Below are 55367 nucleotides of genomic sequence, written 5' to 3'. Positions count from 1 at the left end.
GCGGATTGCTTGGACGATTTCTTTTCACCAGGGGATTTCTTAGCCACGATTTACTCCTTGAAAGAAAGAGGATGGCCTGTTGTATGAGGCAATAATTATTGGAAGAGGCGATTGGCTGAACCAAAGGGCATCGTCAACAAAGCTCTGGAGATAAAAAAAGGGCCCAGGGGGCCCTTTGCCAGTTCACGCTATCGGCAGCTTAACGCTGCTGATGGCTGCCCTGCTTTTGCTGTTCCCCTGGTTGGTTGCGCTGGGGATTGCTCTGTTGCTGCTGTTGGTTGGGATTGTTCGGGTTGTTGGGATTGCTTTGCTGCTGCTGCCCCGGATTGTTCTGTTGCTGCTGCTGCTTGTTCTTGTCGTTTTGCTGGTTGCTGGCCGTGTTGCCTTGAGGGTTGTTGGTCTGTTGCGTCATTTCCGTACTCCTTAAGTAAACAGCGATGCCGTCATCACTGCAATTTCATTGTGCGACCGTGAAAATGGCCGGCTTGTAGGATATTTGGAAGATTACTTTTGGTAAAGCATTGGAATTTGCTATGGAGTGGTCTTGTTCCATTTTTTCGGTGCAGATGGATGTATTTCTTATAATGAAATTGCTTTTGTAAAAAATGCAGCCAGGCCAAATATGGGGTTATTTGGCGGCGGGGCGTTTTGCAGGGGCCCTGGCCGGGGTTTTTGTGGATTTTGTCGATTTTCTGGGCGCCGGGGCCTTTGCATTTTTTACCGTTGACGCGGTATTTTTTTCCTTGGCTGCGGTGGCGGACGGCCCGCCTGCGCCCTTGCCCAGGCTGTTCTTGAGCAGGGCCGTCAGGTCCAGCACGGCCGCGTTGGCCGGCGTGGCGGGTGTGGTCTCCTGTTTTTCCACGTTTTGGACATCGCCCGCATGCGCCTTGGCCTGCACCAACTGGTGGATTTCCTCGCTGAAGGAGTTGCGGAACTGGTCGGCGTCCCAGGCCTGGCTCATGTCCTTGATGAGGGCCATGGCCATGGTCATCTCGGCGCTCTTGATGCCGGCGGCCTTGGCGTCCAGCGGCGGCAGGTCCAACTGCTCGAAGGAGCGGATCTCGCCGCCCCAGCGCAGCAGGTTGAGCACCAGCGCCCGGCCGCAGGGGATCAGGATGGCCAGGTGCTGCTTGGTCTGGATGACCACCTTGGCCACACCCACCTTGTTGCTCTTGCGCAGGGCCTCGCGCAGCAGGGCGTAGACCTTCTCGCCACGGTGCAGGGGGGCGGTGTAGTAGGGGCGTTCCAGGTAGATGAAGGGGATGTCCTGGGCATCGACAAAGGCCTCGATCTCGATGGTCTGCGTGGTCTTGGGAAAGGCGGCGGCAATCTCTTCAGCGCTCAGCACCACGTAGCGGCCTTCCTCGAATTCCACGCCCTTGACGATGTCGGCCGTGGCCACCTCCTTGCCCGTGACCTTGTTGATGCGCTTGTAGCCCACGGGCTGCATGTTGCGCTTGTCCAGCCAGTCGAAGTCGATGTCCGAGCTGGCCGTGGCCGCGTACAGGCCGATGGGAATGTGCACCAGGCCAAAGCTGATGGCGCCCTTCCACATGCTGCGCGCGGAGGTGGAGGGGCTGGATTTGGGGGAGGCGGCTTTCTTCATGGCGGTGCTTTCTTCGATTCCTGGGGGACGGCGCTCAGCGCTGCGCCTCGAAGCCCAGCGCCTTCATGGCGCGGCCCAGGCCCACGGCGGCCGTGCCGTAGTGCTCCCAGGGGGAGTTGCCCAGGCGCAGGCGCTGGTCTACCGAGCGAATGGTCCAGTGCGCGCCGCCCGTGAGCCTGTCCAGCTCGTTCCAGGCCACGGGCACGGAGATGCCCATGCCCGGCCGCGCCCGGGCCGTCCACGCGCAGGCCGTGGTGGCGCCGAAGCCGTTGCGCAGGTAGTCCACAAAAATCTTTCCCACGCGGTTGCGCGGCCCGCTTTTGGCCACGAAGCGCTGGGGCACGGCATGGGCCAGGTGCTGGACCACGGCCTGCGAGAAGGCCTTGACGGTGTCCCAGTCCAGCAGCCGCTTGATGGGCACGACCACGTGCAGGCCCTTGCCGCCGCTGGTCTTGAGGAAGGCCGGCAGCTCCAGTTCCTGCAGCAGCACATGCAGCAGGCTGGCGGCCTCCTGCACCTGCTGCCAGGGCACGCCTTCGCCGGGGTCCAGGTCGAAGGTCATGCGGTCGGGCCGGTCGATGCGGTCCTTGCGCGCGTTCCAGGTGTGCCATTCGATGGTGTTCATCTGCGCCGCCGCCACCAGGCCTTCGCGCCGGGACACCTCCATCAGCGGGGCATGGCCGGGGTCCAGTTCCGGCGACAGGGCGGCGATGCCCTGCAGCGGCGCCTGGTCGAGGTGCTTCTGGAAGAACAGCTCGCCCTCGATGCCGTCCGGCGCCCGCATCATGGCCACGGGCCGGGACTTGAGGTGGGTGATCATGAAGGGCGCCACCGTGGCGTAGTAGCGCGCCAGATCCATCTTGGTGATGCCGGTGGAGGGATCGATGACCCGCCCGGGATGGGTGATGGTCATCGAGGCGGGCAGTCGCGCCGCCCTGGCATTGCGGGTTTGCGTTCGTGCAGCGCCAGGCGTGGCTGCAGCGCTGGCGGAAGATGCGGTCGATGGCACGTGCTGTGGCTCCTCTTTGACAATGCTGCGTGCAGGCTTGTCCGCACGCAGGCCCTGGAATACGGCATGGCGGACCTGGCCGTCCTCGGTCCACTGCGCGAACGAGACCTCGGCCAGCAGCGTGGGGCGCACCCAGTGCACCCCACTGCCAAGGCCCCGGCTGTCCGCCAGCGGCGAGGTGCCGGTGGCAAGGCGCTCCAGGCGCTGGCGCAGGTCGGCCAGGGTGCGCCTGTTGAATCCCGTGCCCACCTTGCCTGCCGCGCGCAGCTGGCCATCCTCGCCATGCACGGCCAGGACCAGGGCGCCCAGGCCCGTGCGCGTGCCCTGGGGATCGGTGTAGCCCGCGATCACGAATTCCTGGCGCAGGCCGCACTTGAGCTTGATCCAGTCCGCGCTGCGCCGCGAGGCATAGGCGCTGCCGCGCCGCTTGCCGATCACGCCCTCCAGGCCCAGCTGGCAGGCGGCGGCCACCAGGTCGGCTGGCGGGGCGTCAAAGGCCTCGCTGAAGCGAAGGCGGTCCGAAGGCGCCTTGTGCAGCAGGGCCTGCAACTGCTGGCGGCGCTGCTCCACGGGCTGGGGCCGCAGGTCCTGGCCGTCCTGCCACAGCAGGTCAAACGCGAAGAACACCAGGTGGTCGGTGCGCTCGCCGTCAAAGGCGTTTTGCAGGGCCTGGAAGTCAGGGCGGCTGTCGCTGTCCAGCACCAGCACCTCGCCATCCATCCAGCCCGATTGCAGGGGCAGTGCTGCAAAGGCGCGGGCCAGGGCGGGCATTTTGGTGGTCCAGTCCTTGCCGTTGCGTGTGAAAAGGCGAACGGCGCCGCCCTCGATGCGCGCCAGCAGCCGGTAGCCGTCGAACTTGCTCTCGAAGATCCATTGCCCGGCATCTGCAGGTGCATGGTCCACCAAGGTTGCCAATTGCGGGGCGATGCTCTGCGGCATGGGCGCGGCGACGTGCGTAGCGACGGGCGTGGTGACGGGCGCGGTGACGGGCGCGGTGGCGGTGGGCAGGGGAAGGCCGGCCACGCTGTCGGGCAGGTCCTCGACCACGTTGAATTCGCTGGCAGCACGTTCCAGGCCGTCGTGCTCCTTGATCAGCAGCCAGGCGGGCTTTTTGGCGTCGTCCTTGCCGCGCATGCGCACCAGGGTCCAGCGGCCCTGCAGCTTGTGGCCGCGCAGCGTGAACTTGAGCTTGCCCTTGCGATAGCCTTCGGCCGCATCGCCCTCGGGCAGCCAGGTGCCACGGTCCCAGATGATGACCTTGCCCGCGCCGTACTGTCCCGGTGGAATCTGGCCCTCGAAGCGGTTGTAGGCCATGGGGTGGTCTTCCACCTGGACGGCCATGCGCTTTTCGGCCGGGTCGTAGCTGGGGCCCTTGGGCACGGCCCAGCTCTTCATGCTGCCGTCCAGCTCCAGGCGGAAGTCGTAGTGCAGGTGGCTGGCCCAGTGCTTTTGAATGACGAATTGCAAGGCGCCCGCGCCGGGCTGCCCTGCAATCGCCTCACTGGAAGGTTCTGCCGAAGGTTCCGGCGTGCGCGTGAAGTCGCGCTTTTGCCGGTACAGCGCGAGCGAGGCCTGGGGTGTCGCCGCCTTGGCCGCCCCTTTGGTGGGGCGGGCCTGGCGGGATGCCTGGGACTTGCTGCGCGTGGCCGGCATGGCGGTATCCGTCAGTGGATGAGCGCAATCAGGATGATGATGGGAATGGGAACGCCCAGCAGAAAAAGCAGTATGGATCGCATGGCAAGCCTCCGTTGAATGGATTGAATTGGATGGATTGGGTTTCAGTGCCGGGGATTATCAAAAGGCATCGCGTTGACGACCACCCCAGGTGGCGCACAGGCTGCCCACAAAAGCGCCCAGCATCAGGGAAACAAACAGCCAGAGCATGGAATGGGCCGTGGCCTTGCGTGCCTCTTCGGCTGCCTGCTTGGCCTTTTGCTTGGCTTCTTCAGCCTTTTGCTCGGCCTGCTTTATCTGCATTTGCACGGAATCAAAGGTGCTACGCACTTTCTTTTGCGCATCTTCCACGGACATATCGGAATTGCGCGCAATCAGCTGGGCCAGGTATTGCTCGTCGGCGGGAGACAGCTGGCCGGTGCGCAGCGACTGGGCAAAGATCACGCCGGCCTCGCGGGTGGCGCTGGCCAGGTCGGCGGGCGTGGCATTGCTGGTGGAGGTAGCGGCGCCGGAATTGCGGAACAGGCTGCCGGTCCAGTAGGCCAGGCCTTGGGGCGAGGCATCGGCGCCCGAGGCACCGGCCATGGCTGCGGCACCGCCAGCAGCCGCACCGCCGGCGGCGCCGATCGCGCCGCCCACCACGTTGGAGGCGCTGGTGGCCACGGTCTGCGCGGCCTTGAAGGCGCCGGAGACGGCACCGCCTGCAGCGGCGCCCATCAGGGCCACCATGGCCAGCGTGGCCAGTGCCCAGGACAGAAAGCCATGGGCCGTGTCGCGGAAGTAGACCTCGTCCGTGTGCACGCCTTGCCAGCGTGTGCGCAGCCGCCCGGCCAGATAGCCGCCCACGCCGGCCGAGGCCAGCTGGGTGAAGGCGATCCAGGCCACGGCCGTCAGGCCCAGGGCGCCGGCATCCAGGCCTTCACCGGACCATACCGACACCGACGACAGGCCCAGGCCCGTGCCCAGAATGAACAGCAGCAGCGACAGCGATGCCGCCGCCATGGCGCCGGCAAATATCGCGGCCCATGAAACGCCGCTGCGTGAGGTATCTACGGTGGCGACCGTGTTGACCACTGGCGCTTCAGCCAGGGGCGCGGATTCGGAATAGGCAATGGACATGGCCGACTTTCTTGGAGTTGAGTGCCCCATTCTTGCCAGTCGCAATAGACGCCGCTGTAGGAGGATTGGAAATGCAGGACTGGCAAACGCAGATGAAAAACGTCATCCTTTGCCAGATGACGATTTTCAAGCGAATGCGCAGGCTGGATATGGAAAATGCTGCCTGCAATCGGTAATTCTTGCAGAACATTTTCCAGGGCGGTATTTGGATTATTCAGGTCAGTGCGGCGATGCCTTTTTCCATTGCCGGATATTCATCGCCGCATTGAAGCTGTCATCCGGAAAATGCTCAGGGCTGGCGCACGTCGGCCACGACCTGCTCGCCAAAATCGGCACGCTGCAGCCAGCCCAGCACCAGGGCTGCCGCCTGCTCGGGCGTGGACAGCTTGCCGCCTTGCTTGAGCTGGGCAAAGTTGCCTGCGTCGGGGAAGGCGGCGGCATCGGCGCTGCGCAGCTGCACCTGCATGTCGGTGTCGATGACGCCGGGCGCCAGCGAGCAGATGCGCGCGCCGTGGGGCTTGAGGGCCTCGTCCAGCGCCACGCTGCGGCTGAAATGGTCCATGCCGGCCTTGGCCGCGCAGTAGGAGGCCTGCGAGGCGATGGCGCGCCGGCCCAGGCCCGAAGAAATGTTGAGCACCTTGCGCGGCACGGCCGTCCAGCCCTCGGTGGCGGCCAGGAAGGCGGCCGTCAGCAGCATGGGCGCCTCCAGCCCCACGCGCATGGCCTGGGCAATGTCGGCGGGCTGCAGCTGCGACAGCGGCGCAATCTGCGGAATCACGCCCGCGTTGTTGATCAGGGTGACGCTGGCGTAGCGCGCGGTGTCCAGGCCGGCCAGCCAGTCGCCCAGCCTGCGGGCCGCGGCCTCGGGCTCGCCCAGGTCCACGCTCCACTGCTGCAGCGGCGCGCGCGCCGTGGCGGCCGCCTGGGCCAGGTCTTCGCTGGTGGAGCGCGACAGCGTGACCAGTTCATGGCCTGCATCCAGCAGTTGCCGGGCCATGGCCAGGCCCATGCCGCGCGAGGCGCCGGTAAGAATCGTCAGGGAAAGAAGAGGCGATGCATTGTTCATGCGGGCGATGGTATCGCTTGTGCCCGTGCTGCCGGCCCGGCCGCTGCCTGGGCGGCGACGGGGTCCGATGGCAGCAGCAGCTCGGCGCTGTGCGCCTGCCGGGTGCGCTCCAGCGCCTGCACGATGCGTTCGCAGGCACGCTCGGCCGCCTCGTGCAGGCTGGCGCCCTGCAGCCAGTGGCCGGTGAGCGCGGCACTGAACAGATCGCCCGTTCCCTTGGGCACCGCATCCACCCGCGCGTGGGTGATCACATGCACGTCATCGCGCGTGACCAGGGCCACGCGCATGCGCTGGGCAGGCTCGCCGTCCAGCTCGGGCGATGCGCTGGTCACGGCCACCCACTGCGTGCGTCCCTTGAGCAGGCTGCGCGCGGCCTGGACCACATCGTCCATGCCGCGCACAGGGCGCGCGGTCAGCCGTTCCAGCTCGAAATGGTTGGGCGTCAGCCCGTCGGCCAGCGGCAGCAGGTGGCGCTGGTAGGCCTCGACCATGGCGGGGTCCACGTAGATGCCGCTGTCGTGGTCGCCGATCACCGGGTCCACCACCACGCGCAGGCCGGGCCGCTGCGCCAGCAGGCCGGCAACCCAGTCCGCCAGCAGCGTGGCCTGGGCCGGCCCGCCCAGGTAGCCGGCCAGCACGGCCTGCAACTGCCGCAGCCCGCCGCGCGCGCCCAGGTCCTGCAGATAGCCCGCAAACCACTCGGCGGCAATCGCTCCGCCGTGGATGCTGGGATAGTGCGGCGTGTTGCTGAACACCACCGTGGGCACGGCCGCCGCCGCCAGCCCCAGCGCCTGCAGCGTGGGCATGGCCACGTTGTTGCCAACGCGGCCGTAGACGACCTGGGACTGCACCGACACCACGTCGATGGCCAGGGGGTGCAGCATGTCTTGGGGAGCGGGGGCGTTCATGGGCGGCCTTGCGGGTGGCAATTCTTGGACGAAGCTGCATTTATAGCGCTGCCATGCGGGACCCGGCAGCACATTCCAGGGCGCACGGCCAGACCACTTCCAGAATCGCGGCAGCGGGATTGGAGCGCCATGCAAGAATGGTTTTTTCCGCACGCATGCATCTCGCTTGAACATGAATTCCCCTCCAGAAATCCAGGCCCTGTATTCGAAATTCAGCGGTGCCGAGGCCTCGGCGCGTTTGAGGGCAGAGATCCGCAGCCAGGTCGCGAGCTGGCGTTGGGCGTCCGACTCCATGGGCTTTGACGAACCCTATGCCCGTGAGCTGTTCGGCGGCCCTGCCGCACGCTGGCTCAGCGATGGGCGGGCAGACCCGCAAAAGCATGTGCACCACGGCCTTGATGCCCAGGGCCGCATCGTTATCGAATGCCGTTCCAGCGCGCGCGAGCAGGTGTGCCTGCACACGCCCGGACAGCGCACAACCGTGTCGTGGCATGGTGGCGGCGGCATCGATTCCGTCAGCCAAAGCCGCTACGAAGAGGGGCGGCTAGTCGCCCATCACATGCACCTTGGCTACCGTGGCATGGACAGCCGCTATGAGTACGACGGCGAACAACTGCAGTGCAGCGTGACCCGGAACTGGGAAACCCGTGAGAGGCCCTGGCTCACGCGGCATGTGTTCGTGCATGGCGCGGACGGCGTTCTGGATCGCATCCACCTTCAATACCTGGACACGCAGGGCCAGCCCGAGCCGGGTGCCGACAGGCTGCTCTACCTGCGCCTGCCCAAGGGCGAGACGCTGAAGACCGTCGAGGCGCGTGTGCAGCTGCTGCTGGAGCAGTCACTGGCCACGGCCTTGCAGCAGATCCCACGCGATGAACCACTCTACGGTCTTCTGCTTTGCTACACGCATGAGGACCTGGCCGCAGCCTGGCCGCCCTTTCTGGTCTGGGGGCGCGAATCCTATCGGCGCGCGGTGCTGGAGCGTGGCGAAGAGGTTCCGTATTACCTTTGGGCGCCGGACGAGATACGCGGCATGGGCGATGCCGACGAGCACTGGTTCTCCGATGAGGCGCTTGGCGAAGCCTGCCTGCTGCATGGCCAGTTGATGGAGATGAAGCAGAGCAATGCCTCGGCCATGCGGGTGCTCAGGCACATGCTGCCCTTGCTGGAGAGCATGGTCAGGCAGGCGGGTCTGCCTGTGACCGATGATTTCGTGGTGGCCTTTGCCGACAACACGGGCGAGATCGATCCCTTGAAGGCCATGAAGGCCCGTCTGCCGGATGCGCATTGGGCGTTGCTCAAGCAGCGCGGCCTGGTGTGAGGTCTTTCGGGTTCTGAAATGAAAAGGCCCGCCGGATGGCGGGCCTCCGTGCAGTGCCGGCTTGCAGTATTGCCGGCGCCTTGCAGGGCGCTCAGGCGCTCAGGCGCTCAGGCGCCCAGGTAGGCGCGGCGCACGGCGTCGTTGGTCAGCAGGTTGGCGCCGGTGTCTTCCAGCACCACCTTGCCGGTCTCCAGCACATAGCCGCGGTCGGCGATCTGCAGGGCGCGGTTGGCGTTCTGCTCGACCAGGAAGACCGTGACGCCGGCCGTGCGGATGGTCTGGATGATCTCGAAGATCTGCGCAATGATCAGCGGCGCCAGGCCCAGTGTGGGCTCGTCCAGCAGCAGCAGGCGGGGCTTGCTCATCAGCGCGCGGCCGATGGCCAGCATCTGCTGCTCGCCGCCCGACATGGTGCCGGCGCGCTGGTGGGCGCGCTCACGCAGGCGCGGGAAGAGGCCGAACACATGTTCGATGCCGGCCTCGATCTGCGGCTTGTCCAGGAAGAATCCGCCCATCTTCAGGTTGTCCGTGACCGTGAGGTCCGAGAAGATGCGCCGTCCCTCGGGCGAGACCGCGATGCCCTTGCGCATGATGTGGTGCGAGGGCAGCTGGGTGATGTCCTCGCCCTCGAACGAGATGCGGCCCGAGCTGGCGCGCGGGTTGCCGCACACCGTCATCAGCAGCGAGGTCTTGCCGGCGCCGTTGGAGCCGATCAGCGAGACGATTTCGCCCTGGTTGACGTGCAGGCTCACGCTGTCGACCGCGCAGATGGCGCCGTAGTGGGTGGAGATGTTCTCCAGTTGCAGCATGGCAGGCATCAGGCTTCTCCCAGGTAGGCCTTGATGACCCGTTCATCGTTGCGGATGGCGTCCGGCAGGCCCATGGCGATGGGCTTGCCGTACTCCATGACGAGGATGCGCTCGGACACGCCCATGACCAGGCCCATGTCGTGCTCGATCAGCAGCACGGCAATGCCGTACTGGCGGCGCAGCTGGTCGATCAGGCCCTGCAGGTCCTTCTTCTCCTGCGGGTTCAGGCCGGCGGCGGGTTCGTCGAGCATGAGCACGCGCGGCTTGGTGATCATGCAGCGCGCGATCTCCAGGCGGCGCTGGTGGCCGTAGGCCAGGTTGCCGGCCTCGCGGTTGACGAACTCGCGCAAGCCCATGACGTCCAGCCAGTGCAGGGCGCTCTCGATCTTTTCCTCTTCGCTGCGGCGGTAGCTTGCCGTGTTGAACAGGCCCGACAGCAGGTTGACGCCCGAGCGGCGGTGCTGTGCCACCAGCAGGTTTTCCAGCACGGTCATGGACTTGAACAGCCGCACGTTCTGGAAGGTGCGCACCACGCCGTGGTTGGCCACGTGGTGGCTGCTGCGGCCCTCGATGGCGCTGCCGTCCAGCGTGACGGAGCCGCTGCTGGGCTGGTAGAAACCGCTGATGCAGTTGAACACCGTGGTCTTGCCGGCGCCGTTGGGGCCGATGATGGCAAACACTTCCTGCGGGCGCACGTTGAAGCCCACATGGTCCACGGCCAGCAGGCCGCCGAAGCGCATGCACAGGTCTTTGACTTCTAGCAAATACTCGCTCATTGCCGGCCCTTGCTGCTTTCTGTTGTCCCAAAAATCATGGTGTCGGCATGCCTCATGAGCGCACCTCCACATGGTGGCGGCGCATGGGCAGCAGGCCCTGCGGGCGCCAGATCATCATCAGCACCATCACCAGGCCGAAGATCAGCATGCGGTACTCGGAGAACTCGCGCGCCAGCTCGGGCAGCACCGTCAGCAAGATGGCCGCGATGATCACGCCCAGCTGCGAGCCCATGCCGCCCAGCACCACGATGGACAGGATCAGCGCCGATTCGATGAAGGTGAACGATTCGGGGTTGACGATGCCCTGGCGCGCCGCGAAGAAGGCGCCGCCCAGGCCGGCGAACATGGCGCCCAGCGTGAAGGCGGACAGCTTGATCTTCATGGGGTTCAGGCCCAGGGAGCGGCAGGCGATCTCGTCCTCGCGCAGCGCCTCCCAGGCACGGCCAATGGGCATGCGCACCAGGCGGTTGGAGATGCACAGCGTGACCACGGCCAGCAGCAGCGCCATCAGGTACAGGAAGATCACCATGTGCAGCGAGCTGAACTCCAGCCCCAGGAACTGGTGGAAGGTCGTGCCGCCCTCGGTGGAGGCATTGCGCGTCATCTCCAGGCCCAGCACCGTGGGCTTGGGGATGCTGGAGATGCCGTCCGGCCCGCCCGTGATGCTGGTCAGGTTGACCAGCATCAGGCGGATGATTTCGCCGAAGCCCAGCGTCACGATGGCCAGGTAGTCACCGCGCAGCCGCAGCACCGGAAAGCCCAGCACGAAGCCGAACATCGCGGCAGCGGCGCCGGCCAGCGGCAGCGCTTCCCAGAAGGACCAGCCGGCCCAGTGGAACAGCAGCGCATAGGTGTAGGCGCCCACGGCGTAGAAGCCCACGAAGCCCAGGTCCAGCAGGCCGGCAAAGCCCACGACGATGTTCAGGCCCAGGCCCAGCATCACGTAGATCATGGCCAGCGTGGCGATGTCCACCGCGTTGCGGCCCGCGAAGAAGGGCCAGGACACGGCGATCAGCAGGGCGGCCAGGATCAGGCCGTTGCGGTGGCTGGGGCGTGCGTGCGGCAGCGAGGGCAGCGAGACCTTGGGCATCTTCGCCGCGATCAGCGGGCGCAGCAGCTGCACCAGGAAGACCAGGGCGCAGGCCCAGGCCACCACCGTCCAGTCGGGATTGATGATGGTGCGGGTGCCGGCGCGCTCCAGGTGCAGGCCGAAGATGGGCGTGACGACCACGGCGGTCATCACCGTGGCGATCAGGGCGTCGCGCAGGTTCAAGGTGGGTTTGGCTTTCATCAGACCTTCTCCACTTCAGGCTTGCCCAGCAGGCCCGTGGGGCGGAACAGCAGGATCAGCACCAGCAGGCCGAAGGCCACGATGTCCTTGTACTCGGACGAGATGTAGGCTGCCGCAAAGGTCTCGGCCACGCCCAGCAGCACGCCGCCCAGCATGGCGCCGGGGATGGAGCCGATGCCGCCCAGCACCGCCGCCGTGAAGGCCTTGATGCCGGCCAGAAAGCCGATGAACGGGTTGAGCTTGCCCACGGCCAGCGCGATCAGCACGCCACCCACGGCCGCCAGCATGGCGCCCAGCACGAAGGTGAACGAGATCACGCGGTTGGTGTCGATGCCCAGCAGGCTGGCCATGTGCATGTCCTGGGCGCAGGCGCGCGAGGCGCGGCCCATGCGGGAATGGCGGATGTACAGCGTCAGCAGCACCATGAGCACGATGGCCACCACGATGATCAGGATGCGCGAGTAGGGCACATAGATCTCGAAGCCACCTTCGGCGCCGAAACGCAGTGCGCCCGGCAGCAGCGAGGGCACGGCCATGTCGCGCGCGCCCTGGCCCAGGGCCACCCAGTTCTGCAGGAAGATGGACATGCCGATGGCCGAGATCAGGGCCACCAGGCGCGGGCTGCGGCGCAACGGCTTGTAGGCCACCTGCTCCACCACCAGGCCGTAGACGCCGGTGACGAAGACCGACACCACCAGCATCAGGCCGATGATGGCCCACACGGGCAGGCCGCTTGTCGTGCCGATGGCCGACAGCGTGACCAGGCCGATGTAGGCGCCGATCATGTAGATGTCGCCGTGGGCGAAGTTGATCATCCCGATGATGCCGTAGACCATTGTGTAGCCGATGGCGATCAGGGCATAGATGGCGCCCAGGGACAGTCCGTTGAACAGCTGCTGTATCAGCTGAGGTAAGAGTTCTGACATGGTGTAATGCCGCCCCAAAACAGGAAAAGGCCTAAAAGGCCAGGATGCAGACAACCGGGACACGCGTAAGCGTGCCCCGGCCAGTCAACGAGGGGGATTACTTGGCAGCGACCGACTTGCTGCCGTCCTTGTGCCATTCGAACACCTGGAAGTCGAAGGACTTCAGGTCGCCCTGCTTGTTCCAGCCCACCGAGCCCAGAACGGTCTCGAAGTTGGACTTGTGCAGGTGGTCAGCCACCTTGGCGGGGCTGTCGCCCACGGCCTTGATGCTGTCCAGCAGCACTTGCGTGGCGGCAAAGGCGGTCAGCTGGAAGGCGCCCGAGGGATTGCGCTTCTTGTCCTTGAAGGCCTTGACCACGGCGGCGTTCTTGGGGTTGGCCGAGAAGTCTGCGGGCAGGGTCACCAGCATGCCTTCGACGGCGTTGCCGGCGATGGCATTGACTTCGGGGTTGCCCACGCCTTCGGGGCCCATCATGCGGACCTTCAGGCCCTGCTCGGAAGCCTGGCGCAGCAGCAGGCCCATTTCAGGGTGGTAGCCGCCGTAGTAGATGAAGTCCACGCCGGCGCTCTTGAGCTTGGTGATGACGGCGGAGTAGTCGCTGTCGCCGGCGTTGATGCCTTCGAACAGGGCCACTTCCACGCCGGCCTTCTTCAGGTCGTCGCGCACGGAGGAGGCAATGCCCTGGCCATACGACTGCTTGTCGTGCAGCACGGCAACCTTCTTGGGCTTGGCCTTGTCCAGGATGAACTTGGCGGCGGCCGGGCCCTGCTGGTCATCGCGGCCGATGGTGCGGAAGATGAAGTGGTAGTTCTTGCCGTCGGTCAGGGCCGGGGAGGTGGCCGAGGGGGTCACGACGACCACGCCTTCGTTGTTGTAGATCGGGGCGGCGGCAATCGATGCGCCCGAGCAGACGGGGCCGATCACGTAGCCGATCTTGGCGTTGACCACGCGGTTGGCGGCCACGGGGCCTTGCTTGGGTTCGCAGGCGTCATCGACGGACACCAGCTCGATCTTCTTGCCATTGACGCCGCCAGCCGCATTGGCCATTTCCACGGCGGTGTTCACGCCTTCCTTGACCATGTCGCCGTACTGCGTCAGCGGGCCGGTGGTGGGAACCACCATGGCGATCTTGATTTGCGCATGCGCTGTGGAGAACAAGGCGGCACCAGCCAAACCCAGGGCGGCGACGACGGTGTGCATGCGGAACGGAATGCTCATGGGTACTTCCTTCAACTTTGGGTAAAGCGTTCTGAAAAGCGCGGTGGCTCCTGTAGGGGCGATCCGCGCAAAGAAGCACAGGTTAATCTCCTGGTTACCAATGGCAACAGGGTATCCCGGGGCTGGCGCGGCTGCAGGCTTTTCGCTAAGGGCTGGATGCCATCGCAGGCTGCTTGTCAGCGCCGGTTTTGGGCGACGAAAACGCCTGATGCCGACGGTGCACCCGGACGGTGCTTCATGAAACCAATATGACCGACTGCAAGAAGGGGAAACACGTACACGGAATGTTGCATCGCAGCAACGCGCCAGCGGGCGCCGGTCTCCGTGTTTCTGCGGTGGATCAAAACGGCACGGCGGATTCGAAACGCAGCGTTTGGCCCGACAGGGGATGCGCCAGCTCCAGCTGGTGCGCATGCAGCAGCAGGCGCGGCGACAGGGCGTGCACGGCGGCATCGGCATAGAGCGCATCGCCCAGGATGGGATGGCCCAGCGCCGCCATGTGCACGCGCAACTGGTGGGTGCGACCCGTCACGGGCTGCAGCTGCATGCGCGTGATGGGAGCGTCCCTGCCTTCGGTGGCTGCTGGCATGGCGCGCCACAGGGTCTGGCTGGGCTTGCCTTGCACGGCGTCGATGATGCGCAAGGGGCGTCGCTCCCAGTCGGCGGCTATCGGCAGATCGATGCTTTGCCAGTCGTCGGCCTGCTGCTCGGCAGGGCGGCCGGCGACCACGGCCACGTAGCGCTTGTGCACGCGGCGCTGCGCAAAGGCTTCGCTCAGGAGGCGCTGGCCGGCCAGGCTGCGCGCCATGACCACCAGGCCCGAGGTGGCCTGGTCCAGCCGGTGCACGACCAGCGCATCGGGCCAGCGCTGCAAGGCGCGGCCGCTCAGGCAGTCCTGCTTGTCGGGGCCGCGCCCGGGCACGCACAGCAGGCCGGAGGGCTTGTCCAGCACCAGCAGCTCGGCGTCCTCGTACAGGCAGGAGACACCTGCATCGGTATCTGCATCGGCAGCAGTACCAGCACCGAGGCACTCCTGCCGCCATTCAGCGCTCAAGCCGCTCACCGTTCATTCAGGAGCCTGTGCACGGTGGCGCACAGCTCCTCCACGTCATTGGGCTTGTGCACCAGGGCCCGGGCGCCTGCGGCCATGGCGGCCTGCTCGATCTCGGCGGTGATGTAGCCCGAGGCCAGGGCGATGGGCAGCAGGGGCTGGATGGACAGCGCCTCATACACCAGGTCGATGCCGCTGTAGCCGGGCATGTTGTAGTCGGTGACCAGCAGGTCGTAGTCCTGGGGGGCGGCGCGCAGCGCCTCGGTGGCCTCGTGCGGATCGGTGAAGCCGCTGACCTGGTAGCCGCGACGGCGCAGCAGGCGCTGCACCAGGAAGACCAGGGCCTGGTCGTCGTCCACGTACATCACATGCTGCTGCGCGGCCTGGGGGTCGGGCAGCAGGGCGAACTGCGGGCCGGTCGGGGTTTCCGCGGCTGCCAGCGGCTCCGGCAGGCTGGGCGGCGTTTCGGCCGCGGGCGCCTGGGCTGGTGCGTGCTCGGCGGGCGCCAGGGCGTCGGCCGGGGGAAAGTACAGCGTGAAGCGGCTGCCTTGCCCTGGAATGCTGTACACGTCCACGGCGCCGCCGTGGTTGCGCATGACGCCGTGCACCACGGGCAGGCCCAGGCCCGTTCCCTGGCCCACGGGCTTGGTGGTGAAGAAGGGCTCGAAGATGCGCTGCAGCGTGCGCGCATCCATGCCGGGGCCGTTGTCCTGCACCGACAGCGCCACGTAGCTGACGGGCGGCAGGCCCAGGCGCTCGCACAGGCGCTGGTCGGGGCGCACCAGGTCGGCGTCCATCTGGATCAGGCCGCGCCGCTCACCCAGGGCGTGCATGGCGTTGGTGCACAGGTTGAACAGGGCCTGCTCCACCTGCATGGCGTCGGCCAGCATGGGGGGCAACTGCGGCGGCACATGCACCTGCAGCTCCACGGCGGGCGGCAGGGTCACGCGCAGCAGCCGCGCCGTGTCGCCCATGACTTCGCGCGCCTGCACGGGCTTGCGCTGGGGCGGCTCGTTGCGGCTGAAGGTCAGGATCTGGCGCACCAGGTCGCGTGCGCGCCGGCCGGCCTTCTCGATCTCCTGCAGGCTTTCGATGGCTGCGGCATTGCCGCCGCAGTCGGCCTTGGCCAGTTCCACGTTGCCCAGGATGGCGCCCACGATGTTGTTGAAGTCGTGCGCAATGCCGCCGGCCATGGTGCCCAGGGCCTGCATCTTGTGCGATTCGCGCAGCTGGTCTTCCAGCTCGTTGCGCTGGGCCTCGGCCTTCTTGCGGCTGGTGAGGTCGCGCGCGAACACGGTGGTGGTCTCGCCGCCGCTGTGGTGCTCGAAGGAGACACTGACCTCGACCGGAATCTCGCGGCCGCTGGCCGTGCGCGCCGTCATCTCGCCCAGCACGGCCTGCGTGGTCAGCGGTGCAAAGGACAGGGCCTGTGCCGCATCGGGCAGGAAACGCTCCAGCGGACTGCCCAGCGCGTCGTGCGGCGGGCACAGGAACAGGGCGGCGGCCGTGGGATTGAAGACGGTGATGCGCTGGTCCGAGTCCAGGCAGATGATGGCGTCCAGCGCCGAGTTGATGACCGATTCCAGCCGCCGCTCGCTCAGGAACAGCTGGTGGTTGCGCTGCTGAAGCGCCAGGCGCTCGGCCAGCAGCGGGCCCTGGTCCACCACGGCGCAAAGGTACTGGGCAATGGGCGGGCCGCTTTGCTGGGGGATGGCGATGCAGGCCACGTGCAGGTCGGCGCGCAGCTGGTGCTGCTCGGTGATCTCGAAGCAGACCTCGTGGGCCTCGGTGCGGCCCAGCTCGCGCGCGGCGGAGAAAGTCCTGCGCACGCGCTCGGCATCGTCGGGGTGCACGAAGGGCGCGAAGTTCACCAGCAGCCGGTCATGCTCGGAGGGCTGGAAGGCGCTGTGCGCCATGGCGTTGGCCTGCACCACCATGTCGTGCTCGTCCACCACCAGCAGGGGCAGGGGAATGCTGGCGAACAGGGCCTCGAAGCGCTCGGAGGCGCTTTCGGCCACGGCCTGGCTGTAGTCCAGCACGCGGTTCTGGATTTCCAGTTCGCGCTGGTAGTTGCGCAGCTCGGCCACCAGGGCCTGCAGCGGGTCGTCTACGGGCTGGAAGAGGGGGAAGCGTTCGACGGGGGGCAGGTCGGCGCCGGGCGCCAGCAGCGCATGCAGGGGCAGGTGCTCGTCGTCGCGAGGCGGATCGGAATGGTCTGGGCTGCTCATCGCGTGCTGGCGCTGGGGAAAGCGGCATATGCCGCACAAATCCTGGTGGCCCGCGCACGGCGCCCGGCAGGTTGACCGGGGCCCGGCGCGGGCAGGGCCGCAGTGTACGCGCGCCGGGCGGGGCGCCACAAGCGCCCCTTGGGGTGACAGGTGCTTCAGCTCAGGTAAGCGTCCACGGGGATGCAGCTGCAGTACAGGTTGCGGTCGCCGTAGACGTTGTCCACCCGGCCCACCGGGCACCAGTACTTGGACTGGCGCAGGGCAGCCACCGGGTAGGCGGCTGCCTCGCGGCTGTAGGGGCGGGCCCATTCCGAGGCCAGCAGGGTCTCGGCCGTGTGCGGCGCGTTCTTGAGCGGGTTGTCGTCCTGGGGCAGGCGGCCCTGCTCGATGGCGCGGATTTCCTCGCGGATGGCGATCATGGCGTCCACGAAGCGGTCCAGCTCGTACAGGCTTTCGCTTTCGGTGGGCTCCACCATCAGCGTGTTGGGCACGGGGAAGGACAGCGTGGGCGCATGGAAGCCGTAGTCGATCAGGCGCTTGGCCACGTCCTCGGCCATGACGCCCGTGCTTTCCTTGAACTGGCGCAGGTCCAGGATGCACTCGTGCGCCACATGGCCGTGCTCGCCTGCGTACAGCGTGGGGTAGTGGTCGCGCAGCCGGGCGCTGATGTAGTTGGCGCTGAGGATGGCGGTCTCGGTGGCCAGGGTCAGGCCCTGGGCGCCCATCATGCGGATGTACATCCAGCTGATGGGCAGCACGGCCGCATTGCCCAGCGGTGCGGCACTGATGGCACCCGTGCCGCCCGCAAGGCCCGCCGTGGCATGGCCGGGCAGGAAGGGCACGAGATCCTCGACCACGCAGACGGGGCCCACGCCCGGGCCGCCGCCGCCGTGCGGGATGCAGAAGGTCTTGTGCAGGTTCAGGTGGCTGACATCGCCGCCGAAGCTGCCCGGCGCGGCCAGGCCCACCAGGGCGTTCATGTTGGCGCCGTCCACGTAGACGCGGCCGCCATGGTCATGCACCAGCTTGCACAGCTCCTTGACCTGGGTCTCGAACACGCCGTGCGTGCTGGGGTAGGTGATCATGATGCAGGCCAGGTTGGCACTGTGCTGCTCGCACTTGGCCGCCAGGTCCGCCATGTCGACGTTGCCGTTGGCGTCGCAGGCGGTGACCACCACCTGCATGCCCACCATCTGCGCGCTGGCGGGGTTGGTGCCGTGGGCGCTGCTGGGAATCAGGCAGACGTTGCGGTGCGACTGGCCCCGGCTCGCGTGCCAGCCCTTGATGGCCAGCAGGCCCGCGTACTCGCCCTGGCTGCCGGCATTGGGCTGCAGGCTGATGCCGGCGTAGCCCGTGGCCTGGCACAGCCAGTCGCGCAGCTGCCTGTCCAGTTCCGCATAGCCCTGCTGCTGGTCGGCCGGGGCAAAGGGGTGCACCTGGGCGAACTCGGGCCAAGTGATGGGAATCATCTCGCTGGTGGCGTTGAGCTTCATGGTGCAGGAGCCCAGCGGGATCATGCTGCGGTCCAGCGCCAGGTCCTTGTCCGACAGCTGGCGGATGTAGCGCAGCATGGCGGTCTCGGAGCGGTGGGTGTTGAACACCGGGTGCGTGAGGAAGTCGCTGCTGCGGCGCAGGCCGTCAGGGATCAGCGGCTCCACGCCCTTCTCGAAGGCGGCGAAGCCGGGCAGCGGCTGGCCGTCCTTGGCAAACACCTTCCACAGCAGTTCGACATCGGCGCGCGTAGTGGTCTCGTCCAGCGAGATGCACAGGTATTCCTTGAAATACACGCGCAGGTTGGCGCCCAGCGAGCGCGCGCGGGCGGCGATGGCCTGGGTGGCCGCACCCGTGTGCAGGCTCAGCGTGTCGAAGCTGGGCACCTCGCGCAGCGGCGCGCCCAGCTCGGCCAGGCCACGCGCCAGGATGGCCGTGTACGAGGCCACGCGGCGGGCGATGCGCTCCAGGCCCTCGGGGCCGTGGTAGACGGCGTACATGCTGGCCACGACGGCGGGCAGCACCTGGGCCGTGCAGATGTTGGAGGTGGCCTTTTCGCGGCGGATGTGCTGCTCGCGCGTCTGCAGGGCCAGGCGGTAGGCGGGCTTGCCGTGCACGTCCACGCTCACGCCGACCAGGCGGCCGGGCAGGGAGCGCTTGAACTCGTCGCGGCAGGCCATGAAGGCGGCGTGCGGGCCGCCGGCGCCCATGGGCATGCCAAAGCGCTGGGTGGTGCCCACCACGATGTCGGCACCCCATTCGCCGGGCGGCGTGATCAGGGTCAGCGCCAGCAGGTCGGTGGCCACGATGAAGGCGGCCTGCCTTGCATGGGCCTTGTCCACGTCGGCGCGCAGATCGTCGATGCGGCCGCTGGTGGCGGGGTACTGGGCCAGCACCGCGAAGTAGTCGCCCTCCATCAGCTGGTTCCATTCCTCCAGCGAATTGGCCAGCAGCACCTCGATGCCCAGCGGCGCGGCGCGCGTCTGTATCACCTCGATGGTCTGGGGGTGGGCATCGCCGGCCACCACGAAACGGTTGCTCTTGCTTTTGACGGAGCGCTTGGCCAGCGTCATGGCCTCGGCGGCGGCCGTGGCCTCGTCCAGCATGGAGGCGTTGGCAATCGGCATGGCCGTCAGGTCGCAGACCATGGTCTGGAAGTTGACCAGGGCCTCCATGCGGCCTTGCGAGATCTCGGCCTGGTAGGGCGTGTAGGCCGTGTACCAGGCGGGGTTCTCCAGAATGTTGCGCAGGATGACGCCGGGCGTGTGCGTGCCGTAGTAGCCCTGGCCGATGAAACTCTTGAGCAGCTGGTTGCGGCCTGCCAGCGCCTTGAGCTCGGCCAGCGCCTGGGCCTCGGTGGCCGCTGGCGGCAGCGCCATGGGCTGGTGGCGCCGGATGGAGGGCGGGACGATGGCGTCGATCAGCGCATCGCGCGATGCCGCGCCAATGGCGCCGAGCATGCGGGCCTCGTCTTCGGGCGCTATGCCGATATGGCGAGCCACGAATTCGGTGGCGTTCTCGAGGGCGGCAAGGGGCTGGGTGGAGGACATCAGCATGGAGGGACCTGTCTCAAAAGCTGAAAAGCGCCAGGGCGGGCCCTGGCGCCCGTCCTGGCCGGAAAGAGGCGTCAGTTGCTCTGTGCGAAGGCCGTGTAGGCGGCTTCGTCGAGCAGCGCGGCCAGCTGGCCTGCGTCGCTGAGCTTGACCTTGAAGAACCAGCCTTCGCCCAGCGGGTCGCTGTTGGCCAGGGAGGGGTCGTCGCGCAGGGCTTCGTTGACTTCGACGATCTCGCCGCTGACGGGCATGTAGACATCGGCGGCGGCCTTGACGGACTCGACCACGCCGGCCACATCGCCCTGGTTGAAGCTGGTGCCCACGGCGGGCAGATCGACGAACACCACGTCGCCCAGCGCATCCTGCGCGTGGAGGGTGATGCCGACGATGGCCGCGTCAGGGTTGGCGGCGTTGATCCATTCGTGGTCCTTGGAATACTGGATGCTCATGGCTTGCTCCGATAGAAACTGAAAAAAACCTGTGAAAGGCGGTTTGAGAAAGGTCAGTGCGCACTGTAGCGGCATGCGATGGCAGGAAAAACGAATCCGCCGAACTCGATCCACGCCAAGCGCGCAGGCTGTCCTCAACCGCGGTGATAGCGGGGCGCCACGAAGGGCGTGGCCTGCACCTGCATGGGCACGGCCTTGCCGCGCACCATGGCCTGCAGCGTGGTGCCGATGGCGGCGCTGCCCGGCTCCACATAGGCCAGTGCCACGGGCTGGTTCAGCGTGGGCGACAGCAGGCCGCTGGTGACCTGGCCGACCTTGCGGCCGCTGGCGTCCAGCAGCTCCGTGCCTTCGCGCACGGGCACGCGCTCCAGGGCCACCAGGCCCACGCGCTTGCGCGTGAGCAGCTCGGGCGACTGCAGCTGGGCCAGCACGGCGGCCGCGCCGGGAAAGCCGCCTTCGCGCTCGCCCCCGATGCGGCGGACCTTCTGCACGGCCCAGTTCAGGGCGGCCTCGGCCGGGGTGGTGGTCGTGTCCAGATCGTTGCCGTACAGGCACAGGCCGGCTTCCAGGCGCAGCGAATTGCGCGCGCCCAGGCCCACGGGCCTGACTTCGGGCTGGGCCAGCAGGGCACGGGCAAAGGCCTCGGCGTGGCCGGCGGGCAAGGAGATCTCGAAGCCGTCCTCGCCGGTATAGCCGCTGCGCGTGATGTACAGCTCGGCGCCTTCCCAGTCGAAGTAGCCGCCCGTCATGAACACCAGCCCGGCCGTGTCGGGCAGTAGGCGCTCCATGGCGACTGCTGCCTGCGGGCCCTGCAGCGCCAGCAGGCCCCGGTCGAACTGGGGCTCGATTTCGCAGCGCTGGCCGATGCGGGCCTCTATGTGCGCCAGGTCTTCGTGCTTGCAGGCGCCGTTGACGATCAGGAACAGGTCGTCCTCGCGGCGCACGAACATCAGGTCGTCCAGAATGCCGCCCGCATCATTGAGCAGCAGGCCGTAGCGCTGGCGGTGTTCGCCCAGGCCCAGCACGTCCATGGGCAGCAGCGATTCCAGCGCGGCGCCGGCATCCGGGCCGCGCAGGCTGATCTGGCCCATGTGCGAGACATCGAACAGGCCTGCCGCCTCGCGCGTGTGCAGATGCTCGGCTATCAGCCCCTGCGGGTATTGCACGGGCATGGAGTAGCCGGCAAACGGCACCATGCGAGCGCCCAGTTCCTGGTGCAGGTCGAACAGCGGGGTCTTGAGCAGATCGGTGGTGGAGGCAGCGGTCAAGGAGGGACTCTCTTTTCGGCAAGGGGCAAGGCACAACGCCATCCCGGAATCCCGGGATGTCCTGCCCTGCTGTCCGCTTTACCTGAGAGATTCACCCGCACCTTCCATGCGTGGGGCTTGCTCCTTCGGTGGATGGGGCACACCGCCGTGCCCTGCATCTCTCTCCAGCTAGGAACGCCTGCGGCCGTGGCGGCAGGCGGTGCCAGTCCTTTTGCCTGAGCGTTCGGGACGAACCCTGCGCCTTCGGCGGTGCCGCTGCCTGTGACCATTGCGGCCGGGCGGGCACTCTCTCCTGACCGGCGCATTCTAGCTGCGGCCGGCCCCTGCGCGGCTGCGGGATTTCCGCGGGCCGACTGCAGCTCCATGCGCTTGCCTGCATGGATGCATTTGCAAATTGCATAACTGTCTAAAAAATCTCCTACATTGAGATGCATCGATATATGAAATCTCGTGAGCGAGAAGGAAGAAGCGCACATGCAGCAGACGCTGGGAGACACATTGGCCTGGCCGGCACGTTACCTGCCGAACAAGGAAGCCCTGGTCGCGTGGGAGGGCGGCGAGCGCCGCGCCTGGACCTATGCACAGCTCGATGCCGAGGTCAACCGCCACGCCCACGGCCTGGCCGAGCTGGGCATAGGCCATGGCGACGTGGTGGCGGCCTTTCTCTACAACACGCCGGCCTTTGTCTTCACCATGCTGGCGGCCGCGCGCCTGGGCGCCATCTTCAACCCCATCAACTACCGGCTGGCGGCGCAGGAGCTGGCCTTCATCCTCAAGGACGGCGCCGCGCGCGCCCTGGTCTTCGAGCAAGAGGGCGGCGAGGTGGCCGCACGCGCCCAGGCCCTGCTCAAGGCCGAAGGCGGGGGTGGCCCTGGCACGGGCGTCGAGCACTGGATCTTTGCCGACGATACCCAGGCCGACGCGCTGCCGATCTGGGCCACGCAGCGCCTGTCCGCCCTGGCCAGCGGCCGCAGCAGCGCGCCGCCACAGGCCCATGTGCGCGAAAGCGATCCTTGCATCCTCATGTACACCAGCGGCACCACGGGCCGGCCCAAGGGCGTGCTGCACACGCACCGCAGCAAGCTGGCGCACAACGCCCTCATGCACCAGACCATGCAGTTCACGCGCGACGACGTGGGCCTGGCCATGGCGCCGCTCAACCACACGGCCGAGCTGCACACCAGCTTTTTGCCGCGCCTGCAGGCCGGGGCCACCCAGGTGCTGCTGCGCCGCTTCGACGTGACCGAGGCCTGGCGCCTGATCCGCGAAGAGCGCGTGAGCTTCTTCTTTGCCGCGCCCACCATGGTCACCATGCTGCTGGCCGACCCCATTGCCTCGCCTGAGCAGGCGCCCGCGCTGCGGCTGGTGGAGTACGGCGGCGCCTCCATGGCGCCGCACCTGATCCGCGAATGGACGCGCAAGGTCGGCAGCGACCTGGTCCAGGTCTACGGCACCACGGAAATGGGCCCCTGCATGTCCGTCCTGCTGCCGCGCGAGCAACTCTCGCACGCGGGCTCGGCAGGGCTGCCCTCCATGGGCCATGACCTCATCGTGGCGCGCCTGCGCGAGGACAACGCCCCCACCGATCCGGCCGAGGCCTGCCTGCCCGGCGAGGTGGGCGAAATCCTGGTGCGCGGCCCCTGCATGATGGCCGGCTACCTCAACCGCCCCGACGCCAATGCCCGCGCCCTGGCGCACGGCTGGTACCACACGGGCGACCTGGGCCACATCGACGACGACGGCTACCTCTGGATCCGCGACCGCATCGACTACATGATCAATTCGGGCGCCGAGAACGTCTATCCGCGTGAGGTGGAAGACGCGCTGGTCGAACACGCCGATGTGCTCGAGGTCGCCGTCATCGGCGAAGCCGACGAGCGCTGGGGCCAGATCGTCGCCGCCCATGTGGTCGCCAGGCCCGGCGCCACGCCCACGGCCGAGGCGCTGGACGCCTTCCTGGTCCACGGCGACCGCCTGGCCGCCTACAAGCGCCCGCGCCGCTACCACTTCCGCCAGGCCCTGCCCAAGACGGCCAGCGGGAAGATACAGAAGCAGTTGCTGAGGGTGGTGGTGACGGCGTGAGTGCCTGACAAAGCTGGCGCATCCCGTCGGGGCAATGCTTGAACGTGGGCCCTCGCACTCGCACAATGGGTGGGCAACATTGCGAGGTACAAGATGCGCACCATGACGGCAAACCAGGCAGGAAAGGGATTCGCGGAGGTCATAGAGGCCGTCCGCGAGGGTCCTGTACTGATCCAGCAGCAAGCCGCAAATGTGGCTGTGGTCATGTCGGTGCAGGAGTACGAGCGGCTCATTCACACCAACCTTTCGGAGTTCCAGCGCTTCAGTGACCAGGTTGGCTCCAAGGCCGGCAAGGCCGGTATGACCGAAGACGTGCTTCAGGAACTGCTGGGCCGTGAGGACTGATCTGCGGCTGGTGATCGACACGAATCTGTGGATCAGCCGCCTGCTCATGCCGACTGGCATGGCAGCAAAGAGCGTGGATCAGGCGCTGGGCTGCGCGACCGTGTCGATGTCCCAGCAGACCCTGGCGGAATTGAGCGAGGTTCTCTTGCGCCCGAAATTCGACCGGTATGTTTCCCGCGAGGACAGGCGGCGCTTCCTGCTGTTGCTGGACGGAGTGGTGCGACGGATTTCCGTCACCCGGCAGGTTTCCGTATGCCGCGATCCCAAGGATGACAAATTCCTTGATGTCGCACTCAACGGCGGTGCCCAGATGATTGTGACGGGGGACCAGGACTTGCTTGTCCTGCATCCTTTCCAAGGCATTGAGATACTCAAGCCTGCAGATTTTCTTGACAGAGTGGCCCGTTGAGAGGGGAGGGTGGTGGCAGGGAGGCTGGCCCTGCTTGTCACCGGCTTTCACGGCAGCACGCTGCCACCGCCTGCCGCAGCCACCGATGCATGGCATCCCCCTGCTTGCGCACATGCCAGGCCTGCTGGTAGGCGAACCGGGGCAGCTCCAGCGGCGGAGCGAAACGGCGCAGCGTTTTGTGGCGGCGCAGGTCTCCGATGGCGCGGCTGCCCACGGTCAGCACGAGGTCGGTGCCGGCCAGCACTTCCAGCGCCGCGCTCCAGTGGGGCAGGGCCAGCACCACGCGCCGGCTCAGGCCTTGGGCGGCCAGCGTCCGTTCGATTTCCTCGTTGGCGTCGGGCCGCATGGCCAGCATGACGTGCGGGCGCTGCAGCCAGTCCTGCAGCGACAGGCCGCCGCGTGCCGGCAGCACGGCCTGGTCGGCCACGCTCACGAACTGTTCCTGGAACAGATCCTGCACCTCGATGCCATCGGTTAGGTCGGGTGCGTCGGGGAAAGGGCCCAGGGCCAGGTCCAGTTCGCCATCGGCCAGCTGGGCCAGCATCACCTCGCGCGTGGACTGGCTGATGGCCAGGTCCAGCCCGGGTGCGTGCTGGCGCAGATGCCGCATCAGCGGCGGCAGCACGATGCGCGATGCGTAGTCCGACAGCGCCAGCCGCAGCCGTCCGCGTGCGTGGGCCGGGTCGAACTCTGCCTGCGCCAGCAGGCCGTTGAGGCTGCCCAGCGCATCCGCCAGCGGTTGCACCAGGCCTTGCGCGCGTGCCGTCAGCGCCATGCGGCCACCACGCCGCACCAGCAACGGGTCGCCCAGATGTTCGCGCAGCTGCGCCAGCGAATGGCTCATGGCCGGCTGGCTCTTGTGCAACCGCAGGGCCGCGCGCGTCACATGTTTTTCGGCCAGCAGGGCGTGCAGGGCCAGCAGCAGGTTGAGGTCGATCCGGCGCAGTTCATCCATTCCATGAATATAGAACGTGCAGACAAACGATTTCCATCCATTCAGCGGATGCGAGAGCATCCAGGCATGGATTCACGAACAGGAAAGGGGAGATCTGCATGACAGGACGGAACACGATTTTGGCCATGGTCCCCGTGGGCATGGCACTGCTGGCTGGCGCCATCTTGCCGTTCCAGGCGGCGAGCAACGCCATGGTCGGGCGTCTGCTGGGCCATCCGCTGTGGGGCGCGCTGACTTCGCTGGCCGTGAGCGTGATGGTCGTCGTGCCCGCGCTCTGGGCCATGCGCGCGCCCACTCCCGCCGTGGCGCAGGCGGCCGCGGGACCGTGGTGGCTATGGATAGGCGGCGTGCTGGGCGCCATCTATGTGGCCAGTGCGGCGGCCGTGACACCCAAGCTGGGTGCGGGCGGTTTTCTGGTCTGCGTGGTGGCGGGGCAGATCGTGGTTTCGGTGCTGGTGGACCACTTCGGCCTGATGGGCCTGGGCGCCAGGCCGGTCAATTGGTCGCGGCTGGCAGGGGTGGCGCTGATTCTGGGCGGCGTGTTCCTGGTGGTGCAGGGCGGGCAGGTCAAGGAACCGGCCGGCGCGGGCAGTGCGGCCGCTCAGCGCTAGCGCATTGCGAGGGCACGGTGGTGCGAGGCTCCCTCAGACCTCGCCCCAATGCAACAGGCCGCCCCGCTGCGGATAAGCGGGGCGGCCTGTAACGGGCTCCTGAGGGGATCACGCATCCGGGCGCTGGCGGTAGTCGGCGGGGCTGGGTGAATGGTTTTGCTGCGCCGGTAAGCGTGCTCCCATGCAGACAAGTGTGCGCGTGTGGCCTCAGAAAATGCTGCTTTATTTCTTCAAAACAGGCGTTGCTACAGAAAATTATTCTGCACCTGCCTGTTTTGCAGTAGATTGCCGGCCATGGATACCCTCGACAGAAAGATTCTTTCCGCCCTGCAGGCCAACGCGCGCGCCAGCCTGCAGGAAATCGGCGCGGCCGTGGGCCTGAGCGCCTCGCCCTGCTGGGCGCGCATCAAGAAGCTGGAAGAGGCGGGGGTGATCGAGGGCTATACCGTGCGCCTGAACCCGCTGGCGCTGGGCCTGGGCGATACGGTGCTGGTGCAGGTCACGCTGGACAGCCATTCGGACAACACGCTGGAGAAATTCGGCGAGATGCTGGCGACCATTCCCGAGGTGGTGGAGGCGCACCTGGTCTCGGGCGAGTACGACTACCTGCTGCGCGTCGTCGTCAAGGACACGCGCGACTACGAGCGCCTGCTGCGCGAGAAGCTCTACAAGATCAAGGGCATACGCCACAGCCAGTCCAGCTTTGTGCTGCGCACGCTGAAGAAGGCCGACCTGCCGCTGGGGGTCTGAAGTCCATGCCCTCTGGCCAGGCGCCGCCGCCCGCCCCCTACCGCGAACACTCCCCACCGCCCGCCTTGCAGCCGCACTTCCAGTGCCTGTGGAGCAGCACCGTGGCCAGGGACTACGCCGGCGGCTTTCTCGTGGTGCCGGATGGCTGCGTGGACATCGTCTGCAAAGGCGGTCGGCTGCTGGCCGTGGGGCCCGACCGGGTGGCTGCGCGGCCCGCGCTGGTGCCGGGGTCCGAGGTATGGGGGGCGCGCTTCGGCCCCGGTGCGGCCAGCGCCTGGCTGGGCCTGCCCATGGACGAGATCGTGGGGCAGGCGGTGGAACTGGGCGATCTGCTGGGGTCGCGCGCGCGGGAGTGGGTGCATCGCATCAACGATGCGCAGCCGGGCGCAGGGCAGGCCGTGTTCCTCCGTGGACTGGTGCAGATGGGCCGCGACGCCCCAGCGCCGGACCGGCAAGCCATGCAGCTGTTCAATGTGGCGGCTGCAGCCGGGCGGGATGAATCCGGTGTGCTGGCCGCCATGCGCGCACAGCTGGACATGTCCGAGCGCAGCCTGCGCCGCTTGTGCCACGCGCAGTTTGGCTACGGCCCCAAGACGCTGGAGCGCGTGCTGCGCTTTCAGCGCCTGCTGACCCTGGCACGGTCTGACCGGCAGGCAGGTCTTGCGGCCCTGGCCCTGGACGCGGGCTACGCGGACCAGGCGCATCTGTCGCGCGAGGTGAGGGCGCTGTGCGGCATCACGGCGCAGGCCGCCATGGCGCAGTTGCTGGATTGAGCAGTCCGGCTGGCCGTTTTGTTCAAGACCGCTGCCACGGCGTGGCCGATGATGGCGGCTTACCAGCATTCAACGGAGCAGAACATGGGCATCAGGGGCAAGAACCACCAGATCGACAACATCGAATTCAACGTGGCCGATATTGCGCGCAGCAAGGCGTTCTATGGCGAGGCCTTCGGCTGGACCTTCACCGATTACGGCCCGAGCTACACCGAGTTCAGCGATGGCCGGCTGACGGGTGGCTTCACCACGGGCGAGGAGGTGCGGCCCGGCGGCCCGCTGGTCATCCTCTACGCCGACGATCTGGTCGAGGCACAGCGCCGCGTGGAGGCGGCCGGGGCCGGGGCCGTGATCAGCCGTGCGGTGTTCGCGTTCCCGGGGGGCCGCAGGTTCCACTTCACCGATCCGGACGGCTACGAGCTGGCCGTGTGGTCGGCCGATGCCTGAAAGACGACAGCCCGCATCTGCGGGCTGTTTTTCATGGGGACTGGGCCGGGTGTCAATCGACGTTGGAGCCCAGCTGCATGTCCTTGTACTTCACGATGTGCGTGCCCTTGACCAGGCGGTAGCCGCCCCAGATCAGCAGGAACAGCGGCAGGCCGATGTAGGTGGCAACCACGCCGGTCCAGTCGATGCGGTCGGCCATGAAGGCCTCGTAGTTCTGGCCCAGCGTGATCACCATGCACAGCACGAAGGCGAAGATGGGGCCGAACGGGAACCAGGATGCGCGGTAGGGCAGCTGGTTCAGGTCCAGGCCCTGGGCCTCGAAGCCCTTGCGGAAGCGGTAGTGGCTGATGGCAATGCCCAGCCAGGCGATGAAACCCGTCATGCCCGATAGATTCAGCAGCCAGATGTAGACCAGTTGCGGGCTGAAGATGTTGGTCAGGAAGCACAGCGCCGCCACCACGGTGGTGGCCAGCAGGGCCAGCGTGGGCACGCCGCGCTTGTTGACATACGAGAACATGCGCGGCGCCATGCGCTGGCAGGCCAGCGTGTAGAGCATGCGCGTGGAAGCGTACATGCCCGAGTTGCCGGCCGACAGCACCGAGGTCAGCACCACGGCGTTCATCACGGCGGCGGCCGACAACAGGCCAGCGCGCTCGAAGACCAGGGTGAAGGGGCTCACGCTGATGTCGCCCAGATCATTCTTGAGCAGGTGCGGATCGGTGTAGGGGATCAGCAGGCTGATGACCAGAATGGCGAAGACGTAGAACAGCAAAATGCGCCAGAACACCTGGCGCACGGCGCGGGGCACGTTCTTGGCGGGGTTCTCGGATTCGCCGGCGGCAATGCCGATGAGTTCCGTGCCCTGGAAGGAAAAGCCCACGATCATGGCCACGCCGATCAGCGCCGAGAAACCGCCCGCAAAGGGCGCGTCGCCCTGGCTCCACAGGGCAAAGTTGCCCCAGACGCCTTCAGGCGCGCCGCCCCGCACGATGCCCAGGATCATGAGCACGCCCACGCCGATGAAGAGGATGACGGTGGTGACCTTGATGGCGGCGAACCAGTACTCGGCCTCGCCGAAGCCTTTGACCGAGATGGCGTTGAGGCCGAACATGATGGCCAGGAACAGGGCGCTCCACAGCATGCCGTTGCCGTCGGGGAACCAGTAGGCCATGACCAGCTGGGCGGCCACCAGGTCCACGGCAATGGTGACGGCCCAGTTGTACCAGTAGTTCCAGCCCAGCGCGAAGCCGAAGCCTTCGTCCACATAGCGCGCGCCGTAGGTGGCGAACGAGCCCGAGACGGGCAGGTTGGCGGCCATTTCGCCGAGGCTGGTCATGAGGAAGTAGACCATCAGGCCCACGATCATGTAGGCCAGCAGGGCGCCGCCGGGGCCGGCCTGCGAGATGGTGGCGCCCGAGGCAACGAAGAGGCCGGTGCCGATGGAGCCGCCGATGGCGATCATGGACAGATGCCGCGCCTTGAGTTCGCGCCTGAGCGCGGTGGGAGCGGCATTCTTGGAGTTGTCTGCTGCCATGGATGTGTCGATTGGTGGATCAGATCCCGCGCGGCCGCTGGCCGGCGCGGGGGCAGGAATGCAAAACAGGAAAAACAAAAGAGCCGCTGTGTCGCGGCCCCATCAAGGTGCATGCACCACGAAAAGGCGTGATTGTCCGAGAACGCTGCCATCGTGGAAAGGCAGGAGTTTAATCCCCCTTCACCCACATAAGCGGAACTGAATCCGAACCCACTGTGTGCATGGCGCCACGCCGTCTGCGGCCCGCCTGCTTGCCTACCACCGTGTCTGCGCCAGCAGCAGCTGGGCCAGTGCCTTGATGCGCGGCGAGGCCTGGCGCGTGCGCGGGTAGACCAGGGACAGTTCGCGGGCGCGGCCCTCGTGCTGGGGCAGCAGCCGCACCAGCCGGCCCGCCTGCAGGTGCTCGCGCACCGCGAACTCCATGACCTGGGCCACGCCCAGGCCGCTGAGCGAGCCTTCCACCAGCGGATCGCCGCTGTCGAAGGTCACGGTCTGCGGCGCAGGCCAGTCCAGCATCTCGCCATTGCCGGCCAGGAACTGCCAGGGCACGCGCCGGCCCAGGTAGTGGTTGTAGACGGCCATGCAGCTGTGCTGCGCCAGCTCCTGCAGCGTCTGCGGCGTGCCGCGCGCCGCCAGGTAGGCGGGCGAGGCCACGGTCACCCAGCGCAGCGGCGGCAGGGCGCGGGCAATCATGCGGCTGTCTGCCAGCGGGCCTATGCGCACGGCCGCGTCAAAGCCTTCCTCCACCATATCCACCAGACGGTCGGTGAAGCTGGTGTCGATCTGCAGCTGCGGATGCTCGCGCAGCAACTGCCCCAGCAGCGGCACCAGCACGATGCGGCCCAGCATCGACGGCGCCGTCATGCGCAGCACGCCGCTGGGGGCGCAGCGCCGGTCGCTGACCAGCTGGCGGGCCTCTTCCAGCCCGGCGATCAGCGGTGCGCAGCGGTCCACCAGCGCGCAGCCATCAGGCGTGAGCGAGACGCTGCGCGTATTGCGGTGCAGCAGCCGCGTGCCCAGGTCCTTTTCCAGCTGGGCCACGGCGCGCGAGATGCGAGGCTGGCTGGTACCCAGCAGCGTGGCGGCCTGGGTGAAGCTGCGGCTTTCGGCCACCTTGATGAGCAGGTGCACGGCGTTGAGATCCATGGCATGTCTCCAGATTCGATTAATGCAGTTTTGCATAAGAAAAATGAAGATCTGCTGTTTATCTTCATAAGTGCATTAATTAGGATCGGCGCCATGCCAATGACCGATTCCCCCGGCGCCCTGCGCCATCCGCGCGCCGCGCTGGCGCTGCTGTCCCTGTCCCAGCTGCTGATTGCGCTGGATGCCACCATCGTCTTCGTCGCGCTCGACGCCATGGGCCAGCAGCTGCAGATGGATGCGCGCCATCTGCAGTGGGTGATCAGTGCCTACAGCGTGGCCTTCGGCGGCTGCCTGCTGCTGGGCGGGCGCTGCGCGGACCTGCTGGGCAAGCGGCGCATGTATGTGGCGGGCATGGCGCTGTTCGGCCTGGCCTCCCTGGTCGGCGGCTTTGCCACCCAGCCCTGGCAGCTGGTGCTGGGCCGCGCAGGGCAGGGCGTTGCCGGGGCGCTGCTGTTTCCGGCCACGCTGTCGCTGATCAACACCCTGTATGCGGCCGGGCCCGAGCGCAACCGCGCCCTGGCCGTGTGGAGCATGGCGTCGGCCGGCGGGCTGGCGGCCGGCGCGCTGCTGGGCGGCGTGCTCACGCAGACGCTGGGCTGGAACTGGGTGCTGTGGGTGCTGGTGCCCGTGGCCTGGCCGTGCGCCATGGCGGCGCTGCGCTTTCTGCCGCCCTCGGCCCAGACCGGGCGCGCCGCGCCAGGCCAGGGCTTCGATCTGGCCGGCTGCCTGAGCGTGACCGTGGGCAGCAGCCTGCTGGTGACGGCCCTGGTGCAGGGGCCGGAATGGGGTTTTGCCAGCGCCACCACGCTGGGGACGCTGGCCGTGGCCATGGCGGCGCTGGCCCTGTTCTGGCGCATCGAGGCGCGCATTGCCTCGCCGCTGATGCCGTTGTCCCTGCTGCGCGTGCCCGGCCTGCGCGCGGCCATGCTGCTGACCATGATCTTCATGAGCAGCTTTGGTGTGCAGTACTACTTTCTGGCGCTGTACTTCCAGCAGATCTTCGGCTGGAGCCCGCTGCAGGCCGGCATGGCCTTTTTGCTGCCCACGGCGGTCTGCACGCTGGGCATCCGCTGGGCCGAACACTGGCTGCACCGCTCCACACCGCGCGCCGTGCTGATGGGCGGCTGGGCCGCAGGCACCATCGGCATGGCCTACATGGCCTGGGCGCTGCCGCTGGGTGGCAGCTATATCTGGCTGGTGCCCGGTTTCGTGGTGCTCAGCCTGGGCCAGGGCGCGTGCTGGACCGCCATGTGGGTAGTTGCCGGCCAGGGCGTGGCGGCTGCGCAGCAGGGCGTGGCCTCGGGCATTGCGGCCACGGCCCAGCAAGTGGGCGCGGCGCTGGGGCTGGCCCTGCTGGTCATGGTGGCCACCGCGCCGCTGGCCGGTATCACGGCGCCCGATGCGCTGCGCGAGGCCACGGCCCGGGGGCTGCAGCAGGCCGAATGGGGTGCTGCGCTGATCGCGCTGCTGGGGTGGCTGGTGTCGGCGGGCATGCGGCGTGCACCGGCAAGCCAGGCCGTGCCGGGCGCGGAGCAGCCGGCCTGCTCGCCTTGAGGTCACTGGCCCGCAGTTACCATCTGCGGCTGCTTTGCACACCCCTCACCACCAACCCACATGGCAGAAACGAGCATCTCCAGCGACTGGGTCCGGCATTCGCAGCTGGGCGCAGGCCTGGAGCGCATCGAGGCCTATTTCGGCGGGCACGGCTATGCGCCCCACAGGCACGACACCTATGCACTGGGCCTGACGCTGTCCGGCGTGCAGAGCTTTGCCTACCGCCGCAGCCAGCGGCACAGCCTGCCCGGTGGCGCCATGGTGCTGCACCCTGACGAATTGCATGACGGCCATGCGGGCACCGACGCAGGCTTTCGCTACCGCATGGTCTATGTGGAGCCGGCCCTGATCCAGCAGGTGCTGGGCGGCAGGCCCTTGCCCTTTGTCGAGGGCGGGCTGTCTGCCGATCCGCGGCTCAAGGCCGCGCTGCTGCCGCTGCTGCAGGGCCTGGATGAAGACCTGGAGCCGCTGGCGCGCGACGACGCCATCTACGACCTGGCATGGGCGCTGGACGCCGTGGCGGGCCGGCGCAACGTCCGGCGCCTGCCGGACCTGGGGGCCGTGGAACGCGCCCGCGCCTGCATCCACGACGCGCTGGTGCAGGGCGTGACCCTGGATGCCCTGGCCCAGGCCAGTGGCCTGGACCGCTGGCGGCTGTGCCGTGACTTCCGCGCGCTCTACGGCACCAGCCCCTACCGCTACCTGACCATGCGCCGGCTGGATGCCGTGCGGCGCCTGCTGCTGGCGGGGCAGGGCGTGGCCGATGCTGCACTGCAGGCCGGATTCTTCGACCAGAGCCACATGGCGCGCCAGTTCGCCATGGCCTATGGCGTGCCGCCAGCGCGCTGGCTCAGGCGCCTGGGCGCGGCCTGAGCTGCACGATCGTGCAAGACCGGAGGAATGACGCTTCCTAGCATGGAGGCTTCACATGCTTTCATAAGGTCTGCCCATGACGTTCCCCGTTGAAAACCGCCCCTGCGAGGCCATCAACTTCCCCGAGAAATTCAGCCGCTTCACCGGCCAGTGGAGCCCCCGCGTCGTTGCCGAGATGAACGACTACCAGTTCAAGATCGTGCGCGTGCAGGGCGAGTTCATCTGGCACTCGCATGCCGAAACGGATGAAGCCTTCCTGGTGCTGGACGGTGAGCTGCGCATCGACTTCCGTGATGGCCATGTGCTGCTGCGCCAGGGCGAGCTGTACGTGGTCCCCAAAGGCACGGAGCACAAGCCCAGCGCCGAGCGGGAAGCCCGCCTCATGCTGATCGAGCCGCGCGGCGTGCTGAACACCGGGGAGGAAGGCGGCGAGAGGACGGCGCCCAACGATGTGTGGGTTTAGCCAGCCCGTGGCCATCCCATGAACAAGGGGCGCCGCAGCGCCCCTTGTTCCCGGAAGTGCGGGGCGCTCAGCCCAGCAGCAGCGCGTCGTCGGCCAGCTTTTCGCCGCGCACCTTCTCGAACATGTGCAGCAGGTCGGGCACGTCCATGCGGGCGCGTTCTTCGCCGCTGACGTCGAGCACGACCTGGCCCTGGTGCAGCATCACCGTGCGCTCGCCCACGTCCAGCGCCTGGCGCATGCTGTGGGTGACCATCATGGTGGTGAGCTTGGCCTCGGAGACGATGCGCGCCGTCAGCTGCAGCACGAAGTCGGCCGTGCGCGGGTCGAGCGCGGCGGTGTGCTCGTCCAGCAGCAGGATGCGCGAAGGCTGCAGCGCCGCCATCAGCAGGCTCACGGCCTGGCGCTGGCCGCCGGACAGCAGGCCGATGCGGTCGGTCAGGCGGTTTTCCAGGCCCAGGCCCAGGATGGACAGGCGCTCGCGGAAGTTGTCGCGCATCTCGGCCTTGACGGCGCGGCTCAGGCGGCGGAAGGTGCCGCGGCGCTGGGCCAGGGCCATGTTTTCCTCGATGGTCAGGTCCTCGCAGGTGCCCGCCATGGGGTCCTGGAAAACGCGGGCCACGCGCTCGGAGCGGGCCCACACGGGCAGGCGCGTCATGTCCTGGCCGGCGATCTCGATGCGGCCCTTGTCCACGGACAGGTCGCCCGAGACGGCGTTCAGGAAGGTGGACTTGCCGGCGCCGTTGGAGCCGATGACGGTGACGAACTGGCCGTCGGGAATGTCCAGCGACATGCCGCGCAGCGCCCGCGTTTCGATGGGCGTGCCGGGGTTGAAGGTGATTTCGAGTTGTTGTGCGCTCAGCATGAGGGTTCTCCGGCGATCAGGACTTGCGCTGTGCAAACTTGCGCTTCAGTTGGGGGATCACCAGGGCGACGGTCACCAGCAGGGCGGTGACGAGGTTCAGATCCTGGGCCTTGAGGCCGATGAAATCGCTGTTGAGGGCCGCTGCAATGAAGAAGCGGTACACGATGGCGCCCACCACCACGGCCAGCGTGGCCCAGACGATGCGGCGCGAAGGCAGGATGGATTCGCCCACGATCACGGCAGCCAGGCCGATGACGATGGTGCCGATGCCCATGGAAATGTCCGAGCCACCCTGGGTCTGCACGAACAGCGCGCCGGCCAGGCCGACCAGGCCGTTGGAGATCGCCATTCCCAGCAGGATCATGGCGCCGGTGTTCACACCCTGCGAACGGGCCATGCGGGCGTTGGAGCCCGTGGCGCGGATGGCCAGGCCCCGCTCGGTGGCGAAGAACCAGTCCAGGCCCAGCTTGGCGAGCACGACGATCACGAACAGGATCACCGGGCGCATCACATAGTCGGCCACGCTGTCGGGCTGCAGTAGGGTGAACAGCGTGGTCTCGTTGATCAGCGGCACGTTGGGGCCGCCCATGATGCGCAGGTTGACCGAGTACAGGCCGATCATCATCAGGATGGAGGCCAGCAGGTCCATGATCTTCAGGCGCACATTGAGCCAGCCCGTGATCAGGCCCGCGACGGCGCCAGCGGCCGTGCCGGCCAGCGTGGCCAGCCAGGGATTGGTGCCCGTGGAAATCAGGATGGCGCAGACGGCGCCGCCCAGCGGGAAGCTGCCGTCCACCGTGAGGTCGGGAAAGCGCAGCAGTCTGAACGAGATGAAGACGCCCAGCGCCACCAGGCTGAAGATCAGGCCGATCTCGACGGCACCGAGCAATGAGAAAAGAGACATAGGAGGAGCGACAGGCGCGTGGGACAGAAAACGACTTAAAAAAAGGGCAGGGCCATGTTGCCATGGCGCCTGCCACCGTGGGCGCACTGCCCGGGTTGGCCCCGGGCAGGCAAACCCCGGGTATTACTTGATCACCTGGGCGGCCGACTTGACCAGCGCGTCGGACAGCTTGACGCCTTGCTTCTCGGCGGCGCCGGGATTCACGAACAGCTCCATCTTGGTGCTGACTTCGGTCTTCATGTCGCCGGGCTTTTCGCCCTTGAGGATGCGCACGACCATGCGGCCGGTCTGCTCGCCCAGATCGCGGTAGTTGATGCCCAGGGCAGCCACGGCGCCGCGCTTGACGGAGTCGGTGTCCGAGGCCACCAGCGGGATCTTGGCGTCCTGGCCGACCTTGACCAGCGACTCGTAGGCCGAGACCACGTTGTTGTCGGTGTTGGTATAGATCACATCGACCTTGCCGACCAGGCTGCGTGCGGCGCTGCTGACGTCCACGGAGCGCGGTGCGGCGGCTTCCACCAGGGTCATGCCCAGCTTGGGCAGCAGGGTCTTGAGTTCCTTGACCACCACGGCGGAGTTGGCCTCGCCGGGGTTGTAGACCATGCCCACGCGCTTGGCGTTGGGCACGACCTGCTTGACCAGTTCCATCTGCTTGTCCAGGGCCAGCAGGTCGGACACGCCGGTCACGTTGTTCCTGGACGGCTCCCAGCTGGGCACCAGCTTGGCGGCCACGGGGTCGGTCACGGCGGAGAACACCACGGGCACGGTCTTGGTCGATGCGACCACGGCCTGGGCCGAGGGCGTGGCGATGGCCACGATGGCATCAGGCTTGTCGCCCACGAACTTGCGTGCGATCTGCGCGGCCGTGCCGGTGTTGCCCTGGGCACTTTGGTACTGCCACTTGAGGTTCTTGCCGGCTTCGTAGCCTGCTTCCTTGAGCGCGGCCTGCACGCCGTCGCGCACGGCGTCGAGTGCAGGGTGCTCGACGATGGCGGTCACTGCGACCGACTTCTCGTCAGCGGCGTGGGCGCCGCCCGCGATGGCGGAAATTGCCAGGGCCAGCGCGCCCAGGGGCGCCCAAGACAAGTGCTTCATACGTGTATCTCCAACGTGCTTGTGTTTGTTCCTGTTTGCTCAGCAGAAGGCCGCACAGGACGGTCGCGGCGCTTCGCGGCAAAGTCTACTGCAGCCGCCCTGTACGCCTTGGCGTTTGGACGACCCGGTTTTCACCTATAGGTTTGTATCTAAAAATTGGCATGAAATCTGCGGGGAATGCCCTAGGTGCAACTTTTTCATGCGTGTTGAACAGGTTTGGCGGTGCAGGTTTGCGTCTTCAGGGGCTTGTTTTTGGCTTTGTCGTGCATTTTTATTGCGTGCAAGCGCCTTTCGGATGGCCTTCTATGCTTTCTGGGCCCTGATGGCTTTGACGGCGCTCAAAGAAAAAGCCTGCACAAGCAGGCTTGGGCAGGCTTCAGAGGAGGGCCGGTGTGGCGTGCGGATCACATGCCCGCGTAGTTCGGCCCGCCGCCGCCTTCGGGCGTGACCCAGACGATGTTCTGCGTGGGGTCCTTGATATCGCAGGTCTTGCAGTGCACGCAGTTCTGGGCATTGATCTGCAGGCGCTTGCCGCCCTGGGCCGTGTCGTCCACGAACTCGTAGACGCCGGCCGGGCAGTAGCGCTGCTCGGGGCCTGCGTACTTGGCCAGGTTGATGGCCACGGGCACCGAGGCGTCCTTGAGCGTCAGGTGGGCCGGCTGGTCTTCGGCATGGTTGGTGTTGCTGATGAAGACGCTGGAAAGGCGGTCGAAGGTCAGCTTGCCATCGGGCTTGGGGTAGTCGATGGGCTTGCACTCGGCGGCCGGCTTCAGGTAGGCGTGGTCGGGCTTGTCGCGGTGCAGCGTCCAGGGGATGTTGCCCTTGAGCACGAACTGCTCGATGCCGTTCATCAGCGTGGCCGTGGTCAGGCCCTTCTTGAACCAGGCCTTGAAGTTGCGCGACTTGTTCAGCTCTTCGTACAGCCAGCTGTTCTCGAAGGCCTCCACATAGGCGCCCAGCTCGTCGCCCTGGCGGCCCGCGACGATGGCGTCATAGGCGGCATCGGCGGCCATCATGCCGGTCTTGATGGCGGCATGGCTGCCCTTGATGCGGCTGACGTTCAGGAAACCTGCGTCGCAGCCCACGAGCGCGCCGCCCGGGAACACGAACTTGGGCAGGGACAGCAGGCCGCCGGCCGTGATGGCGCGCGCGCCATAGCCCAGGCGCTTGGCCGGCTTGATGCCCTTGGACTCGTCGCCTTCCAGGTAGTAGCGGATGTTGGGGTGGGTCTTCCAGCGCTGGAACTCCTCGAAGGGGCTCAGGTAGGGATTGGCGTAGTCCAGGCCCGTGATGAAGCCCAGCGTGACCTTGTTGTCGTCCAGGTGGTAGAGGAAGGCGCCACCGTAGGTCTTGCTGTCCATGGGCCAGCCGGCCGTGTGCATCACGAAGCCGGGCTTGTGGCGTGCCGGGTCGATTTCCCACAGCTCCTTGATGCCCAGGCCGTAGCTTTGCGGGTCCTTGCCGGCGTCAAGCTGGTATTTGGCAATGATCTGCTTGCCCAGGTGGCCGCGTGCGCCCTCGGCAAAGATCGTGTACTTGGCGTGCAGCTCCATGCCCAGCTGGAACTCGCCCGTGGGCTCGCCGTCCTTGCCGATGCCCATGTTGCCGGTGGCCACGCCCTTGACCGAGCCGTCCTCGTTGTAGAGCACCTCGGCGGCGGCAAAGCCCGGGAAGATCTCCACGCCCAGTGCCTCGGCCTGTTCGCCCAGCCACTTGACCACGTAGCCCAGGCGAACGATGTAGTTGCCATGGTTCTGGAAGCAGGCCGGCAGCAGGAAGTTGGGCGTGCGCAGGGCGGATTTCTCGCCCAGGAAAATCATGGCGTCGTCGGTGACGGGCTGGGTCAGGGGCGCGCCCTTTTCCTTCCAGTCAGGGATGAGCTCGGTCAGCGCACGCGGGTCCATGATCGCGCCCGACAGGATGTGGGCGCCGGGCTCCGAGCCCTTTTCCAGCACGACGACGGAGACATCCTGGCCTTTTTCGGCCGCCAGCTGCTTGAGGCGGATGGCCGTGGCCAGGCCGCCGGGGCCGCCGCCAACCACCACCACGTCGTATTCCATGGCTTCGCGCGGCCCGTACTGGGCCAGGATTTCTTCGTTCGTCATCGGGGTGTCTCGCTTGGATATTGAAAAAACAGGATGTTCGGCAGACCGAACGTTCGTTCGGCTGCAGCGCAAATGCCGCAATGCGGTGGATTCTATGACGTGCGTGGACCCCGTCGTTGCTGATAGGTGACAGCGCGGGAATGCGGGCTGCTGCACAGTGACCAGACGCTGCGGGGCATGTTGCCTTGCGGTGGCGCTACAACAAGGAGACTGCAGGCATGCGCATAGAGATTCCAGAATATAAAAAATGGGTTCACGAGATGCGATTCAAAGTGCGCTGGGGCGATATGGACGCCATGGGCCATGTCAACAACGCCATGTACTTTCGCTACCTGGAAACCGCCCGCATCGACTGGATGGTTGAAGCGGGCATGGCGCCCGCGCCGGGCGGGCAGGGGCCGGTCATCGTCAATGCGTTCTGCAACTTCCACCAGCAGCTGGCCTATCCCGACGAAGTGCTGCTCAAGATGTACGCCAGCGACCCCGGCCGCACAACGTTCGAGACCTGGGCCACCATGGAGCGCGTCTCCGAACCCGGCGTGATCTGCGCGACCGGTGGCGGCACCGTCATCTGGGTGGATTTTCCCAGGCAAAAGGCCGTGGAGTTGCCGGGCTGGGTGCGGGAGATGGTGGGCGCAGACGCCAGTCCCGGCTGATCGCCAGCCCGGATTCAGGCCGACTGGCGCAGCACCAGCCTCGGTCTGGCCAGCAATTGCTGGCGGGGCCGGCCCGGATGAGCCATGCGCGCCAGCGGCGAGACGGCGGCCTGCTCGCCGCATTCGGCGGGGAACGCATGTCCTGCTTGCTCAGAGGGGGAGGGGAATGCTCGATGGATTCGTCGAGCCGTCGAGTAGCGGCTGCAGCATTGGCTGCAGCCCGAGCATCAGATCAAGGTTCTGCACCGCAGCACCGGCAGCGCCTTTGCCCAGGTTGTCGAACACGGCGGCCAGCAACACCTGTTCCTCCTGCGGCTGCCCGAACACCGCGAGCCGCATCCGGTTGCTGCCATTGAGCGCACGCGGATCGAGCCGCTGCGCATCGGCATCCGCCACCAGGGGTTGCAGCTCGATGCACGGCTGGCCCTGGTACCGCGCCTGCAGCGCAGCATGCAGGCTGCGGGCGGTCACACCGGCGGGCAGCAGCCGCAGATGCAGGGCGATGGTCAGCACGATGCCTTGCCGGTAGTTGCCATAGGCCGGCACGAACACCGGCGCATGGGCCAGGCCGGCATGCTGCTGGATCTCGGGCACGTGCTTGTGGTGCAGTCCCAGTCCATACACCTGCAGCGGCACGGCAGTCGCGGCGGCAGCGCCCTCATGGTCCAGCAGCCCTGCGCGGCCCCGTCCCGAGTAGCCCGATACCGCGTGAATGGCCAGCGGGTAGTCGGGGGGCAGCAGGCCCGCGTCGATCAAGGGCCTGAGCAGCGCGAGCGCACCTGTCGGATAGCAGCCGGGATTGCTGACGCGCCGGGCCTTGGCGATGCGTTCGGCCTGGCCGGCCTCCAGTTCCGGCAGGCCATAGACCCAGCCCGGCGCGGTGCGATGCGCAGAACTCGCGTCGATCAAGCGCACGCCGGGCCTGCGCACCAGCGCCACGGCCTCGCGCGCAGCCTCGTCCGGCAGGCACAGCAAGGCGATGTCGCAGTCGTTGAGCGCCTCGGCGCGGTGCGCCGTGCTTTTGCGCTGGTCGGCTGGCAGCTGCAGCAGGCGCAGGTCGGTCCGATGCGCCAGCCATTCGCGCACCTGCAGGCCGGTGGTGCCTTGGTCGCCGTCGATGAAAACAAGAGAGGTCATGGGTTGCTCCGATTGGGTGTGGAGCGCATGGTGCAGCGCCTGCCGCATGCAGACCAGTTGAATCTGACAAACTACGGATTCATGATTCCTGAATTGCTGGCAACCTGGGATACCGCACCATGCGCGAAATCAATCTGGACCGTCTGCGCACCCTGCTGACGGTGGCCGACCTGGGCTCATTCGCCGCCGCCGCCAAGGTGCTGCACCTGGCGCCGCCCACGGTGACGCTGCATGTGGCGCAGCTCGAGGAGCGTCTGGGAACACGTCTGTTGCACCGCGCACCGGCTGGCGTCACCGCCACATCGGCGGGCAGCCTGCTGATAGACAAGGCGCGCCAGCTCCTGGCCGAGGCCGACGATCTCCTGCAGACCGTGCAGCGCCAGATCGCCACGCGCGGGGGCCGCGTGCGCCTGGGCGCCTCCACCGGCGCGCTCGCGCACCTCTTGCCCCAGGCACTGGAAACCCTGGCCGCCCGGCATCCCGAGATCGATGTGCAAGTGGCGGTGATGACCAGCGAGGAAGCCCTGGCGCGCCTGACTGCCGGCAGCCTGGACATCGGCATCGTCGCGCTGCCGCAGCCCGTGCTGCGCGGGCTGCAGGTGCAGGCCTGGCGCCAGGACCCCGTGCTGGCCTTCATCCCGGCCGCCTGGAAGCCGCCGCGGCACATCACGCCCGCCTGGCTTGCGGCCCGCCCCCTGATCGCCAATGACCGTGGAACCCGGCTGTCACGCCAGACCGCCGAATGGTTTGCCGCAGGCGGCGCCCGGCCGCAGGCACGGATCGAGCTGAACTACAACGACGCAATGAAGAGCCTGGTCGCAGCGGGCTACGGAGCCGCGCTGCTGCCCCACGAGGCCGGCGCACCGCAGCCTGACCCCCGCATCACCACGCGGCCCCTGCGGCCGGCACTGTCAAGGGCGTTGGGCATCGCGCATCGCAAAAGGCCTGACGACGACGCGACGAAGGTGACGATCGAGGCTTTGATGGGGATGAGAGGGCGTTGAAGGGGGAGGGGGCCCGTGCTTTCGGGGCAATGGCTGATGCTGCTTGTGTTGCATCAAGCGCGGCCTGGTCGTCCGACTTTGCCTAGAAGCTCGCTCGGGTTGAGTACGTACTCCGGGCTGTCCACCAGACGTTGAACGGCCAAATCGATGAATGCACGGGCTCGTACTGGCTGGGACGACCTGCTTCCGAAGTAGACGAAGTAGCTGGCGTAGTCCGGCATGTGGTCCACGAGGATCGGGATCAGCTTGCCGGAGCGGATAAACGGTGCCGCGGTGACGCCCGCGAGCTGGGCCAGCACCTTGCCGGCCAGGACGGCTTGCAGCTCAAACAGCTCGTCGTTGCTGCAGATCGTCGGGGCGACTGGCTGGTCGGCGGCCTGGCCGTCGATCTTCACCCGCCACGGCAGCACTTTCCCCGTGCTCGGATGCCGATAGGCGCTGCAGCGGTGTGTGGCCAGGTCAGCCAACGACTCGGGCACACCGTGCTTCGCGAAGTAGGAAGGTGCACCGCAGATGGGCAACTGAACCGGGAACAGCCGTCGTGCAATCACGCCCTCATGGGGCGACGGACCGAGACGAAAGCCCACGTCCACGCGATCCTCCACCCAGTTGCCGATACGGTCGTCCAGCAAGACGTCGGGCTGGATCCCTGGATGCATATCGCAAAACTCGTCGACCAGGCGCCAAAGAATCGGCTGGAACGTGGTGCGAGGTCCCGTGATGCGCAGCGGGCCCGCAAATTCATCCCGTGCCGACTTGGCGGACTGCAGTGCTCTGTGCATTCCCGTCACGGCCGGCCGCACGTCCTCGAACAGCCGCTGTCCTGCATCGGTCAGCGACATCACACGCGTTGTCCGATGGAACAGGCGCACGTCCAGATGGGCTTCCAGCTGGGCCAATGCCTTGCTGGCCGCCTGGGGGCTGATGCCAAGTTCTGCTGCAGCTTTGCGCAGGCTGCCAAGTTCCGCTGCCTTGATAAAGGTCGTGATGGATCGAAGCTCGTTGATCGCCATGAGTGGCCTCCTCGCGGCTTTCATTGTCATTGAATTGATGCTAATTCAACAACCCAAATGCATCTATCCAGATGCCAGTCCGTTGCCTAAAGTTCGTGCCATCAAACTTCTACAAGGCAAAGCTCATGCAGCACGTCGTTCTGAACAACGGTCTTCACATGCCCATGGTCGGGTATGGCGTCTTCCAGATCGCCGATGCCAATGAGTGCCAGCGCAGCGTCGTCGATGCCATCGAAGCCGGCTACCGGCTGATCGACACCGCGGCCTCCTACATGAACGAAGAAGCGGTCGGCAAGGGATTGCGCTCCAGTGGCGTGCCGCGTGACCAGCTCTTCGTCACCAGCAAGCTCTGGGTGCAGGAGACCGGCTACGAGCGCACGCAGCAAGCCATCGACAAGTCCCTGCGTCGGCTGCAGCTCAGCTACCTCGACCTGTACCTGATTCACCAGCCCTTCGGCGACGTCCACGGTTCGTGGCGCGCGATGGAGGACGCCTACCGCGCGGGCAAGCTGCGCGCCATCGGCGTCAGCAACTTCCAACCGGACCGCCTGATGGACATCAAGGCGTTCAACGAGATCGCACCGGCGGTCAACCAAGTCGAAGTGAATCCCTTCCAGCAGCAGCTGCAAGCCGTGCCGTTCATGAGAGAGATGGATGTGCAGGCCGAGGCCTGGGCTCCGTTTGCCGAAGGCCGCAACGGCCTCTTCCAGAACGAAGTGCTGCTCGGCATCGCCCGGCACTACGGCAAGTCGGTCGGCCAGGTGGTGCTGCGCTGGCTGGTACAGCGCGGGATCGTCGCGCTCGCCAAGTCGGTCCGCAAGGAGCGCATGGCAGAGAACATCGCCATCTTCGACTTCGCACTCAGCGACGCCCACATGGCAAGCATCGCCACGCTCGACACCAACACGAGCAGCTTCTTCTCTCACCGCGACCCGGCCATCGTCAAGTGGATGTCCGAGCGCAGGCTGGACATCTGAGTGACCGCGATGAACGCCGCGCAATCCTGCCCCATCCGCAACGAGAACAAGGTCCTGGCCGTCATCGTTGCCAGCTACCTGATGATCGTCGTGGACATTTCCATCGTCATCACGGGTCTGCCCCGCATCCAGGCAAGCCTGGGCTTCACTTCGGCGCAACTGTCCTGGGTGACCAATGCCTACACGCTGGCTTTCGGTGGCTTGCTGCTCCTGGGTGCCCGCGCTGGCGACATCCTGGGCCGCCGGCGGATGTTCATCCTGGGGCTGGCGCTGTTCACGCTCGCCTCCGTCTCCATCGGCCTGGCGCCTGGCGCAAGCTGGTTGCTGGTCTCCCGCGCAATTCAAGGTGTAGGCGCCGCCGTCCTTGCGCCGTCCACGCTCGCACTGCTGTCCACGCATTTCGCGGAGGGGCCAGGCCGCACCCGGGCGCTCTCGCTGTACGCGGCGGCTGCCGGTGTCGGCGCAACCCTGGGCCTGGTCTTGGGCGGCCTGTTCGCTGATTTGGTGTCCTGGCGCGCAGGCTTTTTCATCAACCTGCCAATAGGGTTGCTGTTGATCGTCGCTGCGCGTGGCCACATTGCCGAGACCCAGAAGCAGGAAGGCCAGTTCGACGTGGGCGGCGCCATCAGCTCGACCATAGGGATGACGGCGCTGGTCTACGGCCTGGTTCGAGCAGCTGAAGCTGGCTGGCACGATGGCCTCGCACAGGGGGCCCTGGTCGGCGGCATGCTGATGATCCTGCTCTTCATCGGCATTGAGCGCCGGGTCCGGCAACCCATCCTGCCGCTGCGCCTGTTCACCAGCCCGCAGCGAGCCGGTGCGTACATCACGCGCATGCTCTTCCTGGGCGGAGCCGTTGGCTTCTGGTTCTTCTGTACGCAGTTCCTGCAGGGCGTGCTGCATCTGCGGCCCATGCAAGCCGGCATTGCCTTCCTGCCCGTGACGCTGCCCAACTTTGCCTCGGCCATGGCCGTGCCCGGGCTGGCTCGCCGCTTCGGCAACGAAACGCTGCTCCTCGCCGGCCTGCTGCTCGGAGTGGTGGGCCTCGCCTGGTTGGGTCAAGCGCATGCGCTATCGAGCTATTGGACCGGCATCGCCCCGCCCATGGTCCTGATCGGACTGGGCCAGGGCTTGTTGCTGGCACCGCTGACCGCGGCCGGTGTGGCGGGAGTGGCGCGTGAGGACGCGGGTGCTGCGTCCGGCCTGGTCAACGTGGCTCACCAGTTGGGGGGAGCACTGGGGCTTGGACTGCTGGTTCTTGTCTTCGCCAGCGCTGGCTCGTCCATCGAGCAACAAGACAGTGCAGCCCTCGCGCATCGCATTGCTGCCGTCATGGACGTGGCCGCTCTGCTGCTCGGCCTGGCGCTGATCGTCTCGTGGTTCTTTATCGTCAAGCCGCACCGCCGCCATCAGGCGAAACAACAGGAGGCGCTCTCGTGAAATCACTGCTTTCAATGGCCCTGAGCGGTGCGGTGACAGCCGCTGCGGCGCAGTCTTCCGGTCCTGGCGCAATGCCGCCCGTCGTCGAAGTTCGCCCCGCGGCTGCGCAGCAGGTCAGCGTTGGATCGGCCGATACGTTCACCGGCGACGTCCGCATCAGCTCACCCTTTCAGGCGCCACTTCCCGGAGCGGCCGGTGGAGCGACCGTCACGTTCACGGCCCGTGCGCGGACGGCCTGGCATACCCATCCGCTCGGTCAGACGCTGATCGTCACCGAGGGACAGGGCCTCGTGCAACAACAAGGCCAGCCGGCGCTCATCATTCGCCCTGGCGATGTCGTGACCATCCCGCCCAACGTGCGCCACTGGCATGGCGCCGGGCCTTCAGGCTCCATGACCCACATCGCCATTGCCGAGAAAGAAAACGGCAGCGCCGTGGCCTGGCAGGACAAACTCTGCGAGCAGGACTACCAGGCCGCCGTGGTGAGCGCAGGCCTTTCCGCGATGACCGGCCAGAGGGCACAGCAGCCACAGAAGCCACAGGAGCCACAGAAGGCCGTGCAGCCTGCGTCCGATTCGCTGAGCCCCAGGCAACGCGCCATTCCGCTCATCGCCGCCTTCACGGCAATCAGTGACATGCCCCGGCTGGGCATGGCACTGAACCAGGGGCTGGACGCGGGCATGACAGTCAGCGAGGCCAAGGAAGTCCTGGTGCAGCTCTATGCCTACGCGGGCTTCCCCAGAAGTCTCAATGCGCTCGGCGAACTGCTCAAGGTCGTCGAGCTGCGCAAGCAGCGCGGCGTGCAGGACGCTCCGGGTCACGACCCCAGCCGAGCCGTGTCCACCGGTCGTGAGTTGGCGCTGGTCGGCCAGGCCAATCAGACCGAGATTTCAGGTGGACCGGTCCAGGGCCCGGTGTTCGAGTTCGCGCCGATCATCAATCAGTTTCTGCAGGCTCACCTGTTTGGCGACATTTTCGAGCGCGACAACCTCGATTGGCGCAGCCGCGAGCTGGCCACGGTCGGAGCGCTGGCTGCGTCACCGGGTGCAGAGAACCAGCTGCGCTCCCACATGCGAGCCAGCCTGCGCGTGGGCCTGACCGCATCGCAACTGCGGCAGCTGAGCCAAGCGCTGGCGGAAGGAGTCGGCCCCGAGGTGGCAGCCCGCGCCGATGACGCACTCGTGCAGGCCCTCGACGCCGCATCAAAAGGCTGATGATGAGCATCACCCGCATCTTCCGCGCAGGAGCACTTGTCTTGGCTGTATCGCTGGCAGGTTGCGCCTCTCATTCGGACAGTTCGTCGAAGCCCCTGGTCATTCAGCGCCAGGGCAGCTTCGCGGTCGGTGGCGTTGTGAAGACGGTGCCCGGCGTCTACGACAACGACAAGCCGACAAGCGCAGGGCAAAGCTTCCACGGCGATCACCTCTACGCCTTCTATCAGGTTCCGCAGAATCCGAGGCCTTTGCCCATCGTGATGCTGCACGGCGCCTTCCAGTCGGCTCGGAGCTGGGAAACGACGTCGGACGGCCGCGAGGGCTTCCAGAACCTGTTCCTGCACCGCGGCTTCCCGGTCTACCTTGTCGATCAGCCGCGCCGAGGCAGGGCCGGCAACAGCACCGTCGCCACGACGACCGGGCCGACGCCCTACGACCAGCTGTTCTTCGACCAGTTCCGTTTTGGCAAGTGGCCGAGCTATTTCGACAACGTACAGTTCGACCGCCAGCCGGAGACACTGAACCAGTTCCTGCGCTCGGTGACGCCGAACACCGGCGCCTATGACGCCAACGTGATCGCCGAGGCGATGGCTGCGCTCTTCACCAAGACAGGCCCGGCCATCCTCTTCACGCACTCACAGGGCGGCGGACCTGGCTGGCTGACAGCCATCAAGAGCGCCAACGTCAAGGGCGTCGTGGCGTTCGAGCCGGGCAGCGGCTTCATCTTCCCGCCGGGGGAGCTGCCGGCCGCCATGCCCAGCGCTGCGGGAACCCTGGCGCCGGAGGCTGTCTCGGCACAAGACTTCCAAAAGCTCACCCGCATCCCCATCGTCATTTACTACGGCGACAACTTCCCGACTGAGCCCACCACCGAGCGCGGCCAGGACAACTGGCGCGTCCGGCTCGCCATGGCTCGCCTTTGGGTGGACGCCGTCAACAGGCACGGCGGAGATGCACAGCTCGTGCATCTGCCTGAGATGGGCATACGCGGGAACACCCACTTCATCATGTCCGACCTGAACAACGTCCAGATCGCGGACCTGGTGTCCTCCTTCCTCACCAGGAAGAGGCTCGATTGACCCTTTCGCCTGGTTCGCAAGAACCGCACAGATGTCTCAGTAGATCGGACGACCCATGACCCACGTATCCATTGACACGAAGCGCCGTGAGTTCCTTGGCACTTCGGCCATCGCAATTTCTGCAGCAGCCCTCGGAGTTACAACCATGGCTGGTCCCTCCACGGCGGGTCGAACGAAGAACGGGCCCGGTGCCTGCCCTGCATCAAGGAGTTTCAGATGAAGGACAGCGCGGACTCGATTCGTCGCGCATTGATGGCGGCCATAACCCCTCTCCCACTGATCGCCAGAGCGACAGCGACGGAACAACGGGACGGTAGGCGTTCAGACCGAACGTCGACGCCAGTCGCCTACTTTTCGAGGTCAGGCAACACCCGTGTCGTCGCAGGACTCATCCAGAGGTCGCTCGGGGCCGACCTCTTCGAGCTTCAACCGCGCACTGCACCGTGAATGGCGCAGATCAGCCGGGAGGAGTCCCCCAAGCGGGCGTTGCCGCAAGCAGCTTCCGGCCATGAGCAGCCGTTCGGGGCAGCGCTCAGCTTTCTTCGGCATGGGTTCTCGATGGAGTCCAGCGCTGTTTCTTGCATCCGTGTGCGCCGAGAAATGGGACGCCGCCAACCCTGCGACTCTTTGGCGTCATGCGGTTGGCGGATGCAATGCGTGGCCTCGGGTCAACAGTCGTGGGCACGCTTGTGCGAAAGGAAAAAGCGCAGCATCTCGGCGCTGGCGTCGATTCCTCCTGGCGTGGTGTAGCTGCCCGCCGAGCTACCGCCGGACCATGCGTGGCCCGCGCCATGCAGTTGCCAGTGCTCAATGGCGGTACTTCCGTCGGCCGCGACATAGGCAGAGCGGGTGAATCGCTGGCGGTTCGGCGCATGGCCCTGGATGACGCGAGGTGCGCCTTGGGGACTTTGCGCGCTGCGTGCAGCATGCACCACGGCCGCGCCGTTGTCGTGGTGCACCGTTGTGTCCGCATCGCCGTGAAACACGATCACTGGACACACGCTGGGACCGCTGGCCGAGCCTGATGCTGCGCCTCTTCGCATCGCCTCGAGGGCTGATGGCAGATTGGACGCAGCACCGGCGGGCAAGCCCGAATGCACGCCCACGGCGGCGAACAGCTCAGGATAGGTGCGTCCCAATATGTCCGCCATTGCACCGCCCGCCGATAGTCCGGCGACATAGACACGCGATGCGTCCGCGCCATGGTCAGCCACCACCTGGCGTGTGAGGCCCGCCAGCAGTGCTGGCTCGCCCCGGCCCCGCTGCTGGTGCTGGGCCTTGAACCAGTTCCAGCATTTTTGCGAGTTCGCATGCTGTGTTTGTTCAGGATAGAGCACCAATACGCCAGCCCTGCGTGCCTGGTCATTCATGCGCGTGCCGGCGGCGAAGTCTTCCGGCCCTTGGGTGCAACCGTGCAGCATGAGGACGAGCGGCCGAGGCCCCGCTTCAAGTGCACTGCCTGGCGGCACATACAGCCGATAGGCCAGCTGCCGGCCTCCGTGCGAGTAGCTGCCGCGCAGCCATTGCTCGTCGCTGGAGGTGTCTGCCTGCGCCGTGCCCGCAGGCACGGCAAGTTCGGGAGCATCGTCGATGAAACGGGCTTCGGCATCGACGATCCAGCCGCCTTCCCGATGACTGGTTGCGGCTGGCTTGTCGTGGGCCGGCGGGGTGCTGTGGCCTCGCAACGTGCGCTGAATCAGCTCGGTTGCTTCCAGCAAATTGCCAGTGCGCGTCAGGCGTGTAGCCTCGCCCAGCATGTCGTGAAAAAGCTGTTTCATGGAATGGTTCTCAGGTAATGCGGCCGGCCAGAGCGGCGCGAACGGCGGGGCTGGCCTGGAGCGCTCCCAGCACCGTGATGGATTCGATGGTTTCTGCGGCCAACTGAGCAGGCACGTCCTGCGCGATGCTGGCCAGGCCCAGCACCCGGATCTGCAGCTTCTCCCCGGCAGCCTTCACCCGCAGGAGATCGGCCTGGGAGAAATGCTGCATACCCAGGACCAGCATCTTGCGGGCGACGACCTGCTGCAACGCGTCCGCATGGCTGCGCAGGTGATTGCGTATCGCTGTACGGATGAAATCACTGCGGTTGGCGTAGAAGCCTTCGGCGACCAGCAGGTCGATTTGGCCCAGGTCGACATAGCCCAGATTGATGGTGAGCTTCTCGGATTCGCTCACGCGAGGGGTGGAGGTGGTTGTGGCCATGGAACATCCTTATGCCATCCATATGGATGGTTTGTGGATGTTTTCAAGGCCTGATGTTTCAATTTGGTGCTGCACGTCGTGTGGTGTCCGGTGGACGGGCTCTCCAGCGTGTCCGTTGCCATCATTGCCCTGTCACGTCTGGGCCTTAGGGTGGCCGAGCCGGGCCAACGCGCCCGGCGTTGCTCAGCCATGCGCCAGGAGGCTCCATGCAAGATTTGCAGGCAGGCTCGCCGCACGGCACTTCCGTTTGGTGCCAGCCCGGCGAACGGTTCAATACCTGGAGCCATCTGGCAGCCCTGCCCGTGGGCCTGGCGGCCAGTGTGGTTCTCATCTGCGAAACGGTGGCCGGCGGTGATGCGCGCAAGATTGTGGGCGCTGTGGTGTTTGGCCTGTCTCTGGCGGCGCTGTTTGGCGCATCGGCCCTCTTTCATGGCTGTACCGGGGTGCGCAAGCGTTTCTGGCAGCGCGTAGACCACGCCTGCATTTACCTGCTGATTGCCGGCAGCCACACGCCCTTTGCCTTGATGGCGCCCCCTGGCTTGTGGGCTTGGCTGCTGCTGGGCGGCGTATGGGGGCTCGCATTTCAGGGTGCGATACGTGCACTGGGTTTCGATTCGCCGCCGCGCCTGTCCCTGTACATCAGCCTTGGCTGGCTCAGCTTGGGGGGCGCGGTGCCGGTGGCCTTTCGCCATGGTGCGCAGACCCTGGCCTGGCTGCTCGCCGGCGGACTGCTCTATTCGGCAGGAACGGTGTTCTACCGTCGTCTGGCGAGCATGCGCCACGCGCACGGCATCTGGCATCTGTTCGTGGTTGCCGGCAGCGCCTGCCATACCGTCGCGGTAGCCGGTTTGCTCGCCTGAGTCGACCGCTTTCGAAATAGACCCATGCCCGCGAACTGTATGGATAGACAGTAAAATCCTGGGCTTGATAGTTTCCACAAAGGTCTGGACATGTCTGGAGAACTCGAACAGGAAGTCGCCTCAATCTTCGAAGACCGCCTTTGGCACCACAACGGCTGGGAAGCCCGCGTCATCAAGAATGAAGACGACGATGGCTGGGCCGTCGCAATGACCCAGGACGGCCAGGTGGAGCCGAGCCTGGTCGGCCCGTGGACCATGGGCCGCGACAAGAAAAACCCCAAGCCGCTGGACGTTGCCGCCTTCAACACGCTCGTGAAGACGGCGCACGAGGTGATGCGCCGGCATGAGCAGCATCTGGCAGCGCAGTTGCACAAGGATGTGCAGATCATGGTGGGCGGGTCACGCGTGACCGTCTCTCTGGATATCGAGCCCGATGAGGACAATCCCAGCGCCACGCTCACCGCCACTGTCGCCGACGGCAGCGAGCTGGCCAAGGTGGGAGTCAGGCCGGACCATCAGCTCACCCGGACGTCTGCGCAAGCCTGGGCAGAGGCAGGCTATCCCCGTCCCAGCGAGGACTGAGCCGCGGGCAAGGCCGGGGAATCAGGGGGCTGCTTCACAGGTGCCTTCCAAGGCGGATATGCGGCTTTGCGGCTTTGCCACACGCTCTAGATGTGCAGCATGGCCAGCCCGCCCACGCCAAGGCCCAGCGCTGCCACGCCGAGCATGGCGTATTCCAGCCATTTCTTCTTGGTCAGCAGCGCGATGGCTGCAAGGGCAATGGCGACCTGTAGCGCGGTGGTGGCCTGAGCCCAGCGGTGATGCAGATGCATCTGCATCTCGGACTTCTCGTCCCATTGCCGGGCCTCGGCTTCCAGGCGGTCGGCATCGCGCTTGATGTCATCCTTTTCTTTTTCGTAGCGCTCCACCTTGGCCTGGTAGGCTGCCCGCTTGTCCTCCGTGGTCGCCAGGTCACGCGCGAACTCGGACAGCGATTGCTTGGTGCTCTTGGCCTGGAAGAAGGCCCACTGGTTGGCCGCTTCGGTCTTCTTGATGGCTGCGTCGTTTTTGTACAGCCCGGCATTGGCCTGGGTGGCACCGCCCATGTACGAGAAGATGGCTCCGACCGTGGCGATGACTGCGGTGCACATGGCGATCTGGTTGGTCAGGCTGCCGCCGCCGATGCCGTGGTGGGCGGTTTGGCCATGCTCGCCCTGGGCGGCATGTTCTAGCTCGTGATCGTGTGGGCCATGGACGTGAAAGCCGCCGGAAGACATAGGTGCCAATTCCTTGATTCAATGGGGTGGCGCATTATGGGGCCGCTATGCCCGCAACCCCGGGCTCCGGGATGCGCGCAGCGCATGGAGGGTGTGTGAGTTCTTGTGCATGACCCGCAGCCCATGGCCTGGGCCTCGGTGTCCGCGTAATGCCCGGGGCACAGGCAGGACGCAGGCGGCATGCCCGGGCATCCGGCCATCCGGTTTTCCGAACGACGCAGGCGTTCCATCGTTCGGATTTCCGTGCCACCTTATGCATAAAAGTAAGGTCGATATAGGCGAATCAAGCAGTTAGCGCAGGGTGCAGGTGCCGGATGCGGCTGGCACGGTCTGTGCACTGTCAGGCGCAGGCCACGTGCATCGTGGTTGTGTATGCAGGGAGACAAGCCCGTCTTCGCTGTGGCATCCGGCCCGTGGCCGGCAGCCGTGGTGGCCGGGCTCGCTTGCAAGACCGAAATACGTCCAACGAAAAATCCGCATGAAATTCAACCGCTTGACCACCATGGTGCTCGTGGCCATGGTCCTCGGCGTGCTGGTGGGCTATGCCTGCAACAGCTACGCACCCACGCCCGAGGCCGCCAAGGAAATCGCCAGCTACTTCGGCATCCTCACCGATGTCTTCCTGCGCATGATCAAGATGATCATCGCGCCCCTGGTGTTCGCCACCCTGGTGTCGGGCCTGGCCAACATGGGCGACGCCAAGGCCGTGGGCCGCATCGGCGGCCGCGCGCTGGGCTGGTTCATCGTGGCCTCGTTCTGCTCGCTGACCATCGGCCTGATCTATGCGAACGTGCTGCAGCCCGGCCATGGCCTGAGCGTGGCCCTGCCGTCGTCGGCCGAGGGCCTGAACCTCAAGACCTCGGCGCTGAACCTCAAGGACTTCATCGCCCACGTGTTCCCCAAGAACATCTTCGAGGCCATGGCCACCAACGAGGTGCTGCAGATCCTGGTGTTCGCGCTGTTCTTCGGCATTGCGCTGGGCAATCTGCACAACCAGGCCGCGCGCTCCATGGTGGGCCTGATGGACGAGGTGGTCCACGTCATGCTCAAGGTCACCGATTACGTGATGCGCTTCGCCCCCGTGGGCGTGTTCGGCGCCGTGGCCGGCACCATCGCCATCCATGGCCTGGGCATGCTGTCGGTGTTCGGCAAGTTCATGCTGTGCTTCTACCTGGCCCTGGCCACGCTGTGGGTGCTGCTGATCGTGGCCGGCTATTGCGTGCTGGGCCGTGACATCTTCCGCCTGCTGAACCTGATTCGTGGCCCGCTGCTGGTGGGCTTTTCCACGGCCAGCAGCGAATCGACCTATCCCAAGCTCATGGAGCAGTTGGAGAAGTTCGGCATCAAGCCGCGCATCATCGGCTTCGTGCTGCCGCTGGGCTACTCGTTCAATCTGGACGGCTCGATGGTCTACACCACCTTCCTGGCCATCTTCATCGCCCAGGCCTACGGCATCGACATGACGCTGACGGCCCAGATCACCATGCTGCTGGTGCTGATGGTCTCCAGCAAGGGCATTGCCGGCGTGCCGCGCGCATCGCTGGTGGTGGTGGCCGCCGTGCTGCCCATGTTCGGCCTGCCCGAGGCGGGCATCCTGCTGATCCTGGGCATCGACCACTTCCTGGACATGGGCCGCACGCTGACCAATGTGCTGGGCAATGCGATCGCCACGGCCGTCGTGGCCAAGTGGGAAGGCGCCGTCGATCCGACCACGGCCACGGATGACGACGAGTCCCTGCTGCCCACGGACCATTCCGAGCAAGGGCGGCCCGCTGTCTCGGCCTGAGGCCGGGGCGGTGCGGGAGGGCGCTGATAACATCGGTGCCTTCACCATGCCCGCCCGCCGCCCCCTGCGCCAGCTCATCCTGCTTTTGCTGTGGCTTGCCCTGAGCGGGCTGAGCGGCTGGGGTGCGTACCTGCTGGCGCAGCGGCTGGGCATTGCCGATCTGCGTGCCACGGGCATGCACCGGCTGGAGCTGTACGGCGCCAGCCTGCAGCGCGAGATCGGCAAGTACGCCTTCCTGCCCGACGTGCTGGCACTGGAAGGCAATGTGCAAAGGCTGCTGGCCGAGCCCGGCGACGAGCAGCTCACCAACCGCGTCAACGCCTACCTGGAGCAACTCAACGACCGTGCGGGAACGCTGACCGCCTACCTGGTCGATGCCCGTGGCCACGTCGTGGCCTCCAGCAACTGGCGGCGCTCCGACAGCTACATGGGCGAGGACCTGAGCTTTCGCCCCTACTACCGCACCGCCATGGCCACGGGCAGCGCGCGCTTCTTCGGCATAGGCACCACGCGCGGCGAGCCCGGCTACTACCTGGCCTCCACCCTGGGCGACGACACCCACACGCTGGGCGTGGCCGTGGTCAAGGTCAGCCTGGACCAGCTGGAGCAATCGTGGTCCACGGTGGAGGCGCCCGTGCTGGTGGGCGACGAGAACGGCGTCGTCATCCTGGGCACGGTCTCCGACTGGAAATTCACCACCCTGCGCACGCTGGACGAGGGCACGCGCGCCGCTTTCGACCACACGCGCCAGTACAACCGCCGCGCGCTGGAGCCGCTGGGCCTGCAGGTGCTGCGCGACCTGGGCCAGGGCGCGCGCCTGGTGCGCATTGCCCGCCATGGCGAGGAATCGCCAGGTTCGGTCTACCCGGTCAGCGGCCGCTTCCTGGCCCAGTCGCGCCAGCTGCCTGGCACGCCCTGGACGATCACCGTGCTCTCGCACCTGGAGCAGGTCGACCAGCTTGCCCAGAGCCGCGCGCTGGCCGCGGCCGTGGGCGCGGCCTTCGTGCTGCTGCTGGCCATGATGGTCAACGAGCGCCGCCGCCACCTGCGCGACCGCCTGGCCGCGCGCGAGGCGCTGCAGGCCGCGCATGACGAACTGGAGCGCAAGGTGGAGCAGCGCACGGCCGACCTGTCGGCCGCCAACGAGGCCCTGCAGGCCGAGGTGGTCGAGCGCACCCACGCCGAGGCCACGCTGCGCGCCGCCCAGGACGAACTGGTGCAGGCCGGCAAGCTGGCCGTGATAGGCCAGCTGTCCACGGGCGTGGCGCATGAACTCAACCAGCCGCTGACGGCGCTGCGCACCCTGGCGGGCAACAGCCAGCGCTTTCTGGAGCGCGGCGATACCGAAACCACGCGCGTGAACCTGGAGCGCATGGCGCAGCTGGCCGACCGCATGGGCCGCATCACGGGCCAGCTGCGCAACTTTGCGCGCAAGTCCAGCGGCGCCAGCCAGGCCGTGCCGCTGGCGCATGCGCTGGACAATGCGCTGGCCGTGCTGGAGTCGCGCGTGGCCGAGACCGGCGCCCGCATCCTGCGCGATGACGGCGTGCCCGAGGCCGTGGCCTGGTGCGACCGCAACCGCATCGAGCAGGTGCTGATCAACCTGATCAACAACTCCCTGGACGCCATGCGCGGCCAGCCCGCGCCCTGCCTGGAGCTGGCCTGCGCCGTGGCCGATGGCCGCGCCCAGGTCACCGTGCGCGACCACGGCCCGGGCCTGAGCGAAGCGGCGCAGGCCCATCTGTTCCAGCCGTTTTTCACCACCAAGGAAGAGGGCGTGGGCCTGGGCCTGGGGCTGGCGCTGTCGGCCGGCATCGTGCGCGAATGCGGCGGCACGCTGACGGGCAGCAACCATCCGGGCGGCGGTGCCGTCTTCACGCTGAGCCTGGCCCTGGCACCCTCCACCCCATCCGCCGACACACCATGACCGACGCCCTCAAAGTCCTGATCATCGAGGACGACCCCGACATCGTGCTCGGCTGCGAGCAGGCGCTGCAGCTCGAAGGCATCGCCTGCGAAAGCGTGGGCAGCGCCGAGCAGGCACGCCGCC

52 protein-coding genes and 2 riboswitches (2 of these 54 only partly in view) are annotated in these 55367 nt (G+C 66.5%); of the genes, 23 read left to right on the top strand and 29 right to left on the bottom strand.

The window, feature by feature from the left end:
• The 7 genes from A9976_RS06315 to pdxK form a co-directional block, all read right to left on the bottom strand.
• A protein-coding gene (locus A9976_RS06315) for a catalase (RefSeq protein ID WP_183018296.1) crosses the window boundary here: on the bottom strand, nt 1–47 show its start. Its footprint begins 2041 nt before the window's first position; 47 of the gene's 2088 nt are visible here — the first part of the coding sequence; it begins with the start codon at nt 45–47; its stop codon lies beyond the left edge, outside the window.
• A gap of 152 nt (nt 48–199) precedes the next feature.
• The gene (locus A9976_RS06310) at nt 200–412 is read right to left on the bottom strand and encodes a hypothetical protein (RefSeq protein WP_012206144.1); all 213 of its coding nucleotides are present in this window, start codon (nt 410–412) and stop codon (nt 200–202) included.
• A gap of 216 nt (nt 413–628) precedes the next feature.
• Nucleotides 629–1606, bottom strand: a complete 978-nt coding sequence (locus tag A9976_RS06305) for a Ku protein (protein ID WP_183018295.1) — start codon at nt 1604–1606, stop codon at nt 629–631.
• Nucleotides 1607–1640: 34 nt separating this feature from the next.
• On the bottom strand, nt 1641–4268 hold the full coding sequence (ligD, locus tag A9976_RS06300) for a DNA ligase D (RefSeq protein WP_183018294.1): 2628 nt from the start codon (nt 4266–4268) through the stop codon (nt 1641–1643).
• Between the two features lie 141 nt (nt 4269–4409).
• Nucleotides 4410–5408 carry a hypothetical protein gene (locus A9976_RS06295; protein WP_123693797.1) on the bottom strand — a complete coding sequence of 333 codons (999 nt, stop codon included), beginning with the start codon at nt 5406–5408 and terminating at the stop codon, nt 4410–4412.
• 289 nt (nt 5409–5697) lie between these two features.
• Nucleotides 5698–6474: an SDR family NAD(P)-dependent oxidoreductase gene (locus A9976_RS06290; RefSeq protein WP_183018293.1), complete on the bottom strand. Its 777-nt coding sequence runs from the start codon at nt 6472–6474 to the stop codon at nt 5698–5700.
• On the bottom strand, nt 6471–7382 hold the full coding sequence (pdxK, locus tag A9976_RS06285) for a pyridoxine/pyridoxal/pyridoxamine kinase (RefSeq protein ID WP_183018292.1): 912 nt from the start codon (nt 7380–7382) through the stop codon (nt 6471–6473). Before pdxK ends, A9976_RS06290 begins: the two co-directional genes overlap by 4 nt.
• A gap of 172 nt (nt 7383–7554) precedes the next feature.
• On the opposite strand from pdxK, the gene A9976_RS06280 reads away from it, so the two are divergent.
• Nucleotides 7555–8703 (top strand): hypothetical protein, encoded by a 1149-nt coding sequence (locus A9976_RS06280; protein WP_183018291.1) that lies wholly within the window; start codon nt 7555–7557, stop codon nt 8701–8703.
• A 107-nt stretch (nt 8704–8810) separates the two neighbouring features.
• Here the strand turns inward: A9976_RS06280 and A9976_RS06275 are convergent, their stop codons facing one another.
• The 10 genes from A9976_RS06275 to gcvT all read right to left on the bottom strand — a co-directional run bounded on the left by A9976_RS06275 (nt 8811) and on the right by gcvT (nt 21806).
• On the bottom strand, nt 8811–9512 hold the full coding sequence (locus A9976_RS06275) for an ABC transporter ATP-binding protein (RefSeq protein ID WP_034398706.1): 702 nt from the start codon (nt 9510–9512) through the stop codon (nt 8811–8813).
• 8 nt (nt 9513–9520) lie between these two features.
• Entirely contained in the window at nt 9521–10288 is a 768-nt protein-coding gene (livG, locus tag A9976_RS06270; protein WP_012206137.1) for a high-affinity branched-chain amino acid ABC transporter ATP-binding protein LivG, read from the bottom strand.
• Between the two features lie 52 nt (nt 10289–10340).
• Complete coding sequence (locus tag A9976_RS06265; RefSeq protein ID WP_183018290.1) at nt 10341–11579, bottom strand: high-affinity branched-chain amino acid ABC transporter permease LivM; 1239 nt, start codon at nt 11577–11579, stop codon at nt 10341–10343.
• Nucleotides 11579–12505, bottom strand: a complete 927-nt coding sequence (gene livH / locus A9976_RS06260) for a high-affinity branched-chain amino acid ABC transporter permease LivH (protein WP_012206135.1) — start codon at nt 12503–12505, stop codon at nt 11579–11581. Before livH ends, A9976_RS06265 begins: the two co-directional genes overlap by 1 nt.
• Before the next feature lie 97 nt (nt 12506–12602).
• On the bottom strand, nt 12603–13724 hold the full coding sequence (locus tag A9976_RS06255) for a branched-chain amino acid ABC transporter substrate-binding protein (RefSeq protein ID WP_013801936.1): 1122 nt from the start codon (nt 13722–13724) through the stop codon (nt 12603–12605).
• 340 nt (nt 13725–14064) lie between these two features.
• Nucleotides 14065–14778, bottom strand: coding sequence for an RluA family pseudouridine synthase (locus tag A9976_RS06250; protein ID WP_409049536.1), 714 nt, complete (start codon nt 14776–14778; stop codon nt 14065–14067).
• 5 nt (nt 14779–14783) lie between these two features.
• On the bottom strand, nt 14784–17003 hold the full coding sequence (locus tag A9976_RS06245) for a PAS domain-containing sensor histidine kinase (protein WP_183018289.1): 2220 nt from the start codon (nt 17001–17003) through the stop codon (nt 14784–14786).
• Between the two features lie 155 nt (nt 17004–17158).
• Nucleotides 17159–20050, bottom strand: coding sequence for an aminomethyl-transferring glycine dehydrogenase (gene gcvP, locus A9976_RS06240; protein WP_183018288.1), 2892 nt, complete (start codon nt 20048–20050; stop codon nt 17159–17161).
• Between the two features lie 71 nt (nt 20051–20121).
• Nucleotides 20122–20496 carry a glycine cleavage system protein GcvH gene (gene gcvH / locus A9976_RS06235; RefSeq protein ID WP_012206130.1) on the bottom strand — a complete coding sequence of 125 codons (375 nt, stop codon included), beginning with the start codon at nt 20494–20496 and terminating at the stop codon, nt 20122–20124.
• Nucleotides 20497–20630: 134 nt separating this feature from the next.
• Nucleotides 20631–21806 carry a glycine cleavage system aminomethyltransferase GcvT gene (gene gcvT / locus A9976_RS06230; protein ID WP_183018287.1) on the bottom strand — a complete coding sequence of 392 codons (1176 nt, stop codon included), beginning with the start codon at nt 21804–21806 and terminating at the stop codon, nt 20631–20633.
• A 17-nt stretch (nt 21807–21823) separates the two neighbouring features.
• A riboswitch (glycine riboswitch) is annotated at nt 21824–21942 on the bottom strand.
• A 15-nt stretch (nt 21943–21957) separates the two neighbouring features.
• Nucleotides 21958–22069: riboswitch (glycine riboswitch) on the bottom strand.
• A 169-nt stretch (nt 22070–22238) separates the two neighbouring features.
• Here gcvT and A9976_RS06225 point away from each other — a divergent pair.
• The 3 genes from A9976_RS06225 (at nt 22239) to A9976_RS06215 (ending at nt 24600) form a co-directional block, all read left to right on the top strand.
• Nucleotides 22239–23846, top strand: a complete 1608-nt coding sequence (locus tag A9976_RS06225; RefSeq protein ID WP_183018299.1) for a fatty acid--CoA ligase — start codon at nt 22239–22241, stop codon at nt 23844–23846.
• 93 nt (nt 23847–23939) lie between these two features.
• On the top strand, nt 23940–24191 hold the full coding sequence (locus A9976_RS06220; RefSeq protein ID WP_183018286.1) for a type II toxin-antitoxin system prevent-host-death family antitoxin: 252 nt from the start codon (nt 23940–23942) through the stop codon (nt 24189–24191).
• Nucleotides 24181–24600 carry a putative toxin-antitoxin system toxin component, PIN family gene (locus A9976_RS06215; protein WP_183018285.1) on the top strand — a complete coding sequence of 140 codons (420 nt, stop codon included), beginning with the start codon at nt 24181–24183 and terminating at the stop codon, nt 24598–24600. Before A9976_RS06220 ends, A9976_RS06215 begins: the two co-directional genes overlap by 11 nt.
• A gap of 37 nt (nt 24601–24637) precedes the next feature.
• On the opposite strand, the gene A9976_RS06210 is transcribed toward A9976_RS06215, so the two are convergent.
• Nucleotides 24638–25555, bottom strand: a complete 918-nt coding sequence (locus A9976_RS06210) for a LysR family transcriptional regulator (RefSeq protein WP_183018284.1) — start codon at nt 25553–25555, stop codon at nt 24638–24640.
• A 98-nt stretch (nt 25556–25653) separates the two neighbouring features.
• Here A9976_RS06210 and A9976_RS06205 point away from each other — a divergent pair, with 98 nt between their 5' ends.
• The 4 genes from A9976_RS06205 (at nt 25654) to A9976_RS06190 (ending at nt 28136) form a co-directional block, all read left to right on the top strand.
• Nucleotides 25654–26166, top strand: coding sequence for a DMT family transporter (locus tag A9976_RS06205; RefSeq protein ID WP_183018283.1), 513 nt, complete (start codon nt 25654–25656; stop codon nt 26164–26166).
• A 294-nt stretch (nt 26167–26460) separates the two neighbouring features.
• Entirely contained in the window at nt 26461–26916 is a 456-nt protein-coding gene (locus A9976_RS06200; protein ID WP_016446324.1) for an Lrp/AsnC family transcriptional regulator, read from the top strand.
• Between the two features lie 5 nt (nt 26917–26921).
• Entirely contained in the window at nt 26922–27689 is a 768-nt protein-coding gene (locus tag A9976_RS06195; protein ID WP_183018282.1) for a DUF6597 domain-containing transcriptional factor, read from the top strand.
• Between the two features lie 84 nt (nt 27690–27773).
• Entirely contained in the window at nt 27774–28136 is a 363-nt protein-coding gene (locus A9976_RS06190; RefSeq protein ID WP_183018281.1) for a VOC family protein, read from the top strand.
• Between the two features lie 52 nt (nt 28137–28188).
• Here the strand turns inward: A9976_RS06190 and A9976_RS06185 are convergent, their stop codons facing one another.
• Nucleotides 28189–29670, bottom strand: coding sequence for an amino acid permease (locus tag A9976_RS06185; protein WP_013801947.1), 1482 nt, complete (start codon nt 29668–29670; stop codon nt 28189–28191).
• A gap of 255 nt (nt 29671–29925) precedes the next feature.
• On the bottom strand, nt 29926–30816 hold the full coding sequence (locus A9976_RS06180; RefSeq protein ID WP_183018280.1) for a LysR family transcriptional regulator: 891 nt from the start codon (nt 30814–30816) through the stop codon (nt 29926–29928).
• Nucleotides 30817–30909: 93 nt separating this feature from the next.
• On the opposite strand from A9976_RS06180, the gene A9976_RS06175 reads away from it, so the two are divergent.
• From A9976_RS06175 to A9976_RS06165, 3 genes are all read left to right on the top strand, one after another.
• Nucleotides 30910–32370 carry an MFS transporter gene (locus tag A9976_RS06175; RefSeq protein ID WP_183018279.1) on the top strand — a complete coding sequence of 487 codons (1461 nt, stop codon included), beginning with the start codon at nt 30910–30912 and terminating at the stop codon, nt 32368–32370.
• A gap of 60 nt (nt 32371–32430) precedes the next feature.
• Nucleotides 32431–33243 carry an AraC family transcriptional regulator gene (locus tag A9976_RS06170; protein WP_183018278.1) on the top strand — a complete coding sequence of 271 codons (813 nt, stop codon included), beginning with the start codon at nt 32431–32433 and terminating at the stop codon, nt 33241–33243.
• A 76-nt stretch (nt 33244–33319) separates the two neighbouring features.
• Nucleotides 33320–33706: a cupin domain-containing protein gene (locus A9976_RS06165; protein ID WP_183018277.1), complete on the top strand. Its 387-nt coding sequence runs from the start codon at nt 33320–33322 to the stop codon at nt 33704–33706.
• 67 nt (nt 33707–33773) lie between these two features.
• On the opposite strand, the gene A9976_RS06160 is transcribed toward A9976_RS06165, so the two are convergent.
• From A9976_RS06160 to A9976_RS06145, 4 genes are all read right to left on the bottom strand, one after another.
• Nucleotides 33774–34568: an ABC transporter ATP-binding protein gene (locus A9976_RS06160; RefSeq protein ID WP_012206116.1), complete on the bottom strand. Its 795-nt coding sequence runs from the start codon at nt 34566–34568 to the stop codon at nt 33774–33776.
• Between the two features lie 16 nt (nt 34569–34584).
• Nucleotides 34585–35472, bottom strand: a complete 888-nt coding sequence (locus A9976_RS06155) for an ABC transporter permease (RefSeq protein WP_034394853.1) — start codon at nt 35470–35472, stop codon at nt 34585–34587.
• A 123-nt stretch (nt 35473–35595) separates the two neighbouring features.
• Nucleotides 35596–36567 (bottom strand): ABC transporter substrate-binding protein, encoded by a 972-nt coding sequence (locus A9976_RS06150; protein ID WP_183018276.1) that lies wholly within the window; start codon nt 36565–36567, stop codon nt 35596–35598.
• Between the two features lie 404 nt (nt 36568–36971).
• Entirely contained in the window at nt 36972–38672 is a 1701-nt protein-coding gene (locus tag A9976_RS06145; RefSeq protein ID WP_183018275.1) for an electron transfer flavoprotein-ubiquinone oxidoreductase, read from the bottom strand.
• A 218-nt stretch (nt 38673–38890) separates the two neighbouring features.
• Here A9976_RS06145 and A9976_RS06140 point away from each other — a divergent pair, with 218 nt between their 5' ends.
• The gene (locus A9976_RS06140; protein WP_183018274.1) at nt 38891–39328 is read left to right on the top strand and encodes a thioesterase family protein; all 438 of its coding nucleotides are present in this window, start codon (nt 38891–38893) and stop codon (nt 39326–39328) included.
• A 150-nt stretch (nt 39329–39478) separates the two neighbouring features.
• Here A9976_RS06140 and argC read toward each other — a convergent pair whose 3' ends face one another.
• Nucleotides 39479–40465 (bottom strand): N-acetyl-gamma-glutamyl-phosphate reductase, encoded by a 987-nt coding sequence (gene argC, locus A9976_RS06135; RefSeq protein ID WP_183018273.1) that lies wholly within the window; start codon nt 40463–40465, stop codon nt 39479–39481.
• A gap of 119 nt (nt 40466–40584) precedes the next feature.
• Between argC and A9976_RS06130 the strand changes: the two genes are divergently transcribed.
• Nucleotides 40585–41469: a LysR family transcriptional regulator gene (locus tag A9976_RS06130; protein ID WP_183018272.1), complete on the top strand. Its 885-nt coding sequence runs from the start codon at nt 40585–40587 to the stop codon at nt 41467–41469.
• Nucleotides 41470–41522: 53 nt separating this feature from the next.
• On the opposite strand, the gene A9976_RS06125 is transcribed toward A9976_RS06130, so the two are convergent.
• The gene (locus A9976_RS06125; RefSeq protein WP_183018271.1) at nt 41523–42482 is read right to left on the bottom strand and encodes a LysR family transcriptional regulator; all 960 of its coding nucleotides are present in this window, start codon (nt 42480–42482) and stop codon (nt 41523–41525) included.
• Nucleotides 42483–42607: 125 nt separating this feature from the next.
• On the opposite strand from A9976_RS06125, the gene A9976_RS06120 reads away from it, so the two are divergent.
• Genes A9976_RS06120 through A9976_RS06100 form a run of 5 tightly spaced genes read left to right on the top strand, consistent with a single transcriptional unit; the run spans nt 42608 to nt 47412 of the window.
• Nucleotides 42608–43459 (top strand): aldo/keto reductase, encoded by an 852-nt coding sequence (locus tag A9976_RS06120; protein WP_183018270.1) that lies wholly within the window; start codon nt 42608–42610, stop codon nt 43457–43459.
• Nucleotides 43460–43468: 9 nt separating this feature from the next.
• Nucleotides 43469–44899, top strand: a complete 1431-nt coding sequence (locus A9976_RS06115; protein ID WP_183018269.1) for an MFS transporter — start codon at nt 43469–43471, stop codon at nt 44897–44899.
• Nucleotides 44896–46113 carry a carboxymuconolactone decarboxylase family protein gene (locus tag A9976_RS06110; RefSeq protein ID WP_183018268.1) on the top strand — a complete coding sequence of 406 codons (1218 nt, stop codon included), beginning with the start codon at nt 44896–44898 and terminating at the stop codon, nt 46111–46113. Before A9976_RS06115 ends, A9976_RS06110 begins: the two co-directional genes overlap by 4 nt.
• Complete coding sequence (locus A9976_RS06105; RefSeq protein WP_409049535.1) at nt 46113–47192, top strand: alpha/beta hydrolase; 1080 nt, start codon at nt 46113–46115, stop codon at nt 47190–47192. Before A9976_RS06110 ends, A9976_RS06105 begins: the two co-directional genes overlap by 1 nt.
• A 55-nt stretch (nt 47193–47247) precedes the next feature.
• Nucleotides 47248–47412, top strand: coding sequence for a twin-arginine translocation signal domain-containing protein (locus tag A9976_RS06100; protein ID WP_183018266.1), 165 nt, complete (start codon nt 47248–47250; stop codon nt 47410–47412).
• A gap of 448 nt (nt 47413–47860) precedes the next feature.
• On the opposite strand, the gene A9976_RS06095 is transcribed toward A9976_RS06100, so the two are convergent.
• Nucleotides 47861–48970, bottom strand: coding sequence for a PHB depolymerase family esterase (locus A9976_RS06095; RefSeq protein ID WP_183018265.1), 1110 nt, complete (start codon nt 48968–48970; stop codon nt 47861–47863).
• A gap of 10 nt (nt 48971–48980) precedes the next feature.
• Complete coding sequence (locus tag A9976_RS06090) at nt 48981–49394, bottom strand: CopG family transcriptional regulator (RefSeq protein ID WP_183018264.1); 414 nt, start codon at nt 49392–49394, stop codon at nt 48981–48983.
• A 206-nt stretch (nt 49395–49600) separates the two neighbouring features.
• Here A9976_RS06090 and trhA point away from each other — a divergent pair, with 206 nt between their 5' ends.
• Complete coding sequence (trhA, locus tag A9976_RS06085; RefSeq protein ID WP_183018263.1) at nt 49601–50254, top strand: PAQR family membrane homeostasis protein TrhA; 654 nt, start codon at nt 49601–49603, stop codon at nt 50252–50254.
• 90 nt (nt 50255–50344) lie between these two features.
• Nucleotides 50345–50836 (top strand): hypothetical protein, encoded by a 492-nt coding sequence (locus A9976_RS06080; protein WP_183018262.1) that lies wholly within the window; start codon nt 50345–50347, stop codon nt 50834–50836.
• A gap of 86 nt (nt 50837–50922) precedes the next feature.
• Here A9976_RS06080 and A9976_RS06075 read toward each other — a convergent pair whose 3' ends face one another.
• Complete coding sequence (locus A9976_RS06075) at nt 50923–51531, bottom strand: DUF4337 domain-containing protein (RefSeq protein ID WP_183018261.1); 609 nt, start codon at nt 51529–51531, stop codon at nt 50923–50925.
• Between the two features lie 478 nt (nt 51532–52009).
• Here A9976_RS06075 and A9976_RS06070 point away from each other — a divergent pair, with 478 nt between their 5' ends.
• The 3 genes in view from A9976_RS06070 to A9976_RS06060 are tightly spaced (at most 46 nt apart) and all read left to right on the top strand, a layout consistent with a single transcriptional unit that may run on beyond the window.
• Entirely contained in the window at nt 52010–53317 is a 1308-nt protein-coding gene (locus tag A9976_RS06070; protein WP_183018260.1) for a dicarboxylate/amino acid:cation symporter, read from the top strand.
• Between the two features lie 46 nt (nt 53318–53363).
• The gene (locus A9976_RS06065; protein WP_183018259.1) at nt 53364–55244 is read left to right on the top strand and encodes an ATP-binding protein; all 1881 of its coding nucleotides are present in this window, start codon (nt 53364–53366) and stop codon (nt 55242–55244) included.
• Nucleotides 55241–55367: the beginning of a sigma-54 dependent transcriptional regulator gene (locus A9976_RS06060; RefSeq protein ID WP_183018258.1), read on the top strand. It continues 1220 nt past the right edge of the window; the window shows 127 of its 1347 coding nt (coding positions 1–127); the start codon lies at nt 55241–55243; its stop codon lies off the right edge, out of view. Before A9976_RS06065 ends, A9976_RS06060 begins: the two co-directional genes overlap by 4 nt.

It is taken from the genome of Delftia sp. UME58 (assembly GCF_014170385.1).
In the GTDB taxonomy this organism is placed as follows: Bacteria; Pseudomonadota; Gammaproteobacteria; order Burkholderiales; family Burkholderiaceae_C; genus Comamonas; species Comamonas acidovorans.
Note: the sequence above shows the minus strand (reverse complement) of the source record. Positions and strands in the feature narration are given on the sequence as shown.

What these genes read in the sequence shown, in the direction of transcription:
- gcvT (WP_183018287.1), bottom strand. Translation starts at nt 21,806, where the DNA reads ATGGCGTTGTGCCTTGCCCCTTGCCGAAAAGAGAGTCCCTCCTTGACC.
- A9976_RS06100 (WP_183018266.1), top strand. Translation starts at nt 47,248, where the DNA reads ATGACCCACGTATCCATTGACACGAAGCGCCGTGAGTTCCTTGGCACT.
- A9976_RS06205 (WP_183018283.1), top strand. Translation starts at nt 25,654, where the DNA reads ATGACAGGACGGAACACGATTTTGGCCATGGTCCCCGTGGGCATGGCA.
- A9976_RS06290 (WP_183018293.1), bottom strand. Translation starts at nt 6,474, where the DNA reads ATGAACAATGCATCGCCTCTTCTTTCCCTGACGATTCTTACCGGCGCC.
- A9976_RS06150 (WP_183018276.1), bottom strand. Translation starts at nt 36,567, where the DNA reads ATGAAGCACTTGTCTTGGGCGCCCCTGGGCGCGCTGGCCCTGGCAATT.
- A9976_RS06245 (WP_183018289.1), bottom strand. Translation starts at nt 17,003, where the DNA reads ATGAGCAGCCCAGACCATTCCGATCCGCCTCGCGACGACGAGCACCTG.
- A9976_RS06200 (WP_016446324.1), top strand. Translation starts at nt 26,461, where the DNA reads ATGGATACCCTCGACAGAAAGATTCTTTCCGCCCTGCAGGCCAACGCG.
- A9976_RS06155 (WP_034394853.1), bottom strand. Translation starts at nt 35,472, where the DNA reads ATGTCTCTTTTCTCATTGCTCGGTGCCGTCGAGATCGGCCTGATCTTC.
- A9976_RS06130 (WP_183018272.1), top strand. Translation starts at nt 40,585, where the DNA reads ATGCGCGAAATCAATCTGGACCGTCTGCGCACCCTGCTGACGGTGGCC.
- ligD (WP_183018294.1), bottom strand. Translation starts at nt 4,268, where the DNA reads ATGCCGGCCACGCGCAGCAAGTCCCAGGCATCCCGCCAGGCCCGCCCC.
- A9976_RS06255 (WP_013801936.1), bottom strand. Translation starts at nt 13,724, where the DNA reads ATGAGCATTCCGTTCCGCATGCACACCGTCGTCGCCGCCCTGGGTTTG.
- A9976_RS06190 (WP_183018281.1), top strand. Translation starts at nt 27,774, where the DNA reads ATGGGCATCAGGGGCAAGAACCACCAGATCGACAACATCGAATTCAAC.
- gcvP (WP_183018288.1), bottom strand. Translation starts at nt 20,050, where the DNA reads ATGCTGATGTCCTCCACCCAGCCCCTTGCCGCCCTCGAGAACGCCACC.
- A9976_RS06095 (WP_183018265.1), bottom strand. Translation starts at nt 48,970, where the DNA reads ATGAAACAGCTTTTTCACGACATGCTGGGCGAGGCTACACGCCTGACG.
- A9976_RS06070 (WP_183018260.1), top strand. Translation starts at nt 52,010, where the DNA reads ATGAAATTCAACCGCTTGACCACCATGGTGCTCGTGGCCATGGTCCTC.
- A9976_RS06175 (WP_183018279.1), top strand. Translation starts at nt 30,910, where the DNA reads ATGCCAATGACCGATTCCCCCGGCGCCCTGCGCCATCCGCGCGCCGCG.
- trhA (WP_183018263.1), top strand. Translation starts at nt 49,601, where the DNA reads ATGCAAGATTTGCAGGCAGGCTCGCCGCACGGCACTTCCGTTTGGTGC.
- A9976_RS06275 (WP_034398706.1), bottom strand. Translation starts at nt 9,512, where the DNA reads ATGCTGCAACTGGAGAACATCTCCACCCACTACGGCGCCATCTGCGCG.
- A9976_RS06105 (WP_409049535.1), top strand. Translation starts at nt 46,113, where the DNA reads ATGATGAGCATCACCCGCATCTTCCGCGCAGGAGCACTTGTCTTGGCT.
- A9976_RS06145 (WP_183018275.1), bottom strand. Translation starts at nt 38,672, where the DNA reads ATGACGAACGAAGAAATCCTGGCCCAGTACGGGCCGCGCGAAGCCATG.
- A9976_RS06295 (WP_123693797.1), bottom strand. Translation starts at nt 5,408, where the DNA reads ATGTCCATTGCCTATTCCGAATCCGCGCCCCTGGCTGAAGCGCCAGTG.
- A9976_RS06065 (WP_183018259.1), top strand. Translation starts at nt 53,364, where the DNA reads ATGCCCGCCCGCCGCCCCCTGCGCCAGCTCATCCTGCTTTTGCTGTGG.
- A9976_RS06115 (WP_183018269.1), top strand. Translation starts at nt 43,469, where the DNA reads ATGAACGCCGCGCAATCCTGCCCCATCCGCAACGAGAACAAGGTCCTG.
- A9976_RS06305 (WP_183018295.1), bottom strand. Translation starts at nt 1,606, where the DNA reads ATGAAGAAAGCCGCCTCCCCCAAATCCAGCCCCTCCACCTCCGCGCGC.
- A9976_RS06160 (WP_012206116.1), bottom strand. Translation starts at nt 34,568, where the DNA reads ATGCTGAGCGCACAACAACTCGAAATCACCTTCAACCCCGGCACGCCC.
- A9976_RS06310 (WP_012206144.1), bottom strand. Translation starts at nt 412, where the DNA reads ATGACGCAACAGACCAACAACCCTCAAGGCAACACGGCCAGCAACCAG.
- A9976_RS06185 (WP_013801947.1), bottom strand. Translation starts at nt 29,670, where the DNA reads ATGGCAGCAGACAACTCCAAGAATGCCGCTCCCACCGCGCTCAGGCGC.
- A9976_RS06220 (WP_183018286.1), top strand. Translation starts at nt 23,940, where the DNA reads ATGCGCACCATGACGGCAAACCAGGCAGGAAAGGGATTCGCGGAGGTC.
- livG (WP_012206137.1), bottom strand. Translation starts at nt 10,288, where the DNA reads ATGAGCGAGTATTTGCTAGAAGTCAAAGACCTGTGCATGCGCTTCGGC.
- A9976_RS06210 (WP_183018284.1), bottom strand. Translation starts at nt 25,555, where the DNA reads ATGGATGAACTGCGCCGGATCGACCTCAACCTGCTGCTGGCCCTGCAC.
- A9976_RS06075 (WP_183018261.1), bottom strand. Translation starts at nt 51,531, where the DNA reads ATGTCTTCCGGCGGCTTTCACGTCCATGGCCCACACGATCACGAGCTA.
- A9976_RS06280 (WP_183018291.1), top strand. Translation starts at nt 7,555, where the DNA reads ATGAATTCCCCTCCAGAAATCCAGGCCCTGTATTCGAAATTCAGCGGT.
- A9976_RS06170 (WP_183018278.1), top strand. Translation starts at nt 32,431, where the DNA reads ATGGCAGAAACGAGCATCTCCAGCGACTGGGTCCGGCATTCGCAGCTG.
- A9976_RS06080 (WP_183018262.1), top strand. Translation starts at nt 50,345, where the DNA reads ATGTCTGGAGAACTCGAACAGGAAGTCGCCTCAATCTTCGAAGACCGC.
- A9976_RS06125 (WP_183018271.1), bottom strand. Translation starts at nt 42,482, where the DNA reads ATGGCGATCAACGAGCTTCGATCCATCACGACCTTTATCAAGGCAGCG.
- A9976_RS06120 (WP_183018270.1), top strand. Translation starts at nt 42,608, where the DNA reads ATGCAGCACGTCGTTCTGAACAACGGTCTTCACATGCCCATGGTCGGG.
- A9976_RS06140 (WP_183018274.1), top strand. Translation starts at nt 38,891, where the DNA reads ATGCGCATAGAGATTCCAGAATATAAAAAATGGGTTCACGAGATGCGA.
- A9976_RS06165 (WP_183018277.1), top strand. Translation starts at nt 33,320, where the DNA reads ATGACGTTCCCCGTTGAAAACCGCCCCTGCGAGGCCATCAACTTCCCC.
- A9976_RS06225 (WP_183018299.1), top strand. Translation starts at nt 22,239, where the DNA reads ATGCAGCAGACGCTGGGAGACACATTGGCCTGGCCGGCACGTTACCTG.
- A9976_RS06180 (WP_183018280.1), bottom strand. Translation starts at nt 30,816, where the DNA reads ATGGATCTCAACGCCGTGCACCTGCTCATCAAGGTGGCCGAAAGCCGC.
- gcvH (WP_012206130.1), bottom strand. Translation starts at nt 20,496, where the DNA reads ATGAGCATCCAGTATTCCAAGGACCACGAATGGATCAACGCCGCCAAC.
- A9976_RS06195 (WP_183018282.1), top strand. Translation starts at nt 26,922, where the DNA reads ATGCCCTCTGGCCAGGCGCCGCCGCCCGCCCCCTACCGCGAACACTCC.
- A9976_RS06090 (WP_183018264.1), bottom strand. Translation starts at nt 49,394, where the DNA reads ATGGCCACAACCACCTCCACCCCTCGCGTGAGCGAATCCGAGAAGCTC.
- A9976_RS06265 (WP_183018290.1), bottom strand. Translation starts at nt 11,579, where the DNA reads ATGAAAGCCAAACCCACCTTGAACCTGCGCGACGCCCTGATCGCCACG.
- argC (WP_183018273.1), bottom strand. Translation starts at nt 40,465, where the DNA reads ATGACCTCTCTTGTTTTCATCGACGGCGACCAAGGCACCACCGGCCTG.
- pdxK (WP_183018292.1), bottom strand. Translation starts at nt 7,382, where the DNA reads ATGAACGCCCCCGCTCCCCAAGACATGCTGCACCCCCTGGCCATCGAC.
- livH (WP_012206135.1), bottom strand. Translation starts at nt 12,505, where the DNA reads ATGTCAGAACTCTTACCTCAGCTGATACAGCAGCTGTTCAACGGACTG.